Consider the following 48593-nt stretch of genomic DNA (forward strand, 5'->3'; position numbering starts at 1 on the left):
GGGGTGCGCGGGTTGCGGCTGCGTGGGGGCCGCTCAGGTCGGGACGGCTCAGGTCAGGGCCAGGAGGCCGACGGCGACGGCGGCGGTGCCCAGGCCGACGAGCTGCCCGCGGTGGACGCGCTCGGCGAGCACGCCGCGCGCGAGCAGCACCGTGCCGGCCGGGTAGAGGGCGGTGACCACGGCGACGACGGTGAGGTCCCCGCCGCGTGCGGCCAGCAGGAACAGCAGGTTCGCCACGGAGTCCAGGATGCCCGCGGCCGTCGACAGCCCGTACGCGGGCCGCTCGGAGCCCAGTCGGCGGCGCAGCAGCCCGGCCGCCGCCAGGGTGACCGCCGAGGAGACCGCGCGTCCGGTGATCAGCGGAGCGACGCCGCTGCCGGACGGTGCCTGGTGCAGGAAGACCAGCTGGAGCGCGATGGCCGCGCCCGCCCCGAACGCAAGCAGCAGCGCGGTCCGCGAGGGACGGGCCGAGCCGGCGCCGTGCCCCGCGCTGACCAGGACCACCGCCACCAGTGCCAGTGGCAGGCCCACCAGACCGGCGGCGGTCAGGCGCTCGCCCTGGAACAGGCCCACGCCGACGGGCAGCGCGGCGGACACCAGGGCGGTCACCGGCGACAGCACGTTCATCGGGCCGATCGCCAGGGTGCGGTAGAGCAGCGCGAACGCGGCCGCCGATGCGACGCCCGACGCGGCGCCCCACCCCAGCGTCGCGGGATCGAACGAGGCGCCGAGCACCGGCCACAGCAGCAGCTCGACCGCGAGACTCGCCGGCGCCGCGATCATCACGGTGCGCAGCACATGGGCCTTACGGGCGCCCAGGCCGCCGAGGAAGTCGGCGCACCCGTAGGCGAGCGAGCTGCCCAGAGCCAGCAGCAGAGCGATCACAGCACATCCCTTACCATTCAGTCGAACGACCGCACCGTACAACGAACCGACCGCCTCGTGTCAACCAAACGACTGAACGGTGCATTCCATTGACCAAGCTCGATCCAGCCGAGGATGGTGATCAGGTGGCCGAGACAGCCGCCGCCCTGCGGACGGTCGCGTACAACGTCCGAGCGGCCCGGGTCCGCGCGGGCCTGTCCCTGGAGGAACTCAGCAGGCGCGCCCAGGTCAGCAAGGGCGCGCTGGTGGGACTGGAGAAGGCCCAGGGCAACCCCAACCTGGCCACTCTGGTCCGGCTGGCCGACACCCTCGGCATCTCGGTGTCCGCCCTGATGCAGGGACCGCCCGAGGGCCGCGTCCGCCTGGTCTCCGCCGACGCCGTCGCACCCCTGTGGACCGGGGAGCACGGCAGCGAGGCCCGGCTCATGCTGACCACCTCGGGCCCGGCCCCCGTGGAGGTCTGGCGCTGGCGGCTCGAGCCGGGCGAGGAGTACCCCAGCCACCCCCACCAGGCCGGGGTCGTGGAGACCCTCAGCGTCACCCGGGGCCGGATGACCCTGGTCGTCGACGGCACCGAGCACACCGTCGAGGCCGGGCAGACCGCCACGTTCGACGGCGACACCGCGCACGTCTACCGGGGCGCGGGTGACGAGACCTGCCACGTGATCATGACCGTCCACCTGCCGCCCGGCCCCGCGCCCACGGCGTGACGTCCCAAGGCCCTGACGTCCTGAGGGACCACGGCCCGAGGTCCTGACGTCCTGAGGGACCACGTCCTGATGGACTACGGCCTTACGGCCCGACGGGTCACGTGGGCTAGTCCGATGTATTGACCTACCAGCGTGTTCTCCCAGGACAGCACCGGCGTTCCCGCGGGCCACGGTCAAGCTCGCTCTCGGACTCGGGCAACACCCGAACCCTCTGAGAACAAGGAGCACCCACGTGAGTCCTGAGCGCATGAGAGCCCCGCGGCCGGGGCCGGCGGCCCCCAGCGGGCCCGGTAGGGTCCGCAGGCTCGCCGCGATCGCCACGGCGGTGACCGTCGCGGTGGCGACCCCCGCGGTGGCGGTGGCCGCCGGCATGACCTCCCGGACCGGCGCGACGACGTACACGGCCGGCCCCCACCCCTGCGACGAGCACGGCAAGCCGCGCCACCGTGGGGGTGGCGACTGCGAGACCAAGCACCCCCAGCCCACCGTCACGGTGACGCAGACGGCCACCGCGACCGCGACGGTGACGGCCACCGCGACGGCGACGGTGACGGCCACCGCGACGGCGTGCGGCACCGGTGTCGACTCGACCCAGCCCAACGGCATGGAGCAGTTCCTCGCCGCACTGGTCGGCGGGACGCCGTTCGCCGGCCGGCGCCCCAACATCAACGCCACCCCCGACAACCCGAACATCGTCTCGGGGCCGGCCAACACCCCCGGCTGGATCGACCTCAGCACGATCGCCGGCTACCCCACGAACTCTCCGGTCTGCGACGTCTCGGTCGACGCCAACGGCAGCGACGCCTTCTACAAGATCATCACGCAGGGCGGCTCCGTCTACACCCTGCACTGCGCGGCCAACGGCACCGCCCTCGTGTGTCCCGCCCCCGCCCAGGGCACCGTCCCGCAGTCCCGGTGGACCGCGGTGACACCCCAGCCCTGAGCCACACCGGCCGTCCCGGGACGGCACGGAGCGGCCCCCGACCAACTGAGCGGGCGGGGGCCGCCGAACGCACGCCCCGGCCGGCCACACCGTGCAGTCGTGCAGCCGTACGGGCTCACCGCCCGCCTCCGCTGTTGCGGAGGTGCGCGGCCCCGCGTTGCAATCAAGTGTGAGGCACTTTGGCGGCGCCGAGTCTCCCGGCCGCCCCGCGCCCGGGACAGGGGTCGGCCGCAAGGGGCTCAGGAGCGACGCCCTGGGCCTGTTCTCCTCCGTCGTGATCGGCATCGCGTCCACCGCGCCCGCCTACAGCCTCGCCGCGACCCTGGGACTCATCGTGGCGTCGGTCGGCCTGCAGGCCCCGGTCGTCACCATGCTGTCGTTCCTGCCGATGCTGCTGATCGCGTACGCCTTCCGGGAGCTCAACGCGAGCAACGCCGACTGCGGGACCACCTTCACCTGGGCGACCCGCGCCTTCGGGCCGCGCGCCGGCTGGATGGGCGGCTGGGGCATCGTCGTCGCCAACGTCATCGTCATGGCCAGCCTCGCCGAGATCGCCGGTTCCTACGGCTTCCGGCTCGTCGGCCAGGACGCGCTCGCGGAGAACCGGCTGTGGACCACCGTGGCCGGCGTCGTCTGGATCGCCGTGATGACAGCGGTCTGCTACGTCGGCATCGAGGTCTCGGCCGCCGTCCAGCGCTGGCTGCTGTGCCTCGAGGTCGCCATGCTCGTCCTCTTCGCAGTCGCCGCGCTGGTCAGGGTCTACACCGACCCGCCGTCGGGGGCGATCCACGTCTCCGCCTCCTGGTTCAACCCCTTCGAGGTCTCCTCCGTGAAGGCCCTCACCTCCGGCCTGCTGGCGGGAGTCTTCATCTACTGGGGCTGGGACACCGCCGTCTCGATCAACGAGGAGACCGTCGACAGCACCCGCATCCCCGGGCGCGCCGCCGTCCTGTCCACCATGGTGCTCCTGGTCCTGTACGCGCTCGTGGCCACCTCGGCCCAGGCCTTCGCCGGGGTCGGCGCCTCGGGCATCGGGCTCGGCAACCCGGACGACTCCGACGACGTCCTGTCCGGGCTGGGCGAGGCCGTGTTCGGCCACCAGGCCGCGGGGCTCGCCCTGGCCAGGCTGCTGATCCTGATGGTGCTGACCTCGGCGCTCGCCTCCACCCTGACCACCATCCTGCCGCTGGCCAGGACCGTGTTCTCGATGGCGGTCCACAAGGCCGTCCCCGCCCGGTTCGCCCGGGTCCACCGCAGGTTCCTCACGCCGACCTGGTCGACCGTCGGCATGGGCGCGGTGTCCATCGCCTTCCTCGTCGTGCTCACCTCCTTCAGCGGGAACGTGCTCGCCGACTCGATCGACTCCGTCGGTCTCGCCATCACCTTCCAGTACGGGCTGACCGGCTTCGCCTGCCTCTGGTACCACCGCAGGGTCCTCAGCCGCAGCACCAAGGACCTCGTCTTCAAGGGCGTACTCCCCGGGCTCGGCGGGCTGATCATGTTCTGCCTGTTCTGCTACGCCGCCTACGTCTACGCGGCACCCGGATACGGCGCCACCAGCGTCGACCTGCCGCTGCTCGGACCCACCGGCGGAGTCACCTTCATCGGCCTGGGCGCCCTGCTGCTCGGCCTGCTGCTCATGCCGGTGGTCACCCGGGGCCACACCGTGGCCCTCAAGCTCCAGCGCAGCCTCCTCCCGCGCCGGCTGGCCCCGCACACCGCCGTCGAATCGGCGAGCCGCTACCTGCCCGCCGACAGCGGCTCCGGGGTGGGCGGCGACTGGTACGACGTCATCCCGCTGTCCGGCACCCGGGTCGGCCTGGTCGTCGGGGACGTGCTCGGCCACGGCCTGCGCGCCGTGGCCACCATGGGCCGCCTGCGGACCGGCGTGCGCGTCCTGGCCCGGCTCGATCTGGCCCCGGACGAACTCCTCTCCCGCCTCGGCGACCTGGCCGAGCAGACCGCGCACGAGCGCGAGGCCGACCACGGCCCCGGTCACCCCTGGTCGCAGGCCGACGCGGCCCTCGGCGTGACCTGCCTGTACGCCGTGTACGACCCCGTCTCCGGCGAGTGCAGCCTGGCCCGGGCCGGGGAGTCGGTGCTGGCGGTCGTCGAACCCCGGGGGGGTGTCGCCCACTACCCCGAGTTGCCGCCCGGACCGCCGCTGGGCGTCCCGGGCGTGCCCTACCGGAGCACCGAGTTCCGGCTCCCGCCGGGCAGCCTCCTCGCCCTCTTCACCGGCGGCCTCCTGCAGGCCACCGACGGCGGCGACGCCGGACGCGCGCAGCTGTCCCGGGTCCTCGCCTGGGACCGCGACGGCCGGGAATCCCTCGACGCACTCTGCGACCGTGCGGTGACCACGCTGCTGCCCGGGCCGGTGGACGTGGACGCGACGCTGCTCCTGGTCCGCACCCGCCTGCTCGACCGCACCCGGTTCGCCCAGTGGGAACTGCCCCCCGACCCCGCCGCCGTGGCCACCATCCGGGCCGCCGTCGGCAAGCAGCTGGGCGACTGGGGCCTGGACGACCTGGTGTTCACCACGGAACTCATCGTCAGCGAGCTGGTCACCAACGCCATCCGCTACACGAGCGGCCCCGTCCGGGTACGCCTGATCCGCGACCGCAAACTGATCTGCGAGGTCTCCGACACCGGCCACAGCGCGCCCAACCTGCGGCACGCCGCGACCGACGACGAGGGGGGCCGGGGCCTGTTCATCATCGCCCAGATGACCCACCACTGGGGCACCCGCTACACCCCCACCGGCAAGACGCTCTGGACCGAGCAGGACCTGCCCCCGCCGTCCGGCCCGTGAACCGGCCGCCGCCCGCACCCGGAGGTACAGATGAGTGCAGAGACCAGCGCCACCGACGCCGGTGGCCGACCGAGCCTGGCCGGCCGGACCGTGGTGGTGATCGGCGCGAGCGCCGGCATCGGGCTCGAGACCGCCCGCCAGGCGCGCGCCGGCGGTGCCCGCGTGGTCATGACCGGCCGCGATCCCGAACGGCTGCGGCGGGCCGCGGCCGAGCTCGACCCGGTCGGTACGGCCGCGTTCGACGCCACCGACACCGACCGGCTCAGGGAGTTCTTCGACGGCCTGCCGGGGCCGGTCGACCATGTCATGGTGACCGCCGGCGCCCCCAGCTACCGTCCGCTGGACGAACTCGACCTCGACGACGCCCGGCGGGACTTCGGCGACCGCCTCGCCACCACGCTCGGGGTGGCCCTGCACAGCCGCGGCAAGGTCCGGGACGGCGGCACCCTGCTGTTCATCGGCGGCACCGGAGGCCGTCGCCCCGCGCCCGGCATGGCCGTCGTCTCCGCGATGACCGCCGCGCTGCCCGCCCTGGTCGCGAACCTGGCACTCGAACTGGCGCCGGTCCGGGTGAACCTCATCGCCGCCGGCTTCGTCGACACCCCGCTGTCCGCCGCGCTCCTCGGCGACCGGCTGGAGGCCCGGCGCGATGAACTGCGCGCGACGCTCCCCATCCGGCGGGTCGTCGGCCCGGCCGACGTCGCGGCCCTGGCCGTCCACCTCATGTGCAACGACGCGCTCACGGGCGCGACCTACGACATCGACGGCGGCCAGCAACTCCTTCCCCACTGACCCCCGGCACCACGTCGTGTCGTGGCGTTCCCCCCGGCTTCCCGGGCAGCCGCCGAGCGTGCCCCGGAGCGGCCCAGGGCGAGCCGGGTCACTTCCGGCCAGTCGACCGGGGGGCCGCCGGCCGGGCGGCCGGGGCGGTCGCGCGGTACGCGGACACGCAGCGCGCCCGGGGCGATGCGGCAGACGACGGGAGCGGGGAGCGTGACGTGCTCGCCGTCGATGCCGGCGGCCAGGGTGCCGTCGCTGCCGCCCGCCACGACGACCTCCCTGGCGGTCAGCCGGGTGAGCCCCGGGGAACGGTCGCCGCGCACCAGCCGCGCCGCCTGCGCCGTGTCGTCCACCCGCACGCACACCACGCCGAGCAGCCCCGACGCCAGGCTCCGCCGCCGGCCCGGCCGGTTGGCGTCGGCGGCGCGCAGATAGGGGTTGTTGCTGACGAGCAGGGCCTGCAGCCCGGTCAGTCGGCTGCCGCCGGCCCGCATCTCCAGGCGCGGCGCCCGCGGACCCGTGAGCAGGACGGGCAGCGACCGGAACGCGGTGTGCAGCTTGTGGCCGCGGTAGTCGGGCTCGGCGACCACGGCCGCGTAGGTGCCGAACGAGGCGTTGTTGACGAACGCCCGGCCCGCCGCGTACCCGAGGTCCACCCGGAACTCGACGCCGTCGGACAGGGCCTGGAGCGCGGTGGACGGGTCGCGGCGGTCCAGGCCGAGGTCCAGGGCGAAGTGGTTGCGGGTGCCCGCGGGGGATCGCCAGGAAGGGCACTCCGTGGCGGGCGGCCACCTCGGCGACCAGGGCCTGCGTGCCGTCGCCCCCGGCCACGCCCAGCAGGTCCGCCCCCTCCGCGACCGCGCGCCGGGCCAGGGCGGCCACGTCCTGGTGGGCCCCGGGTTCGAGCAGGACCACCTCGGCGCCCGCCGCCCGGGCCCGGGCCGCCAGGTCGAAGCGGTCCACCTTGCCGCCCCCGGAGAGCGGGTTCATCACGATCCACGGGTGACGGGGCGCGGGCGCCGGGCGCCGCCACTGCCCGGAGACGTCGTCCTCGGGGACCAGCGCGGTGTGCCCCGCGGTGTGGGCGACCAGCCACAGGACGAAGGTCGCCAGGGCCGGCCACAGCATGCCGTACGTGGCGTAGAGGCCCAGGACCGTGAGCGGAGCCGCCACGGACAGCAGCGCGCCGAGGAGCCGCAACGGTCCGGTGTGGGCGAGCGTCCACCACACGCCGACCGCCGTCAGCGCGACGCCCACCACCGCGAGCAGGAGCCAGAGCGCACTGCGCAGTCCCGCGGCGACGAGCGGCACCACGGCACTGCCCACCAGGGCCACCAGTGCCAGACGTGCCCGCCATGGACGGCCTTCGGTGGTCATCCTGCGCCTCGCCTCGTCTCGCCGCCGCGGCCCGGTGCCCGGCTTCGCCCCGTGCGGCCGGGTGCCGGCTCCCAGCGTCCGCCCGGGGGCCGCCGACCGCCTCACCCCGCGCGGGTGAGCCGGTCACGGCGCCGGCCGTCCGCTCAGTTCGGCTCGTCCGGCGGTTCCTCGGGGCGGTGGCGGGACACCTGACGGCGCGCTGCGCGCCAGCGGGAGCGGGTCTGCTCGACCATGCCGTCCCACTGCCGGCGGACCTCGTCGTCGGGGGTGCGCTGCCCCTGGGCGATCCGTGAGAGTTCGTCCGCGACCTCGCGCCCCAGCGCGGCCGACCCGACGACGACGAGCATGACGCCGAAGAGCGTCGAGATCAGCGCGAAGACGGCACCGACCACTCCGTAGCGCTCGGCGGAGGTGTTGAACAGGTGCGGCAGGTAGAGGGCGGTGCCCCAGGAGTAGACGGCCGTGGCCACGGCCGCCGTGACACCGAAGGGCACCAGGTCCTGCCAGCCGACCCTCCGGGCGGACAGCAGGTAACCGCTCCAGATCAGGAAGGCGGCGGACAGCGGTGTCTCGCAGATCGTCGCCACGAGCCCCCGCCTGCTCTCGCCGAGCACCGCGTACAGCCAGCCGGTGAGGATCGCGAAGACAGCTCCGGACAGCAGCCACCACAGCCCGTTGCGGGTGTTGCGCACACTGAGCGGCTTGAGTTCCCAGGCCTGTTCGAACAGGCGCTGCAGGGCGCGGGTGAAGCTCAGCGCGGAGATGACGAGGAACAGCACGCCGAACACGCCCACGCCGGTGCTGGTCTCGGCGGGTGAGAAGAGGGCCTTCACCGCGTCGGCGCCGGCCCCGGTCAGGCCGTACCGGGAGATGATCCGGTCCGCGGCATCCGCGTTGGTGAGGCTGGACAGCAGGGTGCCGCCGATGATCGCGACCGGGACCAGGGCGGTCAGCGAACTGGAGGCCAGGGCCATCGAGCGGTCGAACCCCGCGATCCGCTGGAAGCGGGCGAAGCACCCCAGCGCGAAGGCGGGACGCAGCCAGAACGTGAGCGTTCTGGTCAGGCGCCGGCGATTTTTCTCCGCCGTCCTGCCCTCCTCGGGAAGCGCGATCAGGGCGGTATGCCCGGAAGGCGACTTTAGCCGTCCCGAGGGCCGGTTCCCCGCCGCCGACACGGCAAAGGCCCGCCGGAGACTCCGGCGGGCCCTGCTGTCACTGACGTCCGGTCAGGCGGCCGTGGCGTACTTGGGGTTGGCCCCGTACTTGTTCGGCTCCGCCTTGCCCTCGCTGGCGAGGAAGACGATCAGGATGATCGCGCCCACGAGCGGGATCAGCGAGATGAAGATCCACCAGCCGGAGCGGCCGGTGTCGTGCAGACGCCGAACCGTGACACCGAGACCCGGGAGCAGGACGGCCAGGCTGTAGATCAGGCTGAGGATGTTCGAGCCGATCGCGCGGTCGACGACCGTCAGCACGATGCTGATGATGATGTTGAACAGGAAGAACATCCAGTATTCCTGTCGGCGCGCGCGCCCGCTGAAGACCGCGTACTTCTTCAGGACGTCCACGTACCAGTGCATTCTCGTCCCCCCCAAGGGATGGTGTTGTGCGTGACACCATCGAATCAGTCGCCATGACCGAAAGCCATCGCTCTGGCGTGCACAGTTCAAGGCGTTACCTTGCTGCGGCCGTTCGGTGACACGAAACCGTCCAGCCAGTCGAAGACACGCTGCTCGAACAGGGCGCGGCCCATGGGTTCGCAGTGCCGGTGCGCCCCCTCGGCCTCGGTGAACCGGACCAGCCGCTTCGGCCCCGGCAGCGCGTCGTACAACTCCCGTGAGGCGCCCGGCCAGAAATGCTCGCCGTCCGGGTCGGTGATCAGCAGCGGGGTGGAGATCCGGCCGACGACGGGCCCCAGGTCGTACCGACACACCTCGGCGAGCAGCGCGGACGGCGCCTCGATGCCGTACGGCTTGGCCCGCCAGCGCCATGTCGCGGCGAGCGCCGGGTCCTCGGCGAGGGCGCCCTCCAGCACGCGGTCGAAGGTGTCGCGCTCGCCGGACTCCCACAGCGCGCGCAGGTCGGGCCCGAGGTTGTGCCACCAGCTGTCCACCACGCGCGTCACCCCCGGGTCGGCGACCGCGGCGGCGATCCGGTGCTCGAAGGCCACGGCGCGCGGGACCCAGTAGCCGGCCTGGCTGATGCCGGCCAGGACGATCCGCGCGGGGTCGACGTCGGGGCGGGCGAGCAGGAAGTCCACGACCGGGGTGATGACCTCCTCCCAGTCGGGCCGGAAGGTCACCCCGTGCTCGAACAGCATCGACTGCTGGCCCGGGCCGTCGAAGAGCAGGACGCGGTAGCCGCGCGCCACGGCCGGCGCCCCGAGCATGGTCCAGGCGGTGCTGACCGGGCCGTCGCTGCCGTTGTTGACGATCAGCGTCGGCGACCGGCCCGGCACGTCGGAGGCACCGGAGGGGCTGATCAGGTAGCCGGGCAGCGACATGTCCTCGTACGGGATCGCCACCGGCTCGGCGGGCGGCTCCCAGGCCGCCAGGAAGCGGTCGAAGCAGGCCCGATGCTCCGGGAACACCTCGGCCAGCCGCTTGTCCGGGTCCGTGGCCGCGTCGACGCCCACGAGGGCCGTGCCCAGATAGCCGGCGGCACGCAGCCAGGCGTCCCGGGCGCTCACCGAGTGTCCCCGCCCCGCATCGCGGTCGGCCTGCTCCCGCACCCTGCGGCCCAGCGCGGCCCAGGCGTCGAACCACTCCTGCCCGCCGGCGTCCGCGACGGCGGAGGCGGTCGCCAGCACCTCACCCACATCGGCGCCCTGCCGCCAGGCCGAGCCGAGAGCAACCACGATCTCGTAGTCGAACTGGACGTTGTCGCTGAAACGCTGGGTCATGGCGGCTCCCTGGCAGCCCGTGTCGGCACCCCCCCGCGCGTCACGACCGCAGCTCCCACGCTAGGACCGCGCCGCGCGGGCCGCACAGCGAGCGGCATGCGGCCGGCGCCGACCGACGGCACGATGAGAGGAGCGGGGGGCGGCGGCACCCGACGGGAGGAACCCCCATGACCCAGCAGACGGAGACGAAGGCACCGCCCCGCAAGCCCGTCGGCACGGGCAACGTGTTCCTCTCGTTCGCCCCCTGGATCATCTTCGGCGTCGTCGCCAGTCCCAGCACCTGGGAGTACGCGGCGCTCGCCGCGCTGATCGCCGCGATCGTCCTGTCGGGCAAGGACGTCCTGCGCGGGCGGTTCTACCTCCTGGACATGGTCGGCATCGTCTTCTTCGCCGTGATCACGGTCCTCGCCCTCGCCCTGGACCGCTCGGAACTCGTGTGGCTGGAGACCTACGCCCAGGTGATCTCCAACGCGGTCGTGGCCGCCGTCGCGCTCGGTTCGCTGCTCAACGACCCCTTCACCGCCCAGTACGCCCGCGCGCAGACGCCCCGCGAGTACTGGCACTCGCCCGTCTTCCTGCACATCAACCGGGTGCTGACCGCCGCCTGGGGCGCGGTCTTCCTGCTGATGGCCCTTTCGACGTACCTGGCCATCCGCGTCCCGTCCATGGACGACTGGTTCAACTGGGTCATCCCCGTCGTCCTGCTGGTCGCGGTCATCAAGTTCACGGCGCGCTACCCGGACGCGTACAAGGCACGCGCCACCCACGGCGTCCAGACGTAGGCGCATCCGTACGGCCGCCGGGAGCGTCTGTCCGGGCATGGACCTCGACAAGCCGCCCGCCCCGCCGCCACCGCCCGAAGGATGTCTCACCGTGGCGATCCGCCTTCCCGTGCGGATCGTCGTCCTCGTCCTGGTGCTCCCGGTGCGGATGGCCTGGGACGCGCTCGTCGTGTGCGGACGCTTCCTGCGGGACACGGTGCTGCGGCCGGTCGGCCGCGCGCTGCTGTGGGCCGGGTGGGCGCTGCTGGTGTGGCCCTGGGCGACGCTGTGGCGCCACGTCCTCGTGCCCCTCGGGAAGGCGCTCGGACGACTCGGCCACGTCCTCGTCGTCGTGCCGCTGCACTGGCTGTACGCGCGCGTGCTGACCCCCGTCGGCCACGCTCTCGCCCGTGTCGCGCGAGCGGCCGGGACGGGACTCGCGTGGCTCTACGCGCGCGTGCTCACCCCGGTGGGCCGAGCGGTCGCCAGGTCGCTCGAGTTCGCCGGCCGCCTGCTCGCCGCGGCCGGGGCGGGTGTGTGGGCCGGCGTGGTCGGGCTGGTGCGTCACCTGGTCGTCGCTCCCGCGCGCGTGCTGTACGCCTGGGTCCTCGCACCTGCCGGGCGGGCGCTGGCCTGGTGCGCCGGCGCCGTCGTCACCGGGGTCGGCGCGGCCCTGTACTGGACCGCCCGGGTCCTGCTCGTCCTGCCCGCCGTCGCCCTGTGGCGCCGGGTCCTCGCGCCCGCCGGCCGGATCCTCGCCGTCGTCGCACGGGAGGTGGGGGAGGCGCTCGGGCACGCCTGGCGGGTGGCCGGGCGGGTCTCGCGCGCCGTCGGACGGGTCGTGGCGACCCTCTTCCGGTGGATCTTCGTGGAGCCGCTGCGCCGGGTGTACCGCACGGTCCTCGTCCCCGTGGGGCACGTCGTACGGGACCTCGCCCTGCGGCCGGCCGCCCGGGCCGCGCGCGCGGTGGGCCGCACCGCCCGGCAGGCGCTGGACGGCGCCCGAGAGACCCTGCGGCAGGCCCGCGCCGACCTCCGGCGCGTGCTCCTGGGCGAGTCCCGGCCGCGGACCGCGGTGGACCGGCGGGAACCCACGGGCCGCGGGACACGTACTCTTGGTAGCAGTACGACCGCTCTCACGAAGGACTAGGACACTGGGCAAGCGACAGCCCGAAGGCCCGCCGCCCGCACCCGCGGTGCAGCGCATCCGACTGCGCTACACCAAGCGCGGCCGCCTCCGGTTCACCAGCCACCGAGACTTCCAGCGCGCATTCGAGCGTGCGCTGCGCCGCGCCGAGGTGCCCATGGCGTACTCGGCGGGGTTCACGCCGCATCCGAAGGTGTCGTACGCCAATGCCGCACCCACCGGCACGGGCAGTGAGGCGGAGTACCTGGAGATCGCGCTGACCGCGCCGCGCGAACCCGAACCGCTGCGCGTCCTCCTCGACGAGTCGCTGCCCACCGGGCTCGACATCGTCGACGCGGTCGAGGCACGGACCTCGGGTCTCGCCGACCGGCTCACGGCCTCCGTGTGGGAGCTGCGGCTGGACGGCGTCGACCCGGTCGACGCCGAGCGCGCGGTCGAGGCCTTCATCGGGGCCGACACCGTCGAGGTGCAGCGCATGACCAAGAACGGCGTCCGCACCTTCGACGCCCGCCCGGCCGTGGTCAGCCTGGAAACGCACAGTTCGCAGGCTGATAGGCCGACCGACCAGCCCTGTGCGATACTGCGGCTGGTTGTTCGGCACGTGACGCCTGCCGTACGACCCGACGACGTCCTGTCCGGTCTCCGCGCCGTGGCCGACCTGGCGCCGCCGGTCCCCGCAGCGGTGACCAGGCTGGCGCAGGGGCTGTTCGATGAAGAGACCGGCACGGTGACCGACCCGCTCGCGCCCGACCGCGAGGCAGCCGAGGCCCTGACGGCCACACCGGCCGCCGCCGCGACGACGCCGACGCCGGAAGGTTCCGCGTAGGGACGGACGTCGTAGCGCCGCCCTCGTACTCGGGAGCCACCTGGGTCGGGCAGCGCACCGACCAGAAGACTTTCGCCAGGCCGTACCGACAAGGCGTACGGAACCGGCGAGACAGGACACAGAGTGCTCCCGTGCGGCGCCCGCGCCCCGGACGGCGGCCATCGCGCATCGCGCGGGCCGCGGACGTCAACGGCGGACGGTCCATCGTGACCGCCGCCGGACCAGGCGCGGCGCCCGGGAGCCTGACGGGAGAAATGCCCGCATGCTTGAACCGACCGAACCCAACGAGGGTTCCGAACTGAACACGCCGAGCGACACCCTGCCCCCGCGCAGGCGTCGCCGTGCCGCCTCCCGCCCGGCGGGCCCGCCCTCCGGGGCCGAGGCGCCCACCGAGGTGAGCGCGCCGGCCATACCCCTCGCGGAGGCCGACGAGATCACCGAGGCCGAGGAGAAGGCCCGGGCCGAGGAGAAGGCCAAGGCCGAGAGCGGGACCGTCGAGGAGCCCGCGCCCGCCGGCCGCACCCGCCGCCGGGCCACCCGCCGCGCTTCCGCGCCGGCCGGTCCGGCGTCCGGCGAGGCCGCCGAGACGGTCGTGTCCGCCACGGCGGGCGCCGACGAGACCGAGGCGGCTGGCGCGGCCGCCGGGACCGCCGAGGTCGCCGAAGAGGTCGCGCCCCGTCCCACCCGCCGCCGGGCCACCCGCCGTGCCTCCGCGCCGGCCGGCCCCGCGTCCGCCGAGGCCGCCGAGACGGTCGTGTCCGCCGCCGACTCCGGCGCCGCCACCGAGGAGAAGACGGAGCAGCCGGTGGCCGAGCCCGCCGCCGCGCCGCGCCGCCGCGCCTCCCGGCGCGCCTCCGCCCCCGCCGGCGCGCCGAAGGCCGCCGAGACCGCCGAGCAGACCGTGACGGCCACCGAAACGGCGCCCGCCGCGCAGGCCCCGGCCGCCACCGAAGCCGCTCCCGCCGCCGAGGCGGAAGCAGCGCCCACCGGCCGTACGCGCCGGCGCGCCACCCGCCGGGCCGCCGCGCCCGCCGGCGCCCCGGAGGCGACCGAGGCCGCCGAGACCGTCGTGCCCGCCGCCGAGGCCGCTCCGGAGGAGCCCGCGACCGCCGAGGCCGGTGAGGCCGGCGACGCCACCGAGGACGCCGCCCCGCGCCGCACCCGCCGCCGCGCCACCCGCCGGGTGACCGCGCCCGCCGGTGCCTCCGAGGCCGCCGAGGCGCCCGTCACCGCCGCTGAGGAGACCGAGATCGCCGAGCCCGTGACCGCCCAGCCCGCGGCCGCCGAAGCCCCCGCCGAGGAGGCGGCGCCGCGTCGCCGCCGCCGTGTGGTGCGCCAGGCCGCGACCGGGTTCTCCGCGCCCGCGCACACCGAGGCCGAGGCCGAGGCCGACTCCCCGCGCCGCCCGTCCCGGCCCGCCGTGGCCGTGTTCCAGGCGCCGGTGTTCACCGAGCCGAGGTTCCAGACCCCCGAGCGGGCCGCCGCCCAGGCCGCTGCCGAGGCGGCCGAGACGGAGGAGACCGACGAGAGCGGGACCGAGACCTACCCCGAGGAGCGCGCCGAGGCCGGCTCGCGCCGCCGCCGTCGCCGCCGGGGCGCCGCCGACGAGCCGCAGGCCGTCGAGCCCGCCGCCGAGGACGAGGAGCCGGAGGAGGCCGAGGAGGCCGCCGAGGACCTCGCCGACGGCGAGGAGGGCGAAGAGGCCGAGGGCGCCGAGGAGTCCGGCTCCCGTCGCCGTCGCCGCCGGGGCGGCCGTCGCCGTCGCCGCGGTGACGCCGCCGACGGCGAGGCCGGCGAGGGCACGGACGCCGACAGCGACGAACTCGCCGCCGAGCAGGCCGAACAGGACGCCGAGGACACCGCCGAGCAGGAAGAGGAGGACGCCGAGGACGCGCACGGCGAGGCGGGCGGTTCCGCCTCCAGCCGTCGCCGTCGTCGTCGTCGCCGTCGCGCCGGGGACACCTCCGCCGACGCCGAGCCGGGCGAGGGCGACCCGGAGCGCACGGTCGTCAAGGTCCGCGAGCCGCGCAAGGCCGGCGAGCCGTCCGACGAGGTGCAGTCCATCAAGGGCTCGACCCGTCTGGAGGCGAAGAAGCAGCGCCGCCGGGAAGGCCGTGAGCAGGGCCGCCGCCGCGTCCCGATCATCACCGAGGCCGAGTTCCTGGCCCGCCGCGAGGCCGTCGAGCGCGTGATGGTCGTCCGCCAGCACGGCGAGCGCACCCAGATCGGCGTGCTCGAGGACGGCGTGCTCGTCGAGCACTACGTCAACAAGGAGCAGTCGACCTCGTACGTCGGCAACGTCTACCTGGGCAAGGTCCAGAACGTGCTGCCGTCGATGGAGGCCGCCTTCATCGACATCGGCAAGGGCCGCAACGCGGTCCTCTACGCCGGTGAGGTCAACTTCGGGGCGCTGGGCATGGCCAACGGGCCGCGCCGCATCGAGTCCGCCCTGAAGTCCGGCCAGTCCGTCCTCGTCCAGGTGACGAAGGACCCCATCGGGCACAAGGGCGCCCGTCTGACCAGCCAGGTCTCCCTCCCGGGCCGCTACCTCGTGTACGTCCCCGAGGGCTCCATGACGGGCATCAGCCGCAAGCTGCCCGACACCGAGCGGGCCCGGCTGAAGACCATCCTCAAGAAGATCGTCCCCGAGGACGCGGGCGTCATCGTGCGCACCGCCGCCGAGGGCGCGAGCGAGGAGGAGCTGCGCCGGGACGTCGAGCGGCTCCAGGGGCAGTGGGAGGAGATCAAGAAGAAGGCGAAGAACGGCGGCTCCAGCGCGCCCTCGCTGCTCTACGGCGAGCCGGACATGACCGTCCGGGTCGTCCGCGACATCTTCAACGAGGACTTCTCCAAGGTCGTCGTGAGCGGCGACGACGCCTGGTCCACCATCCACGGCTACGTCTCGCACGTCGCGCCCGACCTCGCCGAGCGGCTGTCGAAGTGGACCTCCGAGGTCGACGTCTTCGCCACCTACCGGATCGACGAGCAGCTCGCCAAGGCCCTGGACCGCAAGGTCTGGCTGCCCAGCGGCGGTTCGCTGGTCATCGACCGGACCGAGGCGATGGTCGTCGTCGACGTCAACACCGGCAAGTTCACCGGCCAGGGCGGCAACCTCGAGGAGACCGTCACCAGGAACAACCTGGAGGCGGCCGAGGAGATCGTGCGCCAGCTGCGGCTGCGCGACCTCGGCGGCATCATCGTCATCGACTTCATCGACATGGTGCTGGAGTCCAACCGGGACCTCGTGCTGCGGCGTCTGCTGGAGTGCCTGGGCCGCGACCGCACGAAGCACCAGGTCGCCGAGGTGACCTCGCTGGGTCTGGTCCAGATGACCCGCAAGCGCGTCGGCCAGGGCCTGCTGGAGTCCTTCTCCGAGACCTGCGTCCACTGCAACGGCCGCGGCGTCATCGTGCACATGGAGCAGCCGACCGCTGTCGGCGGCGGCGGTGGCGGCAAGCGCAAGAAGCGCGGCCGGGGCGGTGACGGTCAGGAGCACGTGCACGAGACCGCCGCCGTGGCGGTGGAGACCGGTGAGGCCGTCGAGCCCGAGGTGGAGACCGCCGTCGAGGTGGCCGCCGAGCTGGCCGAGCCCGTCGCGCTGCCCGGCCCGGACTTCGCGCCGGACGAGGAGCTGTACAGCAGCGTCGCCGAGGCCGAGGCGGCAGCGGGCCGTGGCCGCGGCCGCCGGCGCGCGAGCCGCCGTGCCTCGGCACCGGCCGGAGCGCCGAAGGCCGAGGGCCGCGCGTCCCGCCGGGCCGCCGAGCCCGCCGAGGCGCCCACGGCCCAGGCCGTGACGGCCGCCGAGGAGGCCGTCCGTCCCGTGCGGCCGGAGCCGGCCGCCGAGGCGCTGGCCGAGCCCGCGGCCGTCGAGGACGCCGTCGTGCCGGCCGGGTCCGCGGTCGCCGAGCCCGCCGAGGACGCCGCGCCCAAGGGCCGTACGCGCCGCCGTGCGACCCGCAAGGTGTCGGCGCCCGCCGGTTCCCCCGCGGGGGCCGAGACGGCTGTGGTGACCGTGGCCGAGACCGCGCCCGCGGCCGAGGCACCGGCGGAGCCGGCCGCACCGGCCGCACCGGCCGCACCGGCCGAGGAGGCCGTCGCCGAGAGCGCCGCCCCCGCCCGCCCGCGCCGCCGCGCCGTGCGCAAGGCCACCGCGCCGACCGCGTCCGAGGAGACGGCCGTCGTGGTCGTCCCGTCGGCCGCGCCGGAGGAGGCCGCCGTGGAGCCGGCGGAGCCGGTTGACCTGGCGGAGCAGGCCGAGGAGGCGGCTCCGGCCAAGAAGGCGGCCCGCAAGACCGCCAAGAAGGCCACGGCCAAGAAGGCGGCCACCAAGAAGACCGCGGCCAAGAAGACGGCCGCCAAGAAGACGACGGCCAAGAAGGCGGTCAAGACCGCCAAGACGGCCGCCGCCAAGTCGACGGCGAAGAGGACCACCACGGTCCCGGCCGCCACCGACGAGGGCTGACACACCCGGGACGGGGCCGGTCCACGTGACCGGCCCCACACCCGGCGGGGCCCGGTTTGACCCCCTCGGCCATGGCCCCGTAACCTTGACCGTCGGCGTGTCGATCGACACGCCACATCCCCGTAAACCCAATTCCTCCCGGGCGCCATGCGGGCCGGGAGAGGTCACCCATGTTGTTGCTGGGCGGCTGGCCTGCGGGGGTGCCGTTCTCGAGCGAAAGAGAGATCCGCGTGTACGCCATCGTGCGCAGCGGTGGTCGCCAGCACAAGGTTGCTGTCGGCGACATCGTTGAGGTTGACAAGATTTCCACCGCCCAGGTTGGCGACACGGTCGAGCTCTCGACCCTGCTCGTTGTCGACGGCGACGCTGTGACCAGCGACCCGTGGGTGCTGGCCGGCATCAAGGTCCAGGCCGAGGTCGTGGACCACCACAAGGGCCAGAAGATCGACATTCTGCGCTACAAGAACAAGACCGGCTACCGCCGTCGTCAGGGCCACCGCCAGCAGTACACGGCGATCAAGGTCACTGAGATCCCCACGGCTGCGAAGTAAGGGACTGAGAACAGATGGCACACAAGAAGGGCGCATCGTCCACCCGGAACGGTCGCGACTCCAACGCCCAGCGGCTCGGCGTGAAGCGCTTCGGCGGTCAGGTCGTCAACGCGGGTGAGATCCTGGTCCGCCAGCGCGGTACCCACTTCCACCCGGGCGCCGGCGTCGGCCGTGGCGGCGACGACACGCTGTTCGCGCTGCAGCCGGGTGCGGTGGAGTTCGGCACCCACCGCGGCCGCAAGGTCGTGAACATCGTTCCGGTCGCCTGAATCAGCTGATTCGGCACCGAACGCTTTCGTGAGGCGGACCTCACTTCCCGGTCGGGAAGGCGGGTCCGCCTTTCGGTTGTTGACACCTAGACATACCCGTACTTCCTGGAGGCACTGAACCATGACCACCTTCGTGGACCGCGTCGAGCTGCACGTCGCCGCGGGTAACGGGGGCCACGGCTGTGCCTCCGTCCACCGTGAGAAGTTCAAGCCGCTCGGCGGCCCGGACGGCGGCAACGGCGGCCGTGGCGGTGACGTCATCCTGACCGTGGACCAGTCGGTCACCACGCTGCTGGACTACCACCACTCCCCGCACCGCAAGGCCACCAACGGCAAGCCCGGCGAGGGCGGCAACCGCTCCGGCAAGGACGGCCAGGACCTCGTCCTGCCGGTGCCGGACGGCACGGTCGTCCTGGACAAGGCGGGCAACGTGCTCGCCGACCTGGTCGGCCACGGCACCTCGTACATCGCCGCGCAGGGCGGCCGGGGCGGCCTCGGCAACGCGGCGCTGGCGAGCGCCCGCCGCAAGGCGCCCGGCTTCGCGCTGCTCGGCGTGCCCGGTGACCTCCAGGACGTCGTCCTGGAGCTGAAGACCGTCGCCGACGTGGCCCTGGTGGGTTATCCGAGCGCCGGCAAGTCCTCGCTGATCTCCGTGCTCAGCGCGGCCAAGCCGAAGATCGCCGACTACCCGTTCACCACCCTGGTCCCCAACCTGGGTGTGGTGACCGCCGGTTCGACCGTCTACACCATCGCCGACGTGCCCGGTCTGATCCCCGGCGCCAGCCAGGGCCGGGGCCTCGGCCTGGAGTTCCTGCGGCACGTGGAGCGGTGCAGCGTGCTGGTGCACGTGCTGGACACGGCGACCCTGGAGTCCGAGCGCGACCCGGTCTCCGACCTCGACATCATCGAGGAGGAGCTGCGGCAGTACGGCGGCCTGGACAACCGGCCCCGGATGGTGGTCCTGAACAAGGTCGACGTGCCGGACGGCAAGGACCTCGCCGAGATGGTCCGCCCCGACCTGGAGGCCCGCGGCTACCGCGTCTTCGAGGTGTCGGCGGTGGCCCACATCGGACTGCGGGAGTTGACCTTCGCCCTCGGTGAGCTGGTCGCGAACGCGCGCGCCGCGAAGCCCAAGGAGGAGGCGACGCGCATCGTCATCCGGCCCAAGGCCGTGGACGACACGGGCTTCACGGTCACCCGCGAGGAGATCGGCGGCGAGCCGCTGTTCCGGGTGCGCGGCGAGAAGCCGGAGCGCTGGGTGCGGCAGACGGACTTCAACAACGACGAGGCCGTCGGCTACCTCGCCGACCGCCTCAACCGCCTCGGGGTCGAGGAGCAGCTGATGAAGGCGGGCGCCCGCAACGGCGACGGCGTCGCCATCGGACCCGAGGAGAACGCGGTCGTCTTCGACTGGGAGCCGACGGTCATGGCGGGCGCGGAGATGCTCGGCCGCCGTGGCGAGGACCACCGCTTCGACGAGCCCCGGCCCGCGACCCAGCGCCGGCGCGACAAGCAGGCCGAGCGGGACGAGGCGCTGAACGAGTTCGGCGACTTCGACCCGTTCCAGTAAGAGCCGGCGTGACTGCGTGAATCAGGTGTGAAAACGGTGAGCGGCCCGGGTGCTAATGCACTTCCGGGCCGCTCTCGTGTTTCCGGCCCGCCGTGAATCGGGCCGCTTTGTGAGTAGCGGCTCGTAAAACGGGCAATCGCCGGGGCGAATTTCCCGGCAATGGGCGCCCGGCGGACGCGGGCCGCCGCCGGGACCGCTCACCGCAGGCCGCAACACCCCTGGCGTGGCACCCGGGCACCGAGCACCCAACGCCTGTGGACTTACTCACAGCCATTTCACGGTCGTTCAGGGAACCCACTGCCCAAGGGGCAGGTGTGCAAGGTGAATGACAGGTGGCGCTCACGTATGCAAGGGACGTCACTCACCTTGCACTGCGCTTACCCGAAGTGGGACCATTTCACGGTTCCCTGTCGCCCCAAGGTAGGTCAGCCTGTGTCACAGCACATAGCCAAGCCCCGAACCACCGCAGTGATCCTGGCCGGTGGCACCGGTCAGCGGGTGGGTCTGTCGATCCCCAAGCAGCTGCTGAAGATCGCCGGCAAGGCAGTCATCGAGCACACTCTGACCACCTTCGAGAACGCCGACTCGATCGACGACATCATCGTGCTGATGGCGCCGGGCTATGTGCCGGACATCGAGAAGATCGTCGCCAAGGCCGGGTTCACCAAGGTCAAGAAGATCATCGAGGGCGGCTCGACGCGGAACGAGACCACCGAGCGCGCCATCTCGGCCCTCCGCGAGGGCCTGGCCGAGGGCGAGGACCTCAACGTCCTCTTCCACGACGCCGTTCGCCCCCTGCTCTCGCAGCGCGTCATCGACGACTGCGTGACCGCGCTGGAGCGCTACCAGGCGGTGGACGTCGCCATCCCGTCCGCGGACACCATCATCGTCACGCGCACGCACGGCGAGGACGGCGAGTTCATCACCGAGATCCCGGACCGCTCCCGGCTGCGCCGCGGCCAGACCCCGCAGGCCTTCAAGCTGTCCACCATCCGCCGCGCCTACGAGGTGGCCGCGGGCGACCCCAACTTCCAGGCCACGGACGACTGCTCGGTCGTGCTCAAGTACCTGCCGGACGTGCCGATCCACGTCGTCGCGGGTGACGAGTACAACATGAAGGTGACCCAGCCGGTCGACGTCTTCATCGCCGACAAGCTCTTCCAGCTCGCCTCCACCGCCGCCCCCGAGCAGAACGGCGACGAGGACTACCGCGAACTGCTCACCGGCAAGACCGTCGTGGTCTTCGGCGGCTCGTACGGCATCGGCAAGGACATCGCCGAACTCGCCGGGTCCTACGGCGCCACGGTCTACGCGCTGGGCCGCTCCACCACCGGCACCCACGTGGAGAACCCGGAGGAGGTCGACGACGCGCTGTCCAAGGCGTACGCGGAGACCGGCCGGATCGACTACGTCGTCAACACCGCGGGCGTGCTGCGCATAGGCAAGCTCGCCGAGACCGACAACGCCACCATCGAGGAGGCGCTGAAGGTCAACTACCTGGCCCCGGTGCAGATCGCCCGGTCCTCCTACAAGTACCTGGCCGAGTCCAAGGGCCAGCTGCTGCTCTACACCTCCAGCAGCTACACCCGCGGCCGCGCCGAGTACAGCCTCTACTCCTCCACCAAGGCCGCCATGGTGAACCTCACTCAGGCGCTGTCCGACGAGTGGGCCGCCGAGGGCATCCGGGTCAACTGCATCAACCCCGAGCGCACCGCGACCCCGATGCGCACCAAGGCCTTCGGCCAGGAGCCGTCGGGCTCCCTGCTCTCCTCCGAGGCCGTCGCCCGCACCTCCCTCGACGTGCTGCTGTCGGAGCTGACCGGTCACGTCATCGACGTCCGCCAGCAGGACCCGACGGCCGGTGCCGCCAAGGCCTCCGGCTTCGAGCAGGCCCTCGCCTCCGTCCTGGACCGTCAGGATGGCGTGTAATAATCGGCTTAATTAGCTTCGCGGAATTCAGGCCTCTACGAGTACTCGTGCAACGGGTATCCGCAGGGGCCTGAATCCGTAGTCGCGAATTACCAATTCCCCCACGCCCTGGCAATTCTGAACAAAACCGGCACTCCCCCTCCCAGAGCAGGTTTCTCCGTGATATCCACCGCTATTCGCGTCGCCCGGGTGGGCAGCGCGGCCGAGCTGGCCGCGGCGGCCCTCATGATCCTGGGCTTCCCGGTGCTCATGCTGGCCGCGCTCGTCCCGAGCGTTCCCGCCTTCGCGGCCGCGGCCGCCGTGACGTACCTGGCGGACCACTATCTCCACCGCAGGAACAGCTATCTGATCAACCGCCTCAGCAAGGTCCGGGCGGGCCTGTCGATCCGGTTCCTGATCCGGCAGCTGCTGCTGATCCTGCTGCTGGCCCGGCTGTCCCTCGCGGACAACCTGATCTTCTACGGCGCGGTCGCCTGCTTCATCGCCTTCTACGGTCTCCAGGCCCCGCACGGCGCCCTGGTCACCCTGATCCGCAACCGCCGCCGGATGCCGGTCGCCACCCGCAACATCGACCTCAAGTCCCGCATCCGCATCCCGGACGCCCCGCCGCGCGTGCTGCTGCACCGCTCCGCGGAGAAGATCCTGCACCTCGACCTGTTCGCGGTCGTCGGCATCCTGGTCTCGGCGGCGCTCGACGACTCCGCCGTCGGGTTCGTGGGCATCGGCCTCACCATCGCCCTGGGCTGCCTCTACGTCGCCGGGCTCGTGCCGTACGTGCGCGCCGCGAAGATCCCGCCGAGGGCCGAGGCCGTGCTGGCCGCCGTCGACGACTGGCTGGCCGGCTACAAGCCGGAGACGGTCCTGTACTTCTCCGGCTCCAAGGACTCCGCGTACCAGGTCAACATGTGGCTGGAGACGATGGAGCAGCTGGACACCCGGCCGCTGATCCTCCTGCGCGAGCGCGCCATCCTGAACAACCTCGCGCCCACCACGGTCCCCGTCGTCTGCGTGCCCGGAGGGGTGCACCTGATGAACATGGACCTGTCGACCGTGCGCGTCGCCCTGTACGCGGCCAACGTCGGCAAGAACATCCACCTGCTGCGCGTGCCCACCATGAAGCACGTCTTCATCGGCCACGGCGACAGCGACAAGCTGGCCAGCGTCAACCCGTACAGCAAGGTGTACGACGAGGTGTGGACGGCCGGCCGCGCGGGCCGCGACCGCTACGCCATCGCCGACGTCGGGGTCCGCGACGACGACATCGTCGAGGTCGGCCGCCCGCAGCTCGCGCCCATCCAGGGCCGGCAGGGCGTGCCCGACGGACGCGTCCCGACCGTGCTCTACGCACCGACCTGGGAGGGCTGGGACGGCAACCCCGGCAACACCTCGATCGTCCTGGCCGGCGAGAACATCGTGCGGAAGCTGGTCGAGGCCGACCCGCCGGTCCGTGTCCTGTACAAGCCGCACCCCTTCACCGGCACCGTCAGCGCCGAGGCCGGCGCCGCGCACCGGCGCATCACCGCCCTGGTCGAGAAGGCCGCCGCCGAGCGTGCCGCGGACGCCCGCTTCGGCGCCGACACCGCCGCCCAGACCGCGGCCAGGGCCGAGCTGGACCGCGTCGAGGCCCGTCTCGCCGAGCTGGCCCCGGCCGGCGGCGACAAGGGCGACGAGGCCCAGGTCACCCGTGACGGCATCGTCGACGTCCAGCGGCACGAGGAGATCGCCCGGCTGCGCGCCGAGTGGAACGACGCCTACTGGCGCTCCTTCCCCTCGTACGAGCACCGGGTGATCACGGGCGCCGAGCCGCGCCTGTACGACTGCTTCAACGTCTCGGACGGCATGGTCTCCGACATCTCCTCCGTGGTCTCCGACTTCATCGCGAGCGGCAAGCCGTACGCGGTCACCGACTCCGCCGAACTCGGCGTGGAGGAGTTCAAGCGGCAGAACACCGCGGTGCGCGCCGCGACCATCCTGTCCAACAGCGCCGCCGAGCTGGGCGAGCTGCTGGACGCCGTGCGCGACCCGTCCCGCGACCCGCTGGCCGAGGACCGCGGCGAGCTCAAGCGCTACCTGCTGGGCCCGGACGAGCCGGCCTCCATCGACCAGTTCAACGCCGCGGTCGCCCACCTGGGCATGAAGGCCGAGGCCCGCAACGTGGGCCAGGAGTCCCGGACGGGCGCGGCCAACGCCGACCCCGCCGAGGCGGCCGAACTGACCAACGCGCTGCCGGGCCAGCGGGGCGCGTCCACCGGTGAGACGGACGGCGTGGCCGCCGGCTGACACGGACACCCGCCCGCAGCGACAGGGCCGGCCCCCGGGAGAGATCCCGGGGGCCGGCCCTTTTCCGCGTACCCGCGGGCGTTCAGATTTCTTACCGTGCCCTCTTACCGCGGCGGTGGCCCGGGGCTGAGCAACTCTTACAGGCCGTGCGTACTGTCCGGTGGCACCGGCGGGTGGCATCGGCAGCGAGAACCCGCGGCCCCCTGTCCAGCTGTGACGTACACCACTCCTCATCGGGCGTCAGGCAACCGCCTCAACGGGGGACCCGTCTAACAAGGCGAGATTGAGCAGATACGGGTGGAATGTACCGTTGACAAGGGTGACAAGGGGGAAACGTGACCGTCGAGACGCAGCCTGATGTCAGCGTGATCATCGGGGCGTACGAGGCGATGCCCTACCTGGTCGAGTGCCTGGCGTCCGTCGAGGCCCAGACCATCGACCCGGCCCGCATGGAGGTCATCGCCGTCGACGACGGCTCCACGGACGGCACGGGGGAGTACCTGGAGGAGTTCGCGGCCCGCGCCCCCATGCCGGTCACCGTCATCCGGCAGGACAACTCCGGCGGACCCAGCGGCCCGCGCAACGTCGGCCTCGACAAGGCGGCCGGACGCTACGTCTTCTTCCTCGACGCCGACGACCGGCTCGGCTCCGAGGCCCTGGAGCGCATGGTCGCCATGGCCGACCGCAACGGCACCGACGTCGTCCTCGGCCGGGTCGAAGGCATCAACCGCATCGCGCCGAAGTCGATGTGGGGCCGGTCGCTCGACCGGACCGACGTCCACTCCTCCAACATCAAGTTCACGCTGAGCGCGCAGAAACTCTTCCGCCGCGCCCTGCTGGACCGGCACGGCATGCGCTTCGACGAGTCCCTGTGGACCGGCGAGGACGCGCTCTTCACCATGGAGGCGTACCTGCGGGCCGACGGCGTCTCCGTGCTCGCCGACTACACCTGCTACTACCTGGTGGGCCGTGAGGACGGCAAGCACGTGACGAAGAGCGGCGGCTACACGCTCCGCTTCGACTCCGCGCGCGCCCTGATGCGGCTGATCGCCGACATGGTCCCGGCGGGCGCCAGGCGCGACAGCCTCATGGTCCGGCCCTTCCTCATCACCCTGCTGCCGCAGTTCGGGCCGAAGTTCCTCAAGGACGGAGAGGACGTCCGCCGGCACAAGCTCGAACTGGCCAAGCCGCTGATGGACGCCTACTGGACGCCCGAGGTGGCCCGCCGGCTCAAGGTGCACGAGCGGCTGCGGCTGCACCTGGTCCACCAGCAGCGCCCGGACCTGCTGCTGGACGTCGTGGAGTTCGTGAAGGCGAAGAAGCAGGCCGCGGCCGTCCTGGAGCGGCGCGGAACCCGTGTGTACCTCGTCTACCCGCACTTCAGGTCGGCGGCCGGAATCCCCGACCACGTCTACCTCGCCGAACCCCGTGAGGCCCGCGCCTTCGACGGCTACCGGGAGGCCGCCGCCAACTCCTTCCTGCGCCGTGCGCTGCGCAAGGTCCGGCGGATGCTGCCCAGCGCGGGCGTCGGAACGGCGGCGGCCTGACGGCGGTGCCCGCCGCGGCTACTGACGGCCCGACTGCAGCGCCCGGCCCACCACCCGGCGGGCCCGCCGGTAGACGGAGGCCGCGGGGGCGGGCACCGCGCCCTGCGCCTTCCTGGTCCGCGCCAGCTCCCGCCTCAACTGGGTGTTTTCATCGCTCAGTTCGCTGACCCGGGTGTGCAGCCAGCCGAACCGGCTGCTGAGCGACGCGAGGTCGACGTCGTTCCAGGGGCGCACCCCGGGCGGGAACGACAGCGACGCCATCCGTTCCTCGAAGGCCGCACCGCCGTCGCCGTGCGTGAAGGTGTTCCGCAGTCCGTTCTTGTCGAGGAACCCGACGAACCGGTCGAAACGCTCGCGGTGGTTGCCGGTCAGTCCGCTGAGGTCGGCCTGCTCGTACAGCCGGGCGGGGTCCGCCGCCTCCGGGTCCTTGACGACCTTGTCCAGCCGCTGGTGCGGGATCTCGAAGTACCGGCACAGCTCCAGCGTGCGCGAGTCCCCGCACAGCACCGTCGCCGGCGTGCCCGCGAGCAGCGCCGCGATGTTGCCGTGGATGCGCGAGCCGAAGGAGAAGTCGAAGGGCCGCAGCTCGTCGATCCAGGTGACCGGGTCGACGTACACACGGACCTTGTCCTCCCGGTACATCGGGTGGTCCGGGTGCGTCGGCATCGCCGTCACCAGGGCGTTCGGGTCGCTGAGGTCCCGCCAGTGCAGCTGTCGCGCGTCGCTGAGGTTCTGTCCCACGAAGCGCAGGTGCGGGTAGCGCTCGTGGGCGCGGCTGATGATCCGGCCGAGGCCCTGCTTCTTCACCGCGCTGTGCGAGCCGTTGATCGCGATCCGCGACTCGGCGGTCACCCCGGGCACCCGCTTGCGGACGTCGAGGGTGCTGCCGTACAGGAACAGCGACGGGCAGCCGATCACCTCCACGTCACGGAAGCCCATGTCCCGCAGGTACTGCTCGGTGAACTCGCCGCGCACCCCGATCGAGGCGCTGCGCTCCAGCACCGCCGAGCAGAACGCGCGCACCGTCGGCTCGATCTGCCGCAGCCGCGCCGGGTCGTAGCTCACCCCGGTCTGCGCGCCGACGCCGAGCACCACGACCGGGATCCTCAGCCGTGTGATCAGCCGGGTGAGGCGCTTCAGGGCATTCTCGAACGAGGGCCGGAAGGCGTTGGCGAGCGGCACGACGAACGCGTCGAACTCCGCGTTGATCCGCGCGGCGGCCGCCACCTCGGTGCGCCCGCCGTTGGAGACGACCTCGGTGCCCGGTGTCTCCAGGATCTTGTGAGCCGCGTCCTGGAAGATCAGGTTGCCCGCGTTGGTGGCCATCACGTCCTGGTGGAGAGCCTCCTCCACGGTGTAGACGTCGTAGGGGCTCTTGCCGGATCTGAGCAGAATGCGCTTCGCGGGGGGAACGGTAGGAGACACGATCTTCACGTTATGTTTGATCAGGCTTTAATTTCTATAACCAACCAACACAACCTTTTTGCCATACGCACGCCGTGATCGAACGGCTACGGAGCGGCCGTCCGGAGGCTGGACCGGTGCGCACCCCCCGGCCCCCTTCGCGTAGATTGCCGCACAGGCAGCCGGAACCGCGCGAGGGGACAGCAGGCAAGGTGGCAAGCGCAAGGCAGGCCGTGGGCGAGGCCCGCAGGATCGTCGTCAAGGTGGGCTCCTCGTCGCTGACCACCGCCGCCGGCGGCCTGGACGCCGACCGCGTCGACGCACTGGTCGACGTCCTGGCCAAGAGCCGCAGCGGCGGGGAGCGGGAGGTCGTCCTCGTCTCCTCCGGAGCGATCGCCGCCGGCCTGGCCCCGCTCGGCCTGCGCCGCCGCCCCAGGGACCTGGCCCGCCAGCAGGCCGCCGCCAGCGTCGGCCAGGGCCTGCTCGTCGCCCGCTACACCGCCTCCTTCGCCCGCTACGGCGTTCGCGTCGGCCAGGTCCTGCTCACCAGCGACGACATGAGCCGCCGCGCCCACCACCGCAACGCCTCCCGCACGCTGGACAAGCTGCTGGCCATGGGTGCCTTCCCGATCGTCAACGAGAACGACACCGTCGCCACCGACGAGATCCGCTTCGGCGACAACGACCGCCTCGCCGCGCTCGTCGCCCACCTCGTCCACGCCGACCTGCTCGTGCTCCTCTCCGACGTCGACGGCGTCTACGACGGCGACCCCAGCAGGCCCGGCACCTCGCGGATAGCCGAGGTGCGCGGACCCGCGGACCTCGCCGAGGTCGAGATCGGCAGCGCGGGCAAGGCCGGCGTCGGCACCGGCGGCATGGTCACCAAGGTCGAGGCCGCCCGGATCGCCGCCGCCGCCGGCATCCCGGTGGTGCTGACCAGCGCCGTCCACGCGGCGGAGGCCCTGGCCGGCCGCGACACCGGCACCTACTTCCACCCCACCGGCAAGCGCTCGGCGGACCGGCTGCTGTGGTTGCAGCACGCCTCCACCCCGCAGGGCTCCCTCACCCTCGACGACGGCGCCGTCCGCGCGGTCGTCGAGCGGCGCACGTCCCTGCTGCCCGCCGGGATCGCCGCCGTCGAGGGCGAGTTCAGCGCCGGGGACCCGGTGGAGCTGCGCGACGGCAGCGGGCACGCGGTCGCCCGCGGCCTCGTCAACTTCGACGCCAAGGAGATCCCCCAGCTGATCGGCCGCTCCACCCGGGAGCTGGCGCGCGAGCTGGGCCCCGCGTACGAACGCGAGGTCGTACACAGGGACGACCTGGTGCTGCTGCACTCGTAACAGTCGTAAAACCGCCGGTAAAAGGGGACGTAAGGACCGACCCCGCTGGGGGACGTTCCGTAAAACCGCCACGCGGAGCCCTGCGGCCTGCTCAACTTTGTCTCAGAGGCAGTCGAAGGGACAGGTTCCGACAGGTTCCGTCGAGGGGCATACCGTGAAGGAGGACGTCGTGAGACGAGTGCGCCCTGGGGCGGCGTCCCGCGGTGCTCTGACGAGCGTCGCGCCCGGGGACACCTACCAGGACTACGAGGAGCCCAAGGACCTGCCCCGCCTGTGGCACGTCACCCTCAGCGTCTCCGGTGACAAGGTCCCGCTGCCGGACCTGCGACGCGCCCTCGAACAGCTCGCCCACGACCACCCCTTCCTGCTGACCAGCAGATACGCGAGCGACCACGCCGAGATCCGGTACTGGGAGGAGGCCCGCGACCTGCACGACGCGGCCGCCGTCGCCCTGCGCCTGTGGGGCGAGCACCGGCAGACCGCCGGGCTGCCGGCCTGGGAGATCGTCGGCCTGGAGGTCATCGACCGGGAGACCTACCACCAGCGGATCGCCGAGGGATACGGACCCGCCCCCGCGACACCGGTCGGCGTCCACCCCTTCTGACGCCCCGCCCCGGGCCCGGCCCGGGGGCCCCGGGCGTCCCTTTTCACCCGTCTCGCGGTGTGGGACGACGGCTGAACGGCGCCGGGCCGCGCACTACCCTTCCCCCATGACCACGCTCTCGCCGTACGACTCCATGTCCCCGGTCACCCAGGCCGCCTACCGGGCCAGGGCCGCCGCCGCCGACCTCGCGCCGCTCCCGCGCGCCGCCAAGGACGACGCGCTGCTCGCCGTGGCCGACGCCCTGGAGGTCCGGACCGGCGAGATCGTCGAGGCCAACGCCGAGGACGTCGCCAAGGCCCGGGAGAACGGCACCAGCGAGGCCATCGTCGACCGGCTCACCCTCACTCCCGAGCGGGTCCGCGCCATCGCCTCCGACGTCCGCGACGTCGCGAAGCTGCCCGACCCCGTCGGCGAGGTCGTCCGCGGCTCCACCCTGCCCAACGGCATCGACCTGCGCCAGGTCCGCGTGCCGCTCGGCGTGGTCGGCATCGTCTACGAGGCCCGCCCCAACGTCACCGTCGACGCCGCCGCCCTCTGCCTGAAGTCCGGCAACGCCGTCCTGCTGCGCGGCTCCGCCTCCGCCTACGCCTCCAACACCGCCCTGGTCCGGGTCGTCCGGGACGCCGTCGGCGGCGCCGGGCTGCCCGCCGACGCCGTCCAGCTCGTGCCCGGCGAGAGCCGCGAGTCCGTGCGCGAGCTGATGCGCGCCCGCGGGCTCGTCGACGTGCTGATCCCGCGCGGCGGCGCCTCCCTGATCCGGACCGTGGTCAGCGAGTCCACCGTGCCCGTCATCGAGACCGGCACCGGCAACTGCCACGTCTACGTCGACGCCCAGGCCGACATCGACATGGCGATCGACATCCTGATCAACTCCAAGGCCCAGCGGGTCAGCGTCTGCAACGCCGCCGAGACCCTCCTGGTGCACCAGGACATCGCCCCCGCGTTCCTGCCGCGCGCCCTCGACGCCCTCGCCGGGGCCGGGGTCACCGTGCACGCCGACGAGCGGGTGCTGGCCTTCGCCGAGGGCTCCAAGGCCACCGTCGTCGAGGCCACCCCGGAGGACTGGGAGACGGAGTACCTGTCCCACGACATCGCCGCCGCCGTCGTGGACTCCCTCGACAAGGCCGTCGAGCACATCCGGCTGTGGACCTCCGGCCACACCGAGGCCATCGTCACCACCTCCCAGCAGGCGGCCCGCCGCTTCACCCAGCTGGTCGACTCCACCACCGTCGCCGTGAACGCCTCCACCCGCTTCACCGACGGCGGCCAGTTCGGCTTCGGCGCCGAGATCGGCATCTCCACCCAGAAGCTGCACGCCCGCGGCCCCATGGGCCTTCCGGAGCTGACCAGCACGAAGTACATCGTCACCGGCGACGGTCACGTGCGCCGCTGACCGACCGGCGCGAAGGTGTCTCAGCAGCCGGATGAATTTCCATACCGTCTGCCCAAATTGACCCCCCAGGTCTACTCTGGATCCGTGCCGGAGGACGTGGGGGGCACGCCGTTTTCCGACGGCTGGGACCCCGACGACGACCACGACCACGGGGTGTCGGACGAAGAGTTCGCCTCCGTGGTCTTCGACGAGGCCTTCGTACGGGCGGCCGTGGTGCACGAGCCGACCGCCGTCGAGCGCCTCCTGGCCGCCGCGCAGGCCAGAGCCGAGGCCTCCGAGGCGGAGGCCCGGCGGGCCCACGCCAGAGGCGAGCGCTACGACGACGGATACGGTCCCGAGGCGACCGATCTCGGTCATGATCGAGGCGACGAGTTCGACGACACCCATCCGCTCGACGACCGGCCCGGTGCCTTCGGCCCCTACGGCAAGCAGGTCCGCTGGCACCGGCCCGTCGCCTGGCTGCTCGCCCTGGTGATGGGCGTCGGCATGGTCGCGCTGGCCTTCGCCGCGGTCTACCGCGGTGCCTCCTCGAACACCCGCGACCGGGTGCCCTCGCCCGCCTCGACCGGCCTGGAACAGGGCGCGGCCTCACCCCCCTCCGCCTCCGCCGACACCGCCCAGCCGGCGGTCTCCGCGGTCCCGCGATCACCCTGAACAGGCGCTCACGGATGTGGTGAGAACCTGTCAGAAGTTGTCGTGCGGCCGGGCGTTTACCCGAGGCTCGTGAGACCTACCCTGAAGGTATGGGCGGGCCTGGAGACCCACCGGAGGGGACACCCGAGGGCGGCCCCGGCGGTGCGGAGGACGAATACCGATCCGTCGTCTTCGACGAGTCGTTCGTCCGCGCTGCCCGTATCCAGGAGTACTCGGCCCAGGAGCGCATGGCCGACCACGCGCCCGCCGTACGCCGCCGTACGCACCTGCGCCGGGGGCTGACCCGGCAGATCCTGATCCTCGCCGTGCTGATCGCCGTCGCCTTCGGCACCGCGATATACATGGGCGTCCGCCACCCGTACAGCTCCCCGGCCACCCGGCGCCCCGTCGAGGCCCTGCGGATGACCGTCATACCCCTCGTCCCGCAGGGCAAGGTGCCCGGCGCCGCCGACGCCGAGTACCTGTACGCGCACAGCCCCGCCGCACAGTTCGAGGTCGGCGCCACCGGGATCCCGCTGCCCGCCACCCGCAGCACCGCGCACTTCTCCGACAGCCAGGTCACGGCCGCCCTGAGCACCGCCCGGAACTACCTCGTCCGCAGCTCGCTCGACCCCGGCGTGCTCACCGGCCGCCAGGTCCGCCCGGCCCGGTCACTGCTCGACTCCGACCAGCTGGGCCAGTTCGAGCAGAGCTTCGACCACCCGGCGGCGGACGGCCGGCACGCGCCCACCGGCTGGCTGGTCCGCCTCGACCCTTCCCGCGTGCGGCTGGCCGACGACAGGATCCGCGTCCAGGGCACCCTGGAGGCCACCGAGGCCGACTCCGCCACCCTGGAGGTCGGCGCCCACACGATCTTCGTCTACGCCCTGCGCCCGGCGGGCGCGGCCGCCACGGCCTCCGTGTCCCTGTTCACCGTCCGCCGCGACCTGACCTTCCGCTTCGACCGTGACGACCTGCGCCTGGGCGAACTCCAGGTGGTCGCCTCCTCCGCCCAGGCGGGCCCCATGTCCTGCGCCGAGGACGCCACCTCCTACCTGCGTCCCCTGCTGTCCGGCCAGACCGCCCGGGCGGGCGGCCCGGCTGGCACCGACCCCTTCGCGACCGACAGCACCACGGCCCTGTGCGGCACGCTGTCCGCCGGGGCCCAGCCGAAGGTCTGAGCGCCCGGTGCGCCCGGTGCGCCAGGTGTGCTGTGCCGGGTGCGTCGGTCAGGAGGAGGGCCGGGTGTCCCGCGGCCCCTCTCCGTCCCACGGCTCCTCCCCGCCCCGTGAGTCCTTGCCCCGTGAGTCCTCGCCCCGCGGGTCCTCCTCGGACGGCGGGGCGCTCCGGAAGCCGTCGAAGCCGCGCCTGACCCGGCCGCCCAGATCACCGGCCCCGCCCGCGAGATCCGTCACCAGCTTCATCAGCGGGTCCTTGGAACTCTTCACGTCCCCGGCGTAGCTCGCCGCGGACTCGCGGAACGAGTCGCCGACCGAGGTGTCCTTGTCCTCGCTGCGCCGCGGGTAGTGCCCGTCCATGATCCGCTGGTGGTCCCGCGACTCGGCCCACCTCTTCAGCTCGGCCGCCCGGACGGTGGCGAAGGGGTGTGAGCGGGGCAGCACGTTCAGGATCTTCAGCACGGAGTCGCGCAGATCGCCGCCGGCCTCGTACTCCTCGGCCTGCTCCAGGAACGCGTCCACGTTCATCTCGTGCAGGTGGTTGCCGCCCGCCATCTTCATCAGGCCGCGCATCGAGGCCCGCAGGTCCTGCCCCACCAGCAGCCCCGCCCGGTCGGCGGACAGCTCCGACTTGCGGAACCATTCCCGCAGCGCGGTCACGATCGCCATGATCGCCAGATTCCCCAGCGGGATCCAGGCCACCTTCAGCGCCAGCGTCGTCAGGAACAGCAGGACCGTGCGGTACACCGAGTGCCCGGACAGGGCGTGCCCCACCTCGTGCCCGACGACCGCCCGCATCTCCTCCTCGTCGAGCAGCTCGACCAGCCCCGTGGTGACCACGATGATCGGCTCGTCCAGCCCGATGCACATCGCGTTCGGCTGCGGGTCCTGCGTGACGTACATCGGCGGGACCTTCTCCAGGTCCAGGATGTAACAGGCGTCCAGCAGCATGGTGTGCAGGTGGGAGAACTGCCGCTCGGAGACCCGCACCGAGTCGGACAGGAAAAGCAGTCTCAGGCTGCGCTCCGGCAGCAGCCCGCTGAGCGCCTTGAACACCGTGTCGAAACCGCTGAGCCTGCGCAGCGCCACCAGGGCCGACCGGTCGGCCGGGTGCTCGTACGCACGCGAGGAGATCCCCGGGAAGCGCCTGCGCTGCCTGCTCGGCACACGCTCGTGCCCCGTACGCTCGCGGCCGTCGTCCGACATGTCTTCCCCCATGTGCGTGTGTGAGTGCCCGCTGTCCGTGCCCCGGAGGCAGGGGCCAGCCTAGGCGGAGATACCGTGGACGGGCAGTACAGCCGAAGGAGTCCACGTCATGGAGCACCGTCCCGCAGCCGTCCGGCTGACCGAGGCCGCCGCCGCCGTCCAACAGCACGGGTCGGGAAATCTGCTCCGGATCGTCATCGTCGTGATGATCCTCGGGTGTGTACTGACCGCCTGGTTCCTGCTCCGCGGGTACAAGCAGAAGGACGACTGAGCGGCGCGGAAGGTTCCCCGGGGGCGGCCCCGCGGGACCGGGCCGCGCACCGGTGGCGGAGTCGGGGTGATCGCAGGCGGACCGGCCGCATACGATGAGGCGACACCTTTATCCCGCCCACACGCGATTGGTCCTGCCGAAGATGAGCTTCCACCGCGCCGCCGCCCAGTTGGTCACCATCGCCGAGGAGCACGGCGGCAACCACGACAGCCTCAATCCGGCCCTCACCGGCGGGGGCGCCCTGTTCATCCTGCTGCTGCTCCTGTGGATCACCACCCGCTTCAACCGCGACCGCTGACCCGGACACCATCCCCGGCCAGGGCCCTCAGGCCGGGCCGGTAGGGTCTGCACGCATGGGAGAGCAGGACATGCCTACCGGTCCGGCGTACGAGACGGCCGCGCGCGCGGCCGACACCGCCACCGCCGCCGGCAGCGCCGATCCGGAGGCCGACCAGGTGAAGGCTCCGGCGTACGGGCAGGGCAACGGCCCCGCCCACACGGGCAAGCGCCGCCTCGGCGTCATGGGCGGAACGTTCGACCCGATCCACCACGGACACCTCGTGGCGGCCAGCGAGGTCGCGGCCCAGTTCCAGCTGGACGAGGTGGTGTTCGTGCCCACCGGTCAGCCGTGGCAGAAGTTGCACCGCAGTGTCTCCCCGGCCGAGGACCGCTACCTCATGACGGTCATCGCCACCGCCGAGAACCCGCAGTTCTCCGTCAGCCGCATCGACATCGACCGCGGCGGCCCCACCTACACCGTGGACACCCTGCGCGACCTGCGGGCCCTCAACCCCGACACCGACCTCTTCTTCATCACCGGCGCCGACGCCCTCGCCCAACTGCTGACGTGGCGGGACTCGGAGGAGCTGTTCTCCCTCGCACACTTCATCGGCGTCACCAGACCCGGACACCAGCTGACGAACCCGGGCCTGCCGGAGGGCGGCGTCTCGCTCGTCGAGGTCCCGGCGCTGGCCATCTCCTCCACGGACTGCCGTGCGAGAGTCGCCAAGGGCGACCCCATCTGGTACATGGTGCCGGACGGGGTCGTGCGTTACATCGACAAGCGCGAGCTGTACCGCGGCGAGTGAGCCGAGAGGGGCACCGGTGAACGACCGATACGACACGGGTGACGCCGGCCACGGCGCCGCACCGTACGAACTCGTCGGCTACGACGAGCACGGCCAGCCCGTGTACCGCCAGATCCCGGCACAGCAGGCGCCGCCGCAGCAGCAGCCCTACGACCCGTACGCCCAGCAGGGCTACGGCTACGACCCGTACGCCACGGGCGGCGGGCAGCGGCCGACTTCGGCCTACGACCCGTACGACACCGGTCAGCAGCCGGCCGCCGCGCCCGGCTACGACCCCTACGGCTCCGGCACCCCCTACGACCCCTACGGCACCGGTACGCACCGCACGGCAGCCCCCTACGACCCCTACGACCCCTACGGTCAGGCGGCCCCCGGCGGCCGGCAGCAGCCCCGGGGCGCCGAGCAGACCGCGTACATCCCGCAGCAGGCCGGTCCCGCCGACCGTGCGCAGCACCCGGGCGAGTACGGGGAGGACCACGCGGGGCCGGGGGAGCCGGCGGGACCTGGGGGAACCGGGGACGGGGACCGAGACCGGGACTACCGCACCGAGCAGTTCGCGTTCGTGGAGGACCCCGACGGTGACTCCGAGGACGTCATCGACTGGCTGAAGTTCACCGAGAACCGAACCGAGCGCCGCGAGGAGGCCCGCCGCCGCGCACGCGCGCGGGTCGTCGCCCTGATCGTCGTCCTCGCCCTCGTCGCCGTCGGCGGCGTCGGCTGGCTCTGGTACGCCGGGAAGCTGCCCGGTCTGTCCTCGTCCGGCTCGGGCACGGGCACGGCGACACCCGTGAGCGCCCAGAAACGCGACGTGATCGTCGTCCACCTGCACAACACGGGCAAGGGCGGCACCTCCACGGCGCTGCTGGTGGACAACACCACCACCAAGCAGGGCACCACCGTCCTGCTGCCCAACTCGCTGGCCGTGTCCGGCGACGACGGCACCGCCACGACCCTCGCCAAGTCGGTCGACGACGACGGCGCCTCCGGCACCCGCGACCAGCTCGACACGGTCCTCGGCACCGACATCCAGGGCAGCTGGCGGCTGGACACCCCCTACCTGCAGAACCTCGTCGACCTGGTCGGCAACATCGACCTGGACACCAACGCCGACGTGCCCGACCCGGCCGCCAAGAAGAAGGGCACCGCGCCGCTCGTCCACCAGGGCAAGGCTCAGACGCTCAGCGGCAAGATGGCCGTCGCCTACGCCACCTACCGTGCCCCCGGCGAGGCCCAGAACGCCCAGCTCGAGCGGTTCGGGCAGGTCATGCAGGGCGTGCTGCGCAAGCTCTCCTCCGACCCGGCGGCCGCCACGACCACCGTGCAGACCCTCGCCCAGATCCTCGATCCGCCGCTGACCGACAAGGACCTCGGCAGCTTCCTCGCCCGGCTCGCCGACCTCGCCAAGGGCGGCGACTACCGCACCGCCCTGCTGCCCGTGCAGCCCGACGGCACGCTGACCGCCCGCACCAGCGACAGCGTGGTGAAGGACATCCTCGGCGGCACCGCCAAGAGCCCCGACGCGGGTTCCGCGGTCCGGGTCTCCGTCCAGAACGCCACCGGCGTGAAGGACGACACCGAGAAGGCCCGCGTGGTCCTCCTCAACGGCGGCTTCACCTTCCTCGAGGGCGGCACCGCCTCCGGCACACGGACCACGTCCAAGGTGCTCTACGCCGACGCGGCCGACAAGGCGAACGCCTCCGACGTCGCCAAGACACTGGGGCTGCCCGCGTCCGCCGTGACCAAGGGCGGCGTCTCCTCCGGCGCCGACGTCTCGGTCGTCCTGGGCGGCGACTACAAGCCCTCCTCCTGACAGCGGCCGGGGCGCCCCAGGTGATGCGGTAATCACGTGGGGTGCCCCAGGCGGTCCGTGAGACCCTTGGTGTCAAGTGACCCCTTGACGGAAAGCCGTGTAGTGACCGCCACAGACCGTTCCCTTGAGCTCATCAACACCGCCGCCCAGGCGGCGGCCGACAAGCTCGCCCACGACGTCATCGCCTACGACGTCAGCGACGTGCTGTCCATCACGGACGCATTCCTGCTGGCCTCGGCCCCGAACGACCGCCAGGTCAGGGCGATCGTCGACGAGATCGAGGAGCGCCTCCTGAAGGAGCTGGGCGCCAAGCCGGTACGCCGTGAGGGCGACCGCGAGTCCCGCTGGATCCTCCTCGACTACGTCGACATCGTCGTGCACGTCCAGCACAGCGAGGAGCGCGTCTTCTACGCCCTGGAGCGGCTGTGGAAGGACTGCCCCGAGCTGAAGCTGCCCGCCGACGCCGAGGCCACCCGCGGCAAGGCCGAGGAGCACGCCAGGCTGCGGGACGCCGAGGCCGCCGAGGAGCCGGGCGGGGAGTGGTGATGAGCTCCACCGGCGAGGTGGGCGACCGCAGGGACCGCGGCCGCCGCATCATCCTGTGGCGGCACGGCCAGACCGCGTGGAACGTGGAGCGCCGCTTCCAGGGCACCACGGACGTCGAGCTGACCGAGACCGGCGTCGGGCAGGCCCGCAGGGCCGCCCGGCTGCTCGCCTCCCTCCGGCCCGACGCGATCGTCTCCTCCGACCTCCGGCGCGCCGCTGACACGGCCGCCGAGCTGGCCGCCCTGACCGGTCTGCCCGTCACCCGTGACGAGGGCCTGCGCGAGACCTACGCCGGCGTCTGGCAGGGCCTGACGCACGAGGAGATCCTCGCCCGGTACGGCGAGGAGTACACCGCCTGGAAGCGCGGCGAGGCGGTCCGCCGCGGCGGCGGCGAACTGGAGACCGAGGTCGCCGACCGGGCCGCGCCCGTCGTGCTGCGGCACGCCGACAAGCTGCCCGAGGACGGCACCCTCGTGGTGGTCAGCCACGGCGGCACCATCCGCACCACCATCGGCCGGCTGCTCGGCCTTGAGGCCCGGCACTGGGAGAGCCTCGGCGGTCTCTCGAACTGCTGCTGGTCCGTGCTCGGCGAGGGCGCCCGCGGCTGGCGCCTGCTGGAGCACAACGCGGGCACTCTCCCGGAGCCCGTCCTCGGCGACGACGACTGAGCCTGCCCACAGCCCGCCGTTCCGGGCCCGGGGACCCGGATTTCACTTTCCGGCAGGTCGCAGGCTAAAGTTCTTCTTGTTCGCCCCGCCGAGCGGGAAGAACGCCAGGGGCTATAGCTCAGTTGGTAGAGCGCCTGCATGGCATGCAGGAGGTCAGGAGTTCAATTCTCCTTAGCTCCACTGATCGCCACTCCCGAGTGGCAGAAGATCGGTGAAGAGGATCCCGTTCCCTCAGGGGGACGGGATCTTCTGCGTTCCGCCGGCGGATGATCTCGGCCCTTGCTTGAGTCACTCGGGCCCCGTCGGCGTATAGCTCTGCGGAGGCGTTCCCGGCGGGCGTGCGGCCCTGGTCGCGACGGCCGCCGGGGGGTCCGTGTCCGGACTGGTACTGAGGCGTCGCTGACCGTATTGGCCCGGCCGTGGCAGAATCAAACGGCCGGAAGGGGGCGCGGCCCGACGGGAGGGAGTAGCGATGCCTGCGAGCATCCTTGAGGAGGTCGGCCACCTCCTCGATGCGGCGTTGATACGGGACACGACCACCCGGCTCAGCTGCCCTTCCTGCGGTTCCGCACACGTGGCCCAGGTTCTCGGCGACAACGGCGGGATTTCCTACGTGTGCACGGCCTGCGGCCACAGCTGGAGCTGATCGATGGGTGCACACAGGCGAAAGTGCGACTGGTGCGGGAGCGGTACACCCATCGTCCGGGACATGGAGCCGATCAATCCCGACTACCAGTACTGGTGCGAGGAATGCGCGCGGGCGCTGATCATAAAAGGCGACCCGATCGAGACCTACCGTGAGCTGGAGGGTGAGCCGATCTACGGCCGTCTGCTCGAGGAGCACTGCACGCTCAAGAGGTTCTACTCCTTCGTCACCGCCTGACGCGCGAGGGAGCGCGGCCGGGACGCCGGGAGCGACGCCCGGGCGAGCACGAGGAACAGCGCACCGGCTCCCGCGTAGAGTGCGGACAGGGCCAACTGCGGACCGGTCAGGCGCAGTTCGGGTCGCCCGGTGCCGTGCGGAACCCACCAGGGGACGTACGAGCAGAAGACCAGTGCCGTGCCCACGGCGGCCGCCCGGCGTCCGCGTGTCCACAGCAGCAGCACGACGGGCACGCACCACACCCAGTGATGTGTCCACGACACCGGGCTGATCAGCAGCGCCGTGACCGCGCAGGCGCACACCGCCCAGGCCCGCGCGTCCCGCAACTCGGCCGCCACCGCCACGGCGAGGCCCAGGACCGCCACCACTGCCACGACGGCGAGCCAGAGCGCCCCGGGGTCCGGGGTGTGCGACAGACGCGCCAGAACGCCGCGCAGGGCCTGGTTGGCGGTCGCCTCCGGATACCCGGCCCGGTCCGGCCGGAACGCGATGTCCGTCCAGTACCGCCACGAGTCGTACGGCAGCGCCGCCGCCGCGAGCAGGGTCGCCCCGGCGAACGCCGTGGCCGCCCCGCGCGCGTGCCGCAGCCACGGCCCCCCGCGCCCGCCCACGCGGGCCGCGACGCCCGTGGCGAGCAGGAACGCCGGGAACAGCGCGGGCGTCAGCTTGATCGCGGCGGCGAGCCCGAGCCCCGCCCCGGCCCACCGGCCGCACCGGCCGGCGGGCCCGCGCGCGAGGTCCCCCAGCACCAGGGCGGCCAGCAGCAGGTTGACCTGGCCGTAGCGCACGGTCGTCCACACCGGCTCGCACCACACGGCCACCGCGGCCACCCACCAGACACTCTCCACGCGCGCGTGGCCGACGAGTTTCAGCGACAGCCGTACGAACACCACCAGCAGCGCGAGGTTCCCGGCCGTCGCCAGCGTGCGCAGGACCGTCGTGCCCGGCACGGTCAGGGCCGTGAACAGCAGCGCCGCGAACGGCGGATAGGTGGGAGGCAGGTGTGCCGTGGTCGCCCGCAGCGCGTACAGGTCGCCTCCCGCGCGGACGGCGGCGCCCTCGGCCCGGTAGACCAGCAGGTCGACCATCGTCACGTGCGCGGCCCGCTGGGCCAGCCAGAACGCCGCGAACGACAGCAGGCACGCGCCCACGGCCACCGGCAGCCGGCGCCGGTCTCCGGAGAACGCGATCACGGTCACGAAAGGGGACATTAGCGCCTGTACCGCGGCAGACCGGAAACCGATTTGGTGGTGTACCCCGGTGACCGTGTAATGTTGGCATCGCCGCCGGGGGAACCGGGCGGAACACCGCGAGGGGCTATAGCTCAGTTGGTAGAGCGCCTGCATGGCATGCAGGAGGTCAGGAGTTCAATTCTCCTTAGCTCCACAGAAATCGAAGGCGGACCATCCTCACGGATGGTCCGCCTTCGGCGTGTTCGACGGCACATGTTCCCGGCGTCCGCCCGGAGTCCGTCCGGTGTGGCGGGGGACGGCGGGTCACCCGCGCAGGGGTGACCCGCCGTCGGTTCGCTCAGCGTCCGAGGGCGCGGCGGCCGCGGCCCTGGGACAGCACGGGCAGGTTGCGCGCCGGCGCCTGCCCGCGCGTGTCCTCCTCGATGCGCAGGGCCAGCGCCGGGCAGCGGCGCACCGCGCGCAGCGCCTTGGCCTCCGCGTAGCGCGGCACCTGCGCCTGGGCCACGGTCGGGAAGCCGTCCGCGCCCAGTTCGAAGACCTCCGGCAGGATGTCGGCGCACAGTCCGTGGCCCCGGCACAGCGTCCAGTCGACGTAGATCTTCTGACGGCTGTTGCCGGCCTCCTCGGGTTCTCCGCCGCCCGGGATGCCCGTCGGGGCCCTGCCTCCCTCGAAGAGCGGCAGGACGCCCTCCACGGGCCGTCCGCAGCCGTTGCCGAGGACGTGGGCGGCCAGGTCGTCGGTGAACGCCTTGATGGTCGACTCCAGGAACATCGCCGAGCCGTCCGGGTGCGAACACGCCCCGCGCCGCTTGACGTTCTTCGCGACCTGCTTCAGCGCCTCCAGGGCGGCGGGCCCGCCTCCGTTGAGGATGTCCTCCAGGCCGCGCGCGGCCGCGGGCAGTCCTAGGTAGCAGGGGCCGCACTGGCCGGCGCTCTCCTCCGCCAGCCACTGGGCCACCCGCAGCGACTCGCCCAGCGGACAGGTGTCCTGAGTGATCGGCAGGATCGCGCCGGCGCCCATCGCGCCGCCCACCGCGTCCAGGGAGTTGCGGGAGACGACGGCCTCGTTGACCGTGGCCGCGTCGATCCACTTGCCGTGGTAGCCGCCGGTGAGCACACCCTGCGGCACCGGCGGGGCGCCGGCCAGCTGGAGCACGTAGCGCAGCGGCACGCCCGTGGGGACCTCGATCACCATCGGGCGGGCGACCGCGCCGGAGACCGTCAGCATGACGGTGCCCGGCTCGTCGTACAGGCCGGTGTTGCCGTAGCGCTCGGGACCGATCCGGGCGGCGATGGCGAGCTGGGCGAACGTCTCCGCGTTCGACAGCAGTGTGGGCGCCCCGCCGACCCCGCTCTGCGAGGCGCTGATCTTGCGGCCGGGCGGGATCGCCGGGCCGCCGTCGACCGAGCGGATCAGCGACGCGGCGGCGCCGGTGACCATGCGCACCGGGTTGCGCTGCACCCACGCGCGCAGTGCCGACCTGCGGCTGTTGCTCAGACCGCGCTCGGCGAGCGCGGCCTCCATGGAGCGCTGGGTGGACTCCCGGGTGACCCCGATCACGAGCGTGCGGGCGCCGAGAGCCTCGGCGCACAGCAGCGCACCGTCCAGGATGAGGTGCGGGGCACGGTTGATGAGCACCGTGTCCTTGCGGCAGGCCGGTTCGTCCTCACTGCCGTTGACGACGACGACCGGCCGTACGCCCCGTTTGATCGCCGTCTCGGCGACCGAGCGCAGCTTCTTGTGGAAGGGGAAGCCGGCGCCGCCGCGCCCCTTGAGGTTGATGCGCTCGGCGAGCTGGGCGAGCTGTTCGCCGCCCAGCGGGTCGAGCGGACCGTGCACCTTGAGGTGCATGGGCAGGTCGAGCCGCTCCACAAGGTCGAAGCCCGACGTGAGCACGGGAAGACCGACCACGCGGACTTCGGGTACGTCGGGCAGGGCCTCGTTCACCTATAGCCTCCGGAAGGCATGTTCCAGGGTTCGCCCGAACCCGGTGCGTCGTACGAGGCGCCGGGGTTTGTCTCGGTGGCGGGACCGCCGTTGAACGTGTCGTTCGAGTTGTACGTCCCATAGCGGCCGTTCGTCTCACCGGTGTCGTACACGTCACTCCGGCCGTAGCCGGCGGTGCCCGGATTGCCATAGGCCGGGATGTTGTATCCGGTGTCCTGGAGCGGGTCGTACGCCGACGGCGGAGCCTCGCCGACCGGCGGCGGCGACGGGATCGGCCAGCTTCCCGAGGTGCTGGACGGGCCGTCCACGCGCGGCATCGCCTCCGTGGCCTGCAGATCGATCGGCATCTCCATGTGCGTCGTCGGCCCGGGCGCGAACGGCTGCTGGGAGCCGGGGGTCTGCACCGCCCGGTAGGCGGCGGCGAACCCGGAGGCGGGCTCGCCGGCCGGGGCCATCGGGGTCTGGTACAGCGGTGCGGAGGCGGGGGCCTCGGCGGAGCGCGCCCTCGGCTGCCGCCGGCCCTCGAAACCCCCGGGGCCGGACTCGGCGACCCGGGAGCGGCTCGCCTCCAGGTCGTCCATGCCGGGCCGCTCGGAGCTGCCCAGGAGGGCGACGAGCCGGTCGGCGACCTTGCGCTTGACGGGACGCGGGGCGGACCTCAGCGCGAGGGCGCCCATGACGCCCAGCAGGGACAGGCTGTAGAGGATCGTGAAGATCGGCTTCGCCTGGCGGCCCGCGTAGAGGCCGTGGACCAGTGCGGCGCACCAGGCCGGATAGGCCAGCATGTGCATCGCCCGCCAGCGGGCGGCGACGGGGGCCGGTGCGGCGAAGTTGCTGCGCAGGGCGCCGGTGACGCCCACGAAGATCATCAGCAGGCCCGCCAGCGAGCCCAGGCCGACGAGGCCGCCGATCCCGGTGACGCCCAGGGAGAACGGGATGATCGCGGCGATCACCTTGGTGTGACCGAGCACGATCTTGGTGGTGATGTGCAGCAGCAGGAACGCGATCGAGGCGACCGCGGTCGTCCGGTGCACCGCCTGGCCGACGATCCGCTGGCGCGTGTTCAGGAAGATCCGGTCCTGGGCGAACAGGCCCCAGATCACCGAGCAGCTGAGCGACACCAGGGACAGCACGCCCGCGCCGAAGTTCAGGAACTCGCGGAACTGGCTGCCTCCCACCAGCACGATCACGGGTATGAGCAGCAGGACGACAGCGGACGCCACCCCATAGGCCGACCGGCCGGGTTTGGGGAGCGAGCTGTTACTACGACGAGTGTTCATGGGGGCAACTCCGAGCAGTTTCGGGAAAGCGGTCCCGCTGCCGAACCTTAAGTGGAGCCATACCGATCAGTACGAGGTTTGAGTTATTGCGTTGTTATCAAAGGACGAGACGACCACGTCGATGTCCCTTAGTAGCTGTTACGCGAAGTAATCTTTGACCTTCGTTCAGTTCTGGTCGGGTTCGTGGCATGTCCACAAGGCATACGGAAGCGCGTCGCGGCTTGCTCAAGGCCTGCGGTACCCTAGCGCCATGCGTGCCGTACGCCTTCTGCTTAGCGGGCCGCGCTGATCAGTACCGACCCCCGGTCGAACCGAGAGGTCGGCATCGGCGCGGCGTCCCCTCCTGTGCGAGGGGCTTTTTCATTTCCGCAGGCAGAGACGATCGATGGAGCTTTGAGGATCATGAGCGAGACGAACCCCGCTGCCACCGCTGCGGCGTCGGCGGAGGCCGCGCCGCACCGCTACACGGCCGCTCTGGCCGCCGACATCGAGGCACGCTGGCAGGACTTCTGGGACGCCGACGGCACCTACGGCGCGCCCAACCCCAAGGGCGACCTGGCGGGCGACCCGGAGCTGGTCGCGAAGCCCAAGAAGTTCATCATGGACATGTTCCCGTACCCCTCGGGCGCGGGTCTGCACGTGGGTCACCCCCTGGGTTACATCGCCACCGACGTCTACGCCCGGTTCCAGCGCATGACCGGTCACAACGTCCTGCACACCCTGGGCTTCGACGCCTTCGGCCTGCCCGCCGAGCAGTACGCGGTGCAGACCGGCACGCACCCGCGGGTGTCCACCGAGGCCAACATCGAGAACATGAAGGCCCAGCTGCGCCGGCTGGGTCTGGGCCACGACAAGCGCCGCTCGTTCGCCACGATCGACCCGGACTACTACAAGTGGACCCAGTGGATCTTCCTGCAGATCTTCAACTCCTGGTACGACGAGGAGGCCGGCAGGGCCCGTCCGATCGCCGAGCTGATCGCCGCGTTCGAGTCCGGTGAGCGGCCGGTCCCGGGCACCACGCGCGCGTGGAGCGAGCTGAGCGAGGGCGAGCGCGCCGACGTCCTGGGCGAATACCGCCTGGCCTACGCCTCCGACGCCCCGGTCAACTGGTGCCCCGGCCTGGGCACCGTGCTGGCCAACGAGGAGGTCACCGCCGACGGCCGGTCCGAGCGCGGCAACTTCCCGGTCTTCAAGGCCAAGCTGCGTCAGTGGAACATGCGCATCACCGCCTACGCCGACCGCCTGCTGGAGGACCTGGAGGAGCTGGACTGGCCCGAGGCCATCAAGCTGCAGCAGCGCAACTGGATCGGCCGCAGCGAGGGCGCCCGCGTCGACTTCCCGATCGACGGCGAGCGCATCACGGTCTTCACCACCCGCCCGGACACCCTGTTCGGCGCCACCTACATGGTGCTGGCGCCCGAGCACCCGCTGGTCGAGAAGTTCACCCCCGAGGCGTGGCCCGAGGGCACGCACGGGGTGTGGACCGGCGGGCACGCGACGCCGGCCGAGGCCGTCGCCGCCTACCGCGCGCAGGCCGCCTCGAAGTCCGACGTGGAGCGGCAGGCCGAGGCCAAGGACAAGACCGGCGTCTTCATCGGCGCCTACGCGACCAACCCCGTCAACGGCGAGCGGGTGCCGGTCTTCATCGCCGACTACGTGCTGATGGGCTACGGCACCGGCGCGATCATGGCCGTCCCCGCGGGCGACCAGCGTGACTTCGAGTTCGCGCGCGCCTTCGAGCTGCCGATCCACTGCATCGTCGAGCCGACCGACGGCCGCGGCACCGACACCGCCACGTGGGAGAACGCCTTCGCCTCCTACGACGCGAAGATCATCAACTCGTCCAACGACGACATCTCCCTGGACGGCCTGGGCGTCGCCGAGGCCAAGGCGCGCATCACCGCATGGCTGGCGGACAAGGGCATCGGCGAGGGCACCGTCAACTTCCGCCTGCGCGACTGGCTGTTCAGCCGCCAGCGCTACTGGGGCGAGCCCTTCCCGATCGTCTACGACGAGGACGGCATCGCCCACGCGCTGCCCGAGTCGATGCTGCCGCTGGAGCTGCCCGAGGTCGAGGACTACCGCCCGCGCACGTTCGACCCGGACGACGCCGACACCCACCCCGAGACGCCGCTGTCGCGCAACGAGGACTGGGTCAACGTCACCCTGGACCTGGGCGACGGGCCGCGGAAGTACCGCCGCGAGACCAACACCATGCCCAACTGGGCCGGTTCCTGCTGGTACGAGTTCCGCTACCTGGACCCGCACAACGAGCAGAAGCTGGTCGACCCCGAGATCGAGCGGTACTGGATGGGCCCGCGCGAGGGCCAGCCGCACGGCGGTGTCGACCTGTACGTCGGCGGCGCCGAGCACGCCGTGCTGCACCTGCTGTACGCGCGCTTCTGGTCCAAGGTCCTGTACGACCTGGGGCACGTCTCCTCCGCCGAGCCGTTCCACAAGCTGTTCAACCAGGGCATGATCCAGGCCTATGTCTACCGCGACAGCCGGGGCATCGCGGTGCCGGCCGCCGAGGTGGAGGAGCGCGACGGCGACTACTACCACCAGGGCGAGAAGGTCAGCCGTCTGCTGGGCAAGATGGGCAAGTCTCTGAAGAACGCGGTGACCCCGGACGAGATCGCCGCCGAGTACGGCGCCGACACCCTGCGCCTGTACGAGATGGCCATGGGCCCGCTGGACGTCTCCCGGCCGTGGGACACGCGCGCGGTCGTCGGCCAGTTCCGCCTGCTGCAGCGGCTGTGGCGCAACATCGTCGACGAGGACTCCGGTGAGATCACCGTCACCGGCGCCGAGCCCGACGAGGACACCCTGCGCGCCCTGCACAAGGCGATCGACGGAGTACGCCAGGACCTGGAGGGCCTGCGCTTCAACACCGCCATCGCCAAGGTCACCGAGCTGAACAACCACCTGACCAAGGCCGGTACCGCGGTGCCGCGCCAGGTCGCCGAGCCGCTGGTGCTGATGATCGCCCCGCTGGCCCCGCACATCGCCGAGGAGCTGTGGCGCAGGCTGGGCCACACCGACTCGGTCGTCCACCAGGACTTCCCGGTCGCCGACCCGCGGTACGTGGTGGACGAGACCGTGACCTGTGTCGTGCAGGTCAAGGGCAAGGTCAAGGCCCGCCTGGAGGTGCCGCCGGCCATCTCCGAGGAGGAGCTGGAGAAGGCCGCGCTGGCCGACGAGAAGGTCGTCGCGGCACTGGGTGGCGCGGGCATCCGCAAGGTCATCGTGCGTGCTCCGAAGCTGGTGAACATCGTCACGGCGTGAGAGCGCGTCCCCGCCGGGCGGTCCCCGGCGCACAGGTGACACCGGGTGCGCCGGGTGTGCGCGGGTCGTCGGGGTAGTCCCCTACGGGCAGGTTCGGGGTTCTTCCGGAACCCGGGGCCTGCCCGCTGCGTTTACCGTGGAGAGCGCGGCCGCTTGTGCCGTGCCGGTCGGAGGAGGAGCGTCATGGAAGCAGTGATCACCGTGTTCGCCCTGATCTTCCTGGCGTTCATCGGTCTCGGCACCTACGTCACGATCAAGGCCGTCGGCGCCGCCAAGCGCGGAGTCGACCGCACGATCGCGCAGGCCAGGCGCACGGTCGAGGACCACACCCTGCGCGCCAGGTCCTTCGCCCAGATCGGCCCGGCCGGTGAGATCGCACAACTCCGGCTGACCCTGCGCACCTCGATGCGGGCCACCCAGGACGCGCTGTACGCGGGCGCGGTGGAGGACGAGTCGCTGAAGGAGTCCCTCGGCCTCTTCGAGCGGCTCAGCGTGCACGGGCGTGAACTGGACGCCGATCTCAAGCGCCTGGAGTCCGAGCCGGACCGGGCCGCCCTCGCCGCGCTGCTGCCCGAACTGCACCGCCGCGCCGAGCGCATCACCCAGTCCGCCGACTCCCTGCGCTGGGCCGCCCGCGACCGGGCCCGCCGCTTCTCCGACGACGACCTGGACTCGCTGAGCACCCAGATCGACGTCGAGGCGGGCGCCCTGCGGCACTGGACCAGGACGGAACCCGCGCCCCCGCCGTGGCCCGAAGCCCCGGAACCCTCCACCGCAGGGGAGCGGCCGGCTCCCGCGATCACCCCGCCCGTGCAGCGCGCCGCCCACTCCTGGCAGAAGAAGCCGCGCCCCGAGAGCACCACATGACGGACCCGCTCCCGGTCCGGCCGGCAGGGGCCGGGCTGCCGCACGGCAACCACGACAGGTAACCTCCAGCTCATGTCCCGCCATGTCGCGATCGTCACCGATTCAACGGCCTACCTGCCGCCGCGGACGATGGAGCGCCACGGCATCACCGCGGTGCCCCTGACCGTGGTCCTCGGCGACCAGGCGCTCGAAGAGGGCACCGAGATCTCGACCCGTTCCCTGGCCCAGGCGTTGCAGAAGCGGCGCCCGGTCACCACCTCCCGCCCCAGCCCCCAGGTCTTCGCGCAGACGTACCGTCAGGTCGCCGAGTCCGGGGCGAGCGGCATCGTGTCCCTGCACCTGTCCGCCGAACTGTCCGGCACCTACGACGCGGCGGTCCTGGCGGCACGTGAGGCGCCGGTGCCGGTACGGGTGGTGGACACCGGGATGGTCGCGATGGCCCTGGGGTTCTGCGCGCTCGCGGCGGCCGAGGCGGCGGAGGCCGGCGGCACCGTGGACGAGGCAGTGACGGCCGCCGAGAAGCGGGCCGCAGGCACCACCGCCTACTTCTACGTCGACACCCTCGACTATCTGCGCCGCGGCGGCCGGATCGGCGCCGCACAGGCCCTGCTCGGCTCCGCACTCGCGGTCAAGCCGCTGCTCCAGCTCGACGGCGGCCGCATCGGACTCCTCGAGAAGGTCCGCACGGCGTCCAAGGCGATCGCCCGCCTGGAAGAGATCGCCGCCGACCGCGCGGGCGGCGCCGACGTCGACATCGCCGTTCACCACCTCGCCGCCCCCGACCGGGCCTCCGCGCTGGCCGACCGGTTGCGGGGACGGATCCCCGCCCTGGCCGACCTGCATGTCAGCGAAGTCGGAGCGGTGATCGGGGCGCACACCGGCCCCGGGCTGCTGGGCGTGGTCGTCTCCCCACGCTGACACCGGCTTTCCGGGCCGGCCGCCCGTCACTCGTACGAGTGACGAAGTTATCCACAACTGGTGTGTTGTCCCCGGGAATCGACCAAGATCATCGCCAATCGCCAGGATGTTCCATCCTCGACGCATGGCACTTCGATCACGCTCTCGCGCAGCCCTCCCGACCAGCGGACCCGGCCGCGGCCCCACCTCGGACGGCCGCGTCCGCCGCCGCCCCACCGACCGCCATCGCGCCCGCCACCGCGGCCCCGCACCCGCTGAGGAACTGCGCCGCCGCGCGGAACTCCTCTTCGGTGAACGAGCAGTGGAATGGGGGGAATCGGGCAAGGC

39 protein-coding genes, 2 tRNA genes and 2 pseudogenes are annotated in these 48593 nt (G+C 72.2%); 32 read left to right on the plus strand and 11 right to left on the minus strand.

Going from position 1 to position 48593, the window contains the following annotated elements; genetic code table 11:
* Positions 1-48: 48 nt before the first annotated feature.
* Complete coding sequence (locus V7E45_RS10190; RefSeq protein WP_333773768.1) at positions 49-885, minus strand: DMT family transporter; 837 nt, start codon at positions 883-885, stop codon at positions 49-51.
* A 125-nt stretch (positions 886-1010) separates the two neighbouring features.
* Between V7E45_RS10190 and V7E45_RS10195 the strand changes: the two genes are divergently transcribed.
* The 4 genes from V7E45_RS10195 to V7E45_RS10210 all read left to right on the plus strand — a co-directional run bounded on the left by V7E45_RS10195 (position 1011) and on the right by V7E45_RS10210 (position 6142).
* A complete protein-coding gene (locus V7E45_RS10195; RefSeq protein ID WP_333773769.1) occupies positions 1011-1595 on the plus strand; it encodes a helix-turn-helix domain-containing protein in 585 nt (194 codons plus the stop codon).
* A 232-nt stretch (positions 1596-1827) separates the two neighbouring features.
* Entirely contained in the window at positions 1828-2538 is a 711-nt protein-coding gene (locus V7E45_RS10200) for a hypothetical protein (RefSeq protein ID WP_333773770.1), read from the plus strand.
* A 169-nt stretch (positions 2539-2707) separates the two neighbouring features.
* The gene (locus V7E45_RS10205; protein WP_333773771.1) at positions 2708-5350 is read left to right on the plus strand and encodes an amino acid permease; all 2643 of its coding nucleotides are present in this window, start codon (positions 2708-2710) and stop codon (positions 5348-5350) included.
* A gap of 30 nt (positions 5351-5380) precedes the next feature.
* Positions 5381-6142 (plus strand): SDR family oxidoreductase, encoded by a 762-nt coding sequence (locus V7E45_RS10210; protein WP_333773772.1) that lies wholly within the window; start codon positions 5381-5383, stop codon positions 6140-6142.
* On the opposite strand, the pseudogene V7E45_RS40565 reads toward V7E45_RS10210, so the two are convergent.
* The 4 genes and pseudogenes from V7E45_RS40565 to V7E45_RS10240 all read right to left on the minus strand — a co-directional run bounded on the left by V7E45_RS40565 (position 6103) and on the right by V7E45_RS10240 (position 10409).
* Positions 6103-7507 (minus strand): annotated as a pseudogene (locus V7E45_RS40565) (diacylglycerol kinase family protein). The gene V7E45_RS10210 and the pseudogene V7E45_RS40565 overlap by 40 nt on opposite strands.
* Before the next feature lie 143 nt (positions 7508-7650).
* Entirely contained in the window at positions 7651-8682 is a 1032-nt protein-coding gene (locus V7E45_RS10230; RefSeq protein WP_333773775.1) for a YihY/virulence factor BrkB family protein, read from the minus strand.
* Positions 8683-8733: 51 nt separating this feature from the next.
* The gene (locus V7E45_RS10235; RefSeq protein WP_333773776.1) at positions 8734-9087 is read right to left on the minus strand and encodes a DUF805 domain-containing protein; all 354 of its coding nucleotides are present in this window, start codon (positions 9085-9087) and stop codon (positions 8734-8736) included.
* 86 nt (positions 9088-9173) lie between these two features.
* Positions 9174-10409 carry an alpha/beta hydrolase family protein gene (locus tag V7E45_RS10240; RefSeq protein ID WP_333773777.1) on the minus strand — a complete coding sequence of 412 codons (1236 nt, stop codon included), beginning with the start codon at positions 10407-10409 and terminating at the stop codon, positions 9174-9176.
* A 167-nt stretch (positions 10410-10576) separates the two neighbouring features.
* Here V7E45_RS10240 and V7E45_RS10245 point away from each other — a divergent pair, with 167 nt between their 5' ends.
* The 10 genes from V7E45_RS10245 to V7E45_RS10290 all read left to right on the plus strand — a co-directional run bounded on the left by V7E45_RS10245 (position 10577) and on the right by V7E45_RS10290 (position 25751).
* The gene (locus V7E45_RS10245) at positions 10577-11191 is read left to right on the plus strand and encodes a hypothetical protein (RefSeq protein WP_333773778.1); all 615 of its coding nucleotides are present in this window, start codon (positions 10577-10579) and stop codon (positions 11189-11191) included.
* A 37-nt stretch (positions 11192-11228) separates the two neighbouring features.
* Complete coding sequence (locus tag V7E45_RS10250; protein ID WP_333773779.1) at positions 11229-12320, plus strand: hypothetical protein; 1092 nt, start codon at positions 11229-11231, stop codon at positions 12318-12320.
* Positions 12321-12366: 46 nt separating this feature from the next.
* Positions 12367-13143 (plus strand): TIGR03936 family radical SAM-associated protein, encoded by a 777-nt coding sequence (locus V7E45_RS10255; RefSeq protein ID WP_333773780.1) that lies wholly within the window; start codon positions 12367-12369, stop codon positions 13141-13143.
* Positions 13144-13405: 262 nt separating this feature from the next.
* Positions 13406-17605, plus strand: coding sequence for an Rne/Rng family ribonuclease (locus V7E45_RS10260; protein ID WP_333773781.1), 4200 nt, complete (start codon positions 13406-13408; stop codon positions 17603-17605).
* Between the two features lie 230 nt (positions 17606-17835).
* Positions 17836-18156: a 50S ribosomal protein L21 gene (rplU, locus tag V7E45_RS10265; protein WP_020269559.1), complete on the plus strand. Its 321-nt coding sequence runs from the start codon at positions 17836-17838 to the stop codon at positions 18154-18156.
* Between the two features lie 14 nt (positions 18157-18170).
* Complete coding sequence (rpmA, locus tag V7E45_RS10270) at positions 18171-18425, plus strand: 50S ribosomal protein L27 (RefSeq protein ID WP_020940020.1); 255 nt, start codon at positions 18171-18173, stop codon at positions 18423-18425.
* 121 nt (positions 18426-18546) lie between these two features.
* Complete coding sequence (gene obgE, locus V7E45_RS10275) at positions 18547-19995, plus strand: GTPase ObgE (RefSeq protein ID WP_333773782.1); 1449 nt, start codon at positions 18547-18549, stop codon at positions 19993-19995.
* A 432-nt stretch (positions 19996-20427) separates the two neighbouring features.
* Positions 20428-21924, plus strand: a complete 1497-nt coding sequence (locus tag V7E45_RS10280) for a bifunctional cytidylyltransferase/SDR family oxidoreductase (RefSeq protein WP_333773783.1) — start codon at positions 20428-20430, stop codon at positions 21922-21924.
* Positions 21925-22083: 159 nt separating this feature from the next.
* Positions 22084-24204 (plus strand): hypothetical protein, encoded by a 2121-nt coding sequence (locus tag V7E45_RS10285; protein WP_333773784.1) that lies wholly within the window; start codon positions 22084-22086, stop codon positions 24202-24204.
* Positions 24205-24539: 335 nt separating this feature from the next.
* Positions 24540-25751 carry a glycosyltransferase family 2 protein gene (locus V7E45_RS10290; RefSeq protein WP_333773785.1) on the plus strand — a complete coding sequence of 404 codons (1212 nt, stop codon included), beginning with the start codon at positions 24540-24542 and terminating at the stop codon, positions 25749-25751.
* 18 nt (positions 25752-25769) lie between these two features.
* On the opposite strand, the gene V7E45_RS10295 is transcribed toward V7E45_RS10290, so the two are convergent.
* The gene (locus V7E45_RS10295) at positions 25770-27176 is read right to left on the minus strand and encodes a polysaccharide pyruvyl transferase family protein (protein ID WP_333773786.1); all 1407 of its coding nucleotides are present in this window, start codon (positions 27174-27176) and stop codon (positions 25770-25772) included.
* A 212-nt stretch (positions 27177-27388) separates the two neighbouring features.
* Here V7E45_RS10295 and proB point away from each other — a divergent pair, with 212 nt between their 5' ends.
* The 5 genes from proB (at position 27389) to V7E45_RS10320 (ending at position 32306) form a co-directional block, all read left to right on the plus strand.
* A complete protein-coding gene (gene proB, locus V7E45_RS10300; protein WP_333773806.1) occupies positions 27389-28495 on the plus strand; it encodes a glutamate 5-kinase in 1107 nt (368 codons plus the stop codon).
* 169 nt (positions 28496-28664) lie between these two features.
* Complete coding sequence (locus V7E45_RS10305) at positions 28665-29099, plus strand: hypothetical protein (protein WP_333773787.1); 435 nt, start codon at positions 28665-28667, stop codon at positions 29097-29099.
* A 106-nt stretch (positions 29100-29205) separates the two neighbouring features.
* Positions 29206-30492, plus strand: coding sequence for a glutamate-5-semialdehyde dehydrogenase (locus V7E45_RS10310; protein ID WP_333773788.1), 1287 nt, complete (start codon positions 29206-29208; stop codon positions 30490-30492).
* Between the two features lie 84 nt (positions 30493-30576).
* Positions 30577-31146 carry an SCO2584 family spore wall biosynthesis protein gene (locus V7E45_RS10315; protein ID WP_443056002.1) on the plus strand — a complete coding sequence of 190 codons (570 nt, stop codon included), beginning with the start codon at positions 30577-30579 and terminating at the stop codon, positions 31144-31146.
* A gap of 89 nt (positions 31147-31235) precedes the next feature.
* Positions 31236-32306: an SCO2583 family membrane protein gene (locus V7E45_RS10320; protein ID WP_333773790.1), complete on the plus strand. Its 1071-nt coding sequence runs from the start codon at positions 31236-31238 to the stop codon at positions 32304-32306.
* 48 nt (positions 32307-32354) lie between these two features.
* Here V7E45_RS10320 and V7E45_RS10325 read toward each other — a convergent pair whose 3' ends face one another.
* Positions 32355-33509, minus strand: a complete 1155-nt coding sequence (locus V7E45_RS10325) for a M48 family metallopeptidase (RefSeq protein WP_333773791.1) — start codon at positions 33507-33509, stop codon at positions 32355-32357.
* A 109-nt stretch (positions 33510-33618) separates the two neighbouring features.
* Here V7E45_RS10325 and V7E45_RS10330 point away from each other — a divergent pair, with 109 nt between their 5' ends.
* The 9 genes from V7E45_RS10330 to V7E45_RS10370 all read left to right on the plus strand — a co-directional run bounded on the left by V7E45_RS10330 (position 33619) and on the right by V7E45_RS10370 (position 38775).
* Positions 33619-33780 carry a hypothetical protein gene (locus V7E45_RS10330; RefSeq protein WP_333773792.1) on the plus strand — a complete coding sequence of 54 codons (162 nt, stop codon included), beginning with the start codon at positions 33619-33621 and terminating at the stop codon, positions 33778-33780.
* Between the two features lie 142 nt (positions 33781-33922).
* Positions 33923-34078 carry a hypothetical protein gene (locus V7E45_RS10335; RefSeq protein ID WP_333773793.1) on the plus strand — a complete coding sequence of 52 codons (156 nt, stop codon included), beginning with the start codon at positions 33923-33925 and terminating at the stop codon, positions 34076-34078.
* 55 nt (positions 34079-34133) lie between these two features.
* Positions 34134-34868 carry a nicotinate-nucleotide adenylyltransferase gene (gene nadD / locus V7E45_RS10340; RefSeq protein ID WP_333773794.1) on the plus strand — a complete coding sequence of 245 codons (735 nt, stop codon included), beginning with the start codon at positions 34134-34136 and terminating at the stop codon, positions 34866-34868.
* Between the two features lie 16 nt (positions 34869-34884).
* Positions 34885-36678, plus strand: a complete 1794-nt coding sequence (locus V7E45_RS10345) for an LCP family protein (protein ID WP_333773795.1) — start codon at positions 34885-34887, stop codon at positions 36676-36678.
* Between the two features lie 102 nt (positions 36679-36780).
* Positions 36781-37224 carry a ribosome silencing factor gene (gene rsfS / locus V7E45_RS10350; protein WP_333773796.1) on the plus strand — a complete coding sequence of 148 codons (444 nt, stop codon included), beginning with the start codon at positions 36781-36783 and terminating at the stop codon, positions 37222-37224.
* On the plus strand, positions 37224-37892 hold the full coding sequence (locus tag V7E45_RS10355) for a histidine phosphatase family protein (RefSeq protein ID WP_333773797.1): 669 nt from the start codon (positions 37224-37226) through the stop codon (positions 37890-37892). Before rsfS ends, V7E45_RS10355 begins: the two co-directional genes overlap by 1 nt.
* A 107-nt stretch (positions 37893-37999) precedes the next feature.
* Positions 38000-38072, plus strand: a tRNA-Ala gene (locus V7E45_RS10360).
* Positions 38073-38364: 292 nt separating this feature from the next.
* Complete coding sequence (locus V7E45_RS10365) at positions 38365-38538, plus strand: hypothetical protein (protein ID WP_333773798.1); 174 nt, start codon at positions 38365-38367, stop codon at positions 38536-38538.
* Between the two features lie 3 nt (positions 38539-38541).
* Complete coding sequence (locus V7E45_RS10370; RefSeq protein WP_006136074.1) at positions 38542-38775, plus strand: hypothetical protein; 234 nt, start codon at positions 38542-38544, stop codon at positions 38773-38775.
* Here V7E45_RS10370 and V7E45_RS10375 read toward each other — a convergent pair.
* Complete coding sequence (locus V7E45_RS10375; RefSeq protein WP_333773799.1) at positions 38754-39974, minus strand: glycosyltransferase 87 family protein; 1221 nt, start codon at positions 39972-39974, stop codon at positions 38754-38756. The genes V7E45_RS10370 and V7E45_RS10375 overlap by 22 nt on opposite strands.
* A gap of 114 nt (positions 39975-40088) precedes the next feature.
* Between V7E45_RS10375 and V7E45_RS10380 the strand changes: the two genes are divergently transcribed.
* Positions 40089-40161 (plus strand) — tRNA-Ala (locus V7E45_RS10380).
* A gap of 144 nt (positions 40162-40305) precedes the next feature.
* On the opposite strand, the gene V7E45_RS10385 is transcribed toward V7E45_RS10380, so the two are convergent.
* Together V7E45_RS10385 and V7E45_RS10390 are read right to left on the minus strand one after the other, a co-directional pair.
* Positions 40306-41916, minus strand: coding sequence for an NADH-ubiquinone oxidoreductase-F iron-sulfur binding region domain-containing protein (locus V7E45_RS10385; RefSeq protein WP_333773800.1), 1611 nt, complete (start codon positions 41914-41916; stop codon positions 40306-40308).
* Positions 41913-43196 (minus strand): cytochrome b/b6 domain-containing protein, encoded by a 1284-nt coding sequence (locus V7E45_RS10390; protein ID WP_333773801.1) that lies wholly within the window; start codon positions 43194-43196, stop codon positions 41913-41915. The genes V7E45_RS10385 and V7E45_RS10390 overlap by 4 nt, the downstream gene beginning before the upstream one ends.
* A 402-nt stretch (positions 43197-43598) precedes the next feature.
* On the opposite strand from V7E45_RS10390, the gene leuS reads away from it, so the two are divergent.
* From leuS to V7E45_RS10405, 3 genes are all read left to right on the plus strand, one after another.
* Positions 43599-46481 carry a leucine--tRNA ligase gene (gene leuS / locus V7E45_RS10395; protein ID WP_333773802.1) on the plus strand — a complete coding sequence of 961 codons (2883 nt, stop codon included), beginning with the start codon at positions 43599-43601 and terminating at the stop codon, positions 46479-46481.
* 183 nt (positions 46482-46664) lie between these two features.
* Positions 46665-47348 carry a hypothetical protein gene (locus V7E45_RS10400; protein ID WP_333773803.1) on the plus strand — a complete coding sequence of 228 codons (684 nt, stop codon included), beginning with the start codon at positions 46665-46667 and terminating at the stop codon, positions 47346-47348.
* Between the two features lie 72 nt (positions 47349-47420).
* Positions 47421-48266: a DegV family protein gene (locus V7E45_RS10405; RefSeq protein WP_333773804.1), complete on the plus strand. Its 846-nt coding sequence runs from the start codon at positions 47421-47423 to the stop codon at positions 48264-48266.
* Positions 48267-48402: 136 nt separating this feature from the next.
* Here the strand turns inward: V7E45_RS10405 and V7E45_RS10410 are convergent.
* Positions 48403-48593 (minus strand): annotated as a pseudogene (locus V7E45_RS10410) (hypothetical protein); the annotation flags it as partial.

This window comes from Streptomyces sp. IBSBF 3136, from assembly GCF_036815105.1.
In the GTDB taxonomy this organism is placed as follows: Bacteria; Actinomycetota; Actinomycetes; order Streptomycetales; family Streptomycetaceae; genus Streptomyces.

Excerpts from the sequence above, each read along its gene's own strand:
- V7E45_RS10210 (WP_333773772.1), top strand. The coding sequence starts at position 5,381 with ATGAGTGCAGAGACCAGCGCCACCGACGCCGGTGGCCGACCGAGCCTG.
- V7E45_RS10235 (WP_333773776.1), bottom strand. The coding sequence starts at position 9,087 with ATGCACTGGTACGTGGACGTCCTGAAGAAGTACGCGGTCTTCAGCGGG.
- V7E45_RS10240 (WP_333773777.1), bottom strand. The coding sequence starts at position 10,409 with ATGACCCAGCGTTTCAGCGACAACGTCCAGTTCGACTACGAGATCGTG.
- V7E45_RS10245 (WP_333773778.1), top strand. The coding sequence starts at position 10,577 with ATGACCCAGCAGACGGAGACGAAGGCACCGCCCCGCAAGCCCGTCGGC.
- V7E45_RS10250 (WP_333773779.1), top strand. The coding sequence starts at position 11,229 with ATGGACCTCGACAAGCCGCCCGCCCCGCCGCCACCGCCCGAAGGATGT.
- V7E45_RS10260 (WP_333773781.1), top strand. The coding sequence starts at position 13,406 with ATGCTTGAACCGACCGAACCCAACGAGGGTTCCGAACTGAACACGCCG.
- rpmA (WP_020940020.1), top strand. The coding sequence starts at position 18,171 with ATGGCACACAAGAAGGGCGCATCGTCCACCCGGAACGGTCGCGACTCC.
- obgE (WP_333773782.1), top strand. The coding sequence starts at position 18,547 with ATGACCACCTTCGTGGACCGCGTCGAGCTGCACGTCGCCGCGGGTAAC.
- V7E45_RS10310 (WP_333773788.1), top strand. The coding sequence starts at position 29,206 with ATGACCACGCTCTCGCCGTACGACTCCATGTCCCCGGTCACCCAGGCC.
- V7E45_RS10320 (WP_333773790.1), top strand. The coding sequence starts at position 31,236 with ATGGGCGGGCCTGGAGACCCACCGGAGGGGACACCCGAGGGCGGCCCC.
- V7E45_RS10325 (WP_333773791.1), bottom strand. The coding sequence starts at position 33,509 with ATGTCGGACGACGGCCGCGAGCGTACGGGGCACGAGCGTGTGCCGAGC.
- V7E45_RS10330 (WP_333773792.1), top strand. The coding sequence starts at position 33,619 with ATGGAGCACCGTCCCGCAGCCGTCCGGCTGACCGAGGCCGCCGCCGCC.
- V7E45_RS10335 (WP_333773793.1), top strand. The coding sequence starts at position 33,923 with ATGAGCTTCCACCGCGCCGCCGCCCAGTTGGTCACCATCGCCGAGGAG.
- nadD (WP_333773794.1), top strand. The coding sequence starts at position 34,134 with ATGGGAGAGCAGGACATGCCTACCGGTCCGGCGTACGAGACGGCCGCG.
- V7E45_RS10355 (WP_333773797.1), top strand. The coding sequence starts at position 37,224 with ATGAGCTCCACCGGCGAGGTGGGCGACCGCAGGGACCGCGGCCGCCGC.
- V7E45_RS10365 (WP_333773798.1), top strand. The coding sequence starts at position 38,365 with ATGCCTGCGAGCATCCTTGAGGAGGTCGGCCACCTCCTCGATGCGGCG.
- V7E45_RS10370 (WP_006136074.1), top strand. The coding sequence starts at position 38,542 with ATGGGTGCACACAGGCGAAAGTGCGACTGGTGCGGGAGCGGTACACCC.
- V7E45_RS10390 (WP_333773801.1), bottom strand. The coding sequence starts at position 43,196 with ATGAACACTCGTCGTAGTAACAGCTCGCTCCCCAAACCCGGCCGGTCG.
- leuS (WP_333773802.1), top strand. The coding sequence starts at position 43,599 with ATGAGCGAGACGAACCCCGCTGCCACCGCTGCGGCGTCGGCGGAGGCC.
- V7E45_RS10400 (WP_333773803.1), top strand. The coding sequence starts at position 46,665 with ATGGAAGCAGTGATCACCGTGTTCGCCCTGATCTTCCTGGCGTTCATC.
- V7E45_RS10405 (WP_333773804.1), top strand. The coding sequence starts at position 47,421 with ATGTCCCGCCATGTCGCGATCGTCACCGATTCAACGGCCTACCTGCCG.